Origin of the sequence: Paenibacillus plantiphilus (assembly GCF_927798095.1) — a bacterium.
Classification (GTDB): Bacteria; Bacillota; Bacilli; order Paenibacillales; family Paenibacillaceae; genus Paenibacillus_Z; species Paenibacillus_Z plantiphilus.
Genome location: NZ_CAKMMF010000020.1, coordinates 57441 through 112902, shown reverse-complemented (window position 1 = coordinate 112902; position 55462 = coordinate 57441). Strand labels below are relative to the sequence as shown.

Here is a 55462-nt window from a genome sequence, read left to right as displayed (position 1 = left end):
CGGCAGTATGGACTTTGACTTGTTATGCAGTCTCACCCAACATACGTTAGCCTTATATGAAGTTCGTGTTCCTCAGACCGGAGATTTGCCGCCAGCTTCCTTCAGATCCCACCTCACGGTGAACACCCTTGCCTTAAGCTATGGCTACTACTGCCTTCACCATTCGGGACTTGAACCCTAGAGATAGCGCCCATGCTGGGCGCACATAGAACAAGCAGGTGTCATTTGTATAAAACACCTGCTTGCTTGGTAAAATTAGCTGCAACCACATGGAGTTGTTTACACTCGCATGAAGCTTATATCATTTAAATAACCTTTTAATAATGCTCTTTTTGCGTTTTCCATTAATGGAGCTATAGAATCGTTCTCTTGGTAAGCATCTAATATTCATTTCACCGTATCGAATGTTAAAATCCTTGTATTTCTCTCGATACAGCTCATTAACAAAAAACAGAAAATCCTCCTTACTCGTAAAAGCAAGACAATTACCATCATGATCCTTTAACGATATTGGAAAAATGCAAGTGTGAATCAACAATAAGATCTCGTAAATTTTGAGAGTGCATTCATGAAACCAAGAAAAACAGCCCTCAATCGATAGTTCCCTTATCGTTTCATAGTCTGAATGTACGGTCATAATCAAAAATTCTTCCAATTCATATTCATACGTTGTAATCGAACTATATATAACATTTAAATTATTAAGTTGACTTAGAAAGTCATCCTTTGAAATTCCATTATTTACAACTGATGACTTAACATAGAAACTCTCTGCTCCCATTTATTTCTCCACCTTAATAGGGACTTTTTTTAGACCCGATTGTTTTGCCGCCCACCAACGATGATGACCATCCACAATCTGCATAGTCCCATCATCAAGTATTTTCACTACTATCGGACTCGATATCGTACCATTCTCATTTATATATTCTCTAGCTGCCTTTAATGCTTTTGCATTATAATTACCTCGATTATAATCGAATTCATCTAAAGGGTTTTTCACCAAATCCGATACATTCGCTTTAATAGTCTTGAACGAATTTAATAAGTTAACGGAGTTCTTGAAAGCACTGGCGACTTTTGGAGTTAAAGTAATACCAGCCGCAAACACTGACTGTAAAACAGTAAGTGCCTTAGCATAATTTTGGCCATAGGCATATGCTTCATCCTTCGTAGGTTTTCCGTTTAATACATGTTCTCCATATTTACCCAGATACACAAATGGCTCGGAAAGATTTTCTCCAACGGCCCCAATAATAGCGTTGATACTAATATTACCATTGTATATTTCTTTAGAGAGGTTCCACACTGCCTTATAAGTACTCGGACTGAATACTGCCTTTACTCCATCAATAGCAGAATTTATTAAGTAATCTTGGCTTCCTCGGGAAATATACCATGCAGCTTTGAAGGTGAGGTGACCTGTTGGATCTACATGAATCAAAGGATTGTTATGCACATACGTATACAAATTCATCGTCAGCGGATTGTCAATCTGCCCTTCATACGTATCCTTGCTAATAAACCGCCCGACACTCGGATCATACCACCGCGCCCGTAAATACTGCAATCCTGCGCTCTGGTCCCACAGCTCACCGGAGTAACGAAACGGATTCGCTACGCTCTCCACCGTCGTCAGCGGATTGCCCCACATATCATACGTATAGCGGTTCAGGCTCACATCGCCTGTACTGTTCCGCAACTCGACCACATCGCCATGACCATTATGCAAGTAGTATTGCTTGCCGCTGGAATCTTGACGAGCAATCAGCCCTTTGCCCCGGGTATACTCCGCTTTCATCGTTACATTACCATTGGCTACAATGCCTTCTGCAATCACCTGATCGCCATCATAATAATAGCGAACTGTCGTGTTATTCTCTGTCCGTTCATAGAGCAAGCCGTCGCCGTTATACCTGTAGCTTACTTGCCCTTCCCCGCTCTTCGAGACACTGGTCAACCGATTCCACGCATCATACGTGTAATTGGTTTCCCCAACGGGAATATCCGGCATCCTGTCGCTCTTCAACGCGATCCGATTGCCGCGGTTGTTGTACGTGTACGTCTCGTTGAATTGCGAGGAGGTCGCTATCCGGTTCAAACTATCATAGCTGTAGCCGTATGCAGCAAGCGGGCCGTTCTGTCGGACCGTCTGGCCCGTGATGTTCCCGTTTCCGTCATAATCATAGTCAAAATAATTGATTTCACTTCCGTTGGCCTTCGTATGAATCAACGTATTAATCGAATAGCCGTCATACGTGAACGTACTCTTATTCCCGTTCTTCTGCTTGATTTCTTTCAACAAATTATTGTTGTAGTAATCGTATTCGGCCTCGAAGGCCGTCGTTGAAGACCCGACCGTCTTTAACCGATTCAAATTATCATAGGTGTAGACGTTCACTTGGCCGAACGGCCCAGTCATCGTATCGCGCAGACCAAGCTGATTATAGGTGTACGAGATCCTCTTCGTATCTGGGAATTGAACCTCAATTAGTTCGCCTGTCTTGCCTTTATAGGTATAGTTTGTTGTCCCCGTGCTATCTGCCATCGTTTTCCGTCGCCCGGACAGGTCGTACGTATAGGTGACATTGTCATTCGGTCCGCTTTTGCCGGTCAAAAAGTTTCGATTGTTGTAATGATAGTAGAATATTTGTCCCTTCTGATCTACTGTAGCAGTGAGATTGCTGTTTTTGTCATAATACATTTTCTCGAACTGTCCCAGCGCATCGGTTTGTCTCACCAGTCTTCCCAACTGGTCATAACGCTTCTGCGTCGTCGTAGCATCTGGGTAGCGGATTTCCTTCAAAAATCCGGCCAAAGAGTACGCATAACTCGTCGTATCATTTTTCGGGTCCGTTACGGCAGTCATACGCCCCATCGCGTCATATTGATATTTGGTCGTATGCTGAGCATCGGTGGAGAAGGTGATATTGCCCATGTCATCATACTGCGTTGAACTTAGCTGCTGAAATCCAGCGCCTTTGTTGATCTGCGACAAAATTTCACGACCCAACAGATCAGCTGTCGTTCGCGACTGTATGCCCAATGGGTCTGTACTTGTCGCTGTCCGGTTCAGCTCATCATATCCCATCGTCGTGTACGCGCCGTTCGGAAGCGTTGTCCGGCTTACTCTGTTCCAGGCGTCATACTGATAGGAGGTGCGATGTCCGCTGCCATTCTGCTCCCACAATGGCCTGCTCCACGCGTCATAGTCATATTGCTTGACCACACGGTAGCCGCCGTCTATGATGCCTTCTTCCATTTTGCGGCCGAGTTGATCCCATTTCTGAATGCTAGTAACACCCGTTTCATCCACGACTGTTACTTGATTGGTCACGTCATTATAGCTGGCAGTCATCCTCGACTGGTCAGGATTCGTAACAGTAGTCAGTCTACCTAGCTTGTCGTATTGATACGTAGTCCTATGATTATTGCCCGGCTGATGGTTGCCGTTCGTGAATGAGGTGACCCATCCGGTGCTTGAATCATATTCCAGCTTGTTCTCAATGGTACTTGGTTGCCCATCCGAATCCGTTACTTGAACGGTTTGTTTCGTTGGAAGAGCGCCTGAGTAACCGTATTCCATCACATATTCCATGTTCCGGTCATCATCCAGAATGGTTGTTTTCCCAATATTTCCATAGTTGTCAATTTGCTCAAACTTGCTATGGGCCAGCTTGGTTCCGGCCTGATTGGTAACAATGATCGCTGTAACTTTCCCCTTAGCATTGCGCTCATAAGTCGTATTGCGGGTTTGATTCGCGTCCACTCGCTCAGTCGAAGCCGCAAGCAGATGGGTCGTCGGATGGTACGAAAATGTCGTGGTCACATTAAGCGGATTGGTCTGTGACAGCACATTCCCATAGTCATCATAGCTGACCCGTTCAATGGTCGGCGTTGCATTGGTTCCCGCTTTGCTGAATGTGTTCGTGGTCACGATCGGATTGGTGATCCGGCGCGCCGCATCATATTGAAAGGTTGCTGTCCGTTTCTCATCTCCTGCTGTCTCTACAATGCTTTTCGTATACACGGTAGAAGAATCGTCCACATAGGCTTTGCGATAGTCAAAAGTGGTGCTCTTCAGTCCATTCTGAATCGTCGTGCCGAAGCTGGCGATATCCTGAGCGCTGCTCCCTATATCGGAATGATAGGTGAAGTCCAACTTGTTGAACTCTCTGTTGTTGCCAACATCCTTTCTCGACTGCATCCGGTAAACCTGCTCCGATGCGCTCGCGCCAAGCAGCCGGTTCGTAACAGTCCCAGCATAGGTGTAATTTGTAGAGGCACCCGTCGGATAGGTAACCTTGATCAACAAAAGCAACGGATTTTTTTCCGTCGGCGTAGTGCCGGTAATGCTGAATTTCGCACTTTTTTCTTGATAGTTATACCTTGTGACCCGTCCAAGCGGGTCGGTAACCTGCGTAAGATATTCGTTCGACAACGTTTCAAAGGGTGGCCTCGGGTTCTCTCTGTACTGTGTGCCTTTATCATAACGAACAACCTTATCCCCTTGCGTTAACGTTATACTCGTATCGGCATAAGCGATCGTGATCGAATTGTTGATCGCATCGGTTATAGAAGTCAGCACTTTGCCATACTTGGCATCCTGGGAATACTTGAATTGAATCGTATTATTGTAAGCGTCTGAGATTTGAATTAGTCGTCCATCTGTTGCAAAATGCTGATAAATGCCGTCCAGCGACTTGATGGCGACATTTGACCGTTCCTGATTAACAACAACCGTAGTGTCCGTCAGAACGGTCAAATCCTTCCACGGATAGCCCTTAAGCGTATTGTTGACCATTTCATAGGTGCCCTTGCTTCCCATATTCAAAAACCTCTTATCCCCAAACTCAGTCTTGATATAGGGGATATCCCACGTCCAGCCCGTTCCGAGCGGATAAAGCTGCTCTTGATACGGCTTGTTTGTGGCTACATCCGTCCATACAATACCGCCATAGCCATTACCAAAGTCATAGTACCTTGCATCCATATACGAATTATGATTGGTTTTGATCTCCTGAATCGTGCGAGTTTGAATCCCATTCGAATCTGGCTGTGACCAATTGTTGGCAAAGGCCACCTGACCCGCTCGTCGTATGATATAGTTCAACCACCGCATAGCATAATAGGAGTTTGTCATGGTGGAGCTATCAGGAACGTGATTATAATCCATCATAAATCGTCCGTCATCGATATATGAACGTGTCGTTACACCGTTATTCGTATTATAAGTCTCCTTGTATCTGGTTGCGTCATAATAAAGAACACAATAGCAGAAAAGTCCGAACGACAGCTCTTTATCATAGACATTGGCGGCGGAAGAATCATAATAACGATTCAATGAGAAGGATAGCCCATTGCGTCCAGGCAACGAGAGATCAGTCTCTTGTAAATCCAATTGGCCGCTGACTGGTGAAATGCTCTCCGCGCCAGCATTAATCTGAAAGGGCGACTGGATGTTTTTCATATTCAGATTGCTGATTGCAGATAAGATGCCTGGAGGAGGCGTAGGGTTGGACATCGTTGTCATCATCCTGGCGTTCTTGCCGTACACGGAGCCCGTTACGGTTGAATGATCTCCGTATACCGCATCAGCGACCTGAGGAAGTTGATCTAGAATCGTAACTCCATCTTCATTAGTCAGTTGAATGGGGGGATCGATACGCTCGATAGTACTAGTTTCCTCTGCTCGAAGCGGCTGATTTTCGAATGGCACGACTGAGTATGCTTTTGCATCAGGCGTCCTTTTATTGGTAGGCTTTGAACCCGCACTAGCGATGTTAATGCTTTGTAATAGGAGAGATAGAACAAGCATTGCTATTAATAATTTCCTCATTTAAAGCGCTCCTTGTATCGTGTTATATGTTACATACTTCATACTTATCTCATTTCCGTCCGAATACTTGTTCTCTTAATTACATTACCGTTTTGGTCATATATATATTGGGTTCCTACACTGTAAATTCCCCATTGATGAGTGATAGATTGCAAACGTCCCAATGAATCATAGGTATAGTTGAATGTATTGTTGTTAGTGGAGTTCTGCACAGGAGTCACCGCCCATTTGTAGGGTCCTCCAATATTCGTTGTGGTATTGGCGATACGAATAAAGTAGACTTTACCTGCGATTGTATTGAAATCAATCTCCAGGCTGGTTCCATGTCCAATTGAATTGGACAAAGGTACAATTCCCTGCAAATTTTCATCAAATATTTGAACATTTATTTTTATATCGTTTGAATATGCCCCAGTAAGATTTTTCAAGGATAAGTGATTTCCCCCTGTATGGGATGCAGTAAATTTAAAGAAATCCACTTTGTCCGTATTCGAGCTGAAACCTCCATAATTAATTTTATTCATCTCGCTCATAGGTACATTTGCATTAGTTTCTGGAGCATCTATGGAGTCTATCACAACATCATCTCTAACAGTCTCATAACTCCACTGAGTACCATCAAATACAGAAACTTTAAATCTCCACAATCCCTGAGAAAGAGGGACTGCAAAATAGTGATTGAAATAGCCCTCACTACTGTATATTTCCCCCGACTCGTAAGTTTGAGTTCCGTCAATCTTAGAACCCGAAACTCTGTATTTCACCTGTGCATCAGAATCAGGGTCACTATACCTCCCCTCCAACCTATTATCCCGAGTATATAAAGGAAGGTGGCTAGCATGAAAACTCACACTTGGCGGTGAATTTGTTGCACTGGTTTTATAATTGACAGTTAGTGTGTTCAAATTACATGAGCAATCCATAGAAGGGGTCCATTTCATCCAAAGCCGCTTCGTCGTCCCCGGACCGCCTGAACCAACAGGGTAGAGAACCATCGAAACTTTTTTTGCTGAATGTGGAGTGTATATATTTTCAAAGCTGCTTCTAGTCATAGTGGTAACATCCCAATATAAAAAAACTGTTTGCCATGGTTGATTACTTGTTATTCTTTGTAATTCCCCACTGTTAGCAGTAGTGTGACTTGGACGATTATAATAGGTCAGTGTTTGCGCATCCCAGTTTCCAGTGACCTGATAAGGAATAATATCTACATAAGCCGAAGGCTGCATTTCAAAACTCGACATTTTTGCGCCAAGGATAGCGCTTGTAATTTGTGCATTTTCCGGTATCTGGTTTAGCGCAAACTTGAAATAAGATAAATAAATATCTCGCGTGCTTCCGTTGTAGCTTTCACCTGCCCATAATGTAGTAGGATGTGTCGTGCTTGGAGAATACGATGATGCCCCAGCGCTATTCCCACCATATGAATAAAGGCTGACACTCGGATCGACCGTTATCGGATAACTCATCCCTTCCGTGTCGATTTCGATATGAAGCACGTTCTTCTTGCCTTCGACAGCAATCTTGGGCTGAATATATTTGATCGTGCCTTTATCGTCCTCCATCCAGAGTGGTTCGATGAGCAATTCACCCAGCCGGAGATCTTCCTTCAGCTTTGTATTTACCTCGAACGAAAACTTCTTGGGAGCGTTTTCATTCTTCAGATAAATAAACTCCTTCACGCCTCCATTCGTTACGATTAGATCAACATCAGTGTGCTTCCAAACATTCTTGTAATGAATGCGATTCTTTTCCTTCATATCGATCGAGCCGATGGATTTATTGGCATTAATCGGTTTAAAAGTCAGCTTGTCTGTCCCTTTGGTAATCGAATAGCCCTTGCTGTAATCCTTCGGAATGATCGTATCGAATGGCACTTTGACAGAGCGAAAATTGGTCTGGCTTCTGTCTATTCCTTTCTTCGCCTTCGCTTTGTTGTTGCTCGTAATTTCCTTGGCCTCTCTGGCAATATCCTTCGATACCTTCATCGCAGTGACATCAATATCCGCTTCGTCAACTAGTGCTGTGTTAATCTCTTCCCAGTTGTTAGCCTCGTCCTGATAATGCAGATTCCCTTGGTGTATTTCCGCTCTCATGGTCCCGTCATCCATAAGGAAATGCCTTGTATTGAAGGTCCTCTTTTCTTTCATCTCTTTCACTGCTTTAGGTTCGGTTTCTTTTTCCAGCTTGGATGCATCCAAACTGGTTTTCCCCTTGCTGCTGTCAGATTCCATTTCGATTGATGTAGTATCATTGTCCTTCGATTTGCCTATGGCAATACTGGGCAGCAACAGCATCAAACACACGATTATTAACAGCATCCTACTGATTTTTCTTTTCCCCATGACCAATCTCCCCATAAATGTTTTTGTTCAGAACTACACCAAAAAAACATGTCACCATCCGATTATCAAAAGCAACGCTCCCCTTTCAATATTTATTCTTGCAGTTCTAAGATATCTTATATTTTGTGAATATAAATTTCATTCAGATATTTTGTCGTTTAATGTTGAAAATTGTTTATATATGCATATTTATATTATATTTACAAAATATTTAGGTGATGTTCGCATAATCTCGACATGTCTCATAGTGCACACAATATGTTTGCGATGGAATTTGAAAAACCAGTGAGAAAGCGAACATAACAAAAACAGGTTAATCATGGTGGTATCTGACCATAATCGACCTGTTTAATGTAACTAAATAGCGTTATTTAGGTTATAAAATCAAACATTCGTGTGCATACCACAAAATTCAAGAAATCATTATACGGCTCCTTTCAACCATTTAAATTTCAATCGCAATCCATGGCGATACGGGAACATAGCGTTAGCCGCTGTACACGTTTCTTCCCGAATGATCGCCAAGCATAAGGCGTGGTGAAGAAACGACTGAGGGTATATTGTGCCAGCTTGTAGGGCTTAGCATTGCTTGTCCCTGACATCATGACCATCGACATAAATTTTAAGTGACATGACTAAATGCCACTCTCCCGTTTCTCTCATTGTGCTGGTTCCACCTAGACAGAAGTTCTGTTCTGAGGTGTAAGTCCGGACAGGTACAGCGGGTGCTTAATCATGTAATAAGAAGGATGTTGAACGTTATATTTTAATACTAGTTCGTTCAATCTGTGATTCTAAAACATCATATAGAGCAAGCTTATAATTTATTTTATCCAAGTTGAAATAGAGATCCCTTATGCTTCTCTCTATTTCTTTTTTATGATTAAGCATCATCAATTTTCGTTCTGAAATTGTTGAATCCCCTTCTTTGTATAAGTATACGTACTTCTGAATTCGAGCAATAGGCATGCCTGTTGCTCGAAGTGCTGTAACAAAGTGTATCCAGCTTAAATCTTCTTCGTCATATAATCGCTTTCCATTTTCATTTCTTTTGACATGTGGGAGCAGTCCCTCCTTTTCATAATATCGAAGTGTGGGAGCGGCTATTCCTGTTATTTCAGTAACCTTTTTTATAGTCAACATAAATAAAGCTCATCGCCTCCTATTAAAGTACACTTTAAACAAATATCCAACTTTACTAATCAAGCTTTTCTAATTTCATGCCATAAAAGAAGAAAATCTATTGCTAAATCAAAGTATTTTCTAATTTATTATACACGAATTAATTTACGAAAAAACCCTTGACTTAAAGTGAACTTTATACTTTATGATAACAATGTATTAAAAATGATTTTCGAGAGGATGAACTATCGTTGGAAAAGAAAATTTTAGAACATGAAGTTACCATGACCAATATTTCAATCGTCACGGGCGGCAGTCGCGGACTAGGTCGCAATACTGCCATTAGTATTGCACGTCATGGTGGTGATGTTATTTTGACCTATCGTAGCCAAGAAGAAGAAGCAAAATCTGTCGTTGCTGAAATTGAAGCTCTGGGGCGTAAAGCAGTCGCTCTACAACTCGATATAGCAAATACATCCAGCTTTACTGATTTTGCCGAGACAGTTCGTTCTACCCTGCAATCTACTTGGGGTAGCTCCACTTTCAATCATCTGGTGAATAATGCCGGCCATGGAGAAATGACCAGCTTTGCCGAAACAACAGAGGCTCAATTCGACGGCCTGTTCAATGTACATGTTAAGGGCGTGTTTTTCTTGACTCAAGCCCTACTGCCGCTTCTTGCAGATGGTGGTCGTATTATTAACTTTTCATCAGGTCTTACTCGTGTCTCTTATCCCGGCTTCTCAGCTTACTCTGCGGCTAAGGGCGCAGTAGAAATTCTAACCATCTATATGGCAAAAGAGCTTGGCCACCGCGGTATCACTGTTAATACCATTGCACCTGGTGCAATCGAAACCGATTTTTTAGGTGGCGCTGTACGCGACACGCCTGCTTACAATGATGCATTTGCTGCGATGGTTGCCCTTGGTCGTGTCGGTGTGCCCGATGATATCGGCCCCGCAGTTGCCAGTCTACTTGGTCCCGACAATCGCTGGGTTAATGCACAGAGAATCGAGATCTCCGGTGGTCAGAATATTTAATTACTCATGGCGACAAAACGACTTTAATCTAGTTATAGAAGGCCACTGAGTAAATTATAGCGGCCTCTTAATATGTCTGAGGAAAAGAAAAAAACAATGCCGATGATTATTATTCACGCAGCTGAAGCTGCGTTAGATGTAAAAGCAAGGCAATCAATTGTCGGAGAACTCTCCGATTTCGCACTTGAATGTGAAGCGTTACCAAAGTCTCCCTTCGTCAAAAGTACAGTTTGGACATATTATAATCTTTACGATAAGGATACCGTCTTTATGGGGGAAGAAGCGACAATGAACGTTGTCAGCGTTCAAATTTTTGTCATTGAAGGAGGTTTAGACAGCAACGCCAAAACAAGTTTAGTCAAAGGAACTACCCAAATTATTGGACGACAGCTCAGCACTTCTAATTTCATTCCAGTCTATATCATCATTCATGAAGTCTCCGAGGAGAATTGGGGAATCTTTGGCCAGAAAGCAGATTTAGCAGCTTTTAGAGCATCATCAATTGACGCAACTGCTCTTCAATTCAAGTAATATACTTAAGACAGATCGTTTAATGGATACCATGCTTCCATTAATCATTCTGTCTTCTTATCTTTAGAAATTGCTTAATTCTGCGGATTCGTTTGCTATCGATGTTCTCATTAAAATATATGAGCTTAACTTTCTTAGACGGAGGTGCTACTGGTGAGAACCTGGCTTAATAACTCTCTTTCAGCGTCTTCTCATCCAGCTTCCCTATGGAATCGCGTGCCTTTTTCGTTGCCTCGGATCGTTTGACACTTGCTCTGTACCTTCGTCAGTTCACATTGCTTCGCTCAAATCAACCTACTTCCTCAAATATCCCCTAGTTGAATAAACAACTCAACAGGTATTCATCATAATTCCCTTTCACTCAGATAAAAAATAAGAATAATAAACGGCATCCTGCATATTCATTAACTACACACCACTTCCCACCGACACAATGGCACAAAGAAATCAATTGCCCACGTTGTCCAGCATTTCTAACCACTAAATTTGTAACCGCTTTCTTAAGAGGGGGTTGAGATGATAACAGCCCAGCATGGAAGGAGCTTCCTACTCTTAACAAAATCATCTTATCAATTCAATAGATATCAATTACGTAGTGCCTCAAGTACCGTGAAAAAAGTCTCAAAGTAATTGACGCGCTTTTAGGGAAATGTTATGTTGAGGCTAATGCTAGGATTTTTGATGAAAAACAGAGAATAATGCAGCAAATGCAGGTAATGGAGGGATTTCATTCCTTAATATGGTGCACAAAAACAACTCGGCTTAGTCAGAAAAAGCGACTTCATATATAATATAAAAGATAAATCGGGAATACCCGAGTCGCTGATCACTTTCATTAGGGTCGACTTCGCACTGGCACGAAAACACGCAGAAAAAGGGGCATTTTAGCACAGTAAAGGGTGTGGTCAGGAAGTGGATTTTGTTTTATTTATGGTGTTTGCGTTGATTGAGAATCTCGGTATGCTTACTTTAATATTTGCGCTTTACAGATTGAACTTGAAAAAGTATTGGTTTCCTGCTCTTGTCATCAGTATCATTATGCATTTGGTGAATTTCTACATTAGAAATGAGTATCTAACCGCCTACACACCCGTTATTGTACTAACCTTCATAATTCTCTTGTTAACTGTAGTTAGAATTCCGTTAACATGGGCGATCGTCGTTGCGATAACAGGATATATTGCGTTCAACTTACTACAAGGAACTTTAGTGCTCTTATCCTCTCTGTTACATTTTCTGCCCTTGGGCCAAATTGAAGATTCCGGTTGGAGAGTCAACGTCCTTCAATTAATTACAGGTGTATTGTCATTCATAATTGGTCGTTATTTATACCGCCGTGGTATGGGATATGCTTTCCCGTTCGAGCGGCTTCAGTTTCGGTTAGGCACAATCGGGCTCGTTATTATGTTAAGTATTGTAGCGATTGTATCCAGTGCAACTCTCTATTTCAATAATCTCTACTTGGTAATGGGAATCCTCTTGATAGGATTCATTTCCCTTATTTACTGGGCACAGAGAAAGGAGAAAGAGGATGGAGACGATATCTTATAAACTCGCCCATAGCTTGAAGAATCGCGTTCCTTCCCATCCTGGCAGCGTTGAGGTGTACCGATTCGCTATTGAAGCACTGCTTAGCGTTATTAATCCCGTTATTCTTGCTTTGGTAATCAGTTTGCTCACAGGACAAATATCTGCAACCTGTTTGTCACTAGTTGCGATGGCCTCTCTACGAATGATTTCGGGTGGACTTCACTTTAAAAAATTATGGGTATGCACTTTAGTTACCGCGACAACTGCTGTAGTTGCAAGTATATCCGATTTGGGGCTAACCTACATTATGGTCGCAACAAGTGTTAGTGTCCTGTTAGCCTTAATCTATTGTCCTTCCAGAATCAAAGGACAAACGAGAATTCCAAGTAAATATTTCCCGCTTCTCAGACTAATCGCGGTGATGCTTATAGCTTCAAATTTCTTAATCGGTTCATCTATAATTGCCGTTACATTCCTTATTCAAAGCTTGACGCTTATAAGAAAAGGAGGGCATCATAATGAACCGTCTTAGCAGCAAGCTTTTCTATCTCATTTGTACCATATTGGTTTGGGTCGGTGTTGTCTTCGTTTCAACGGCATGTGCGTGGATTCTATACCAACCAAAAGTACCTCAAGAGCTTCTGAAAAAGTAAAACCGAGGAGTTGCCCATGGAATTAACGGTTACAGGCAGCAGAGACGGGAGCGGAGGCCTCCTTTCGATTGATGTGAGAGACATCATCTTTTTTGAATACATCGGCGGAAGTGAAGCACAGATTCGAGTCCACAAACTGCATGAAACTTTTTATACTATGGGGACTCTAAGATACTGGGTTACGGCCCTTCAAGCTAGCGGGTTTGAATTCGCTCTTGTCGACCGTAATAATGCCGTCAATATCCGAAGTATTAAGAGACTGGACAGCCAATTCAAGATAGCCTACTTCGAAGAAGAAATTACTCGCGATTCCAAATACTGCACTCTCGCTTGGGAGAAATACAAAGCCTTGGTGAAGAAACTGAAGTCTATAGATCAGCCAGTCATCATTACCTGAGGCCTTCCCTTAAAGGGGTGGCCTATACATACACCCACTATTAATCCGCACATACCTGCAAAAGTACATCTCCTACATCAAATTCAGCTGCTCTCAGCCGAAGTAACTGCAATAATACATCAAATATCGCTAGAATCCAGTATATGCGGTACTTTTCCACTTTTTTGATGTACTTTTGCAGGTAAATCGTTTGAAATGCTTCCCTCTGGCCAGGTTAACTGCATTATTGCAGTAATGGAGATAACCCGCTTGATAAACCATACCTAATTACTCTGATTTCCCACCGCTTTCTGCATTATATTTGCAGAGCCCTTGATTTAGACCATGAAAATCAATTATATTGCTGGATATACAATATAGCATGTCTACTTAAACAACTGTAATCCATTGACATCCGCATCATGAGCCCATATATGTAAACGAAGTACAGCTAATCACTGATTCCTTTAAAGCCGGAGATCCTCTACCGTATAAGTGAGAAACGAGAAAAGCCAATCATTTAGTTAGCGTGCGCACGCTACCTATTTTTTTCGGAGATGTTCAATGAACAAATCAATTAAGATATGTGGAATTGAAGCTGTCTATCTCGCCCACTGACATCAAACCCGTCTCCGCTGGAAATCCGCGATGCTCGCATACTCCTCCGTCAACAATCGGGATACTCTCACATAGATCGGCACTAGTTCTCTGTACACTTCTACATTCTCTTTCACCGGCACATGATGATGGCTGCCTCCTACCATCTTGGACACCTCCTGCAGCGAATCAATTTCACCCATGCTGTATAGCCCAAGAATGGCTGCTCCCAGGCAAGAACTCTCTGCACTCTCCGGCACGAACACCTCTTGATCGAATATATCCGCCATTATCTGCCGCCAGAGCGGTGAACGCGCGAATCCGCCTGTAGCTTGAATTTTACTCGGCAGGCCGATAAGCTCCTCAAGGGCAAGGAATACAGTGTACAAGTTGAAAATAACGCCCTCCAGAGCCGCCCGAATCATATGCTCTCTCTTATGGTGCAGACCCAGCCCGAAGAACGACCCTCTCGCATTCGCGTCCCACAGAGGGGCCCGCTCACCTGTCAGATACGGATGGAACAACAATCCGTCCGACCCCGGCTTCACCGTGCTCGCCATATCTGTCAGCATCTCATAGGCATCTGTCCCGAGCTGCTTGGCAGTTTCAATCTCCAATGCCCCGATCTGGTTGCGTACCCACCGGAAAATCATGCCGCCATTGTTAACCGCCCCGCCAATGACCCAGTAGTTCTCAGTCAATGCATAACAGAAGGTCCGCCCCTTCGGGTCTGTAACCGGACGGTCCACGACTGTCCTGATTGCTCCGCTCGTACCGATCGTAACCGCGACAACGCCCGGTTCTATCGCATTCAAGCCCAGATTGGACAGCACGCCGTCAATGGCGCCGATGACAACAGGGGTAGATGGTTTTAGCTTCATTCGGTCCGCGTAGAATTGATCCATCCCGCTCAAACGATGCGTAGCAGGCACCAGCTCCGACAGCTGCTCCTTCGTCACGCCTGCCACTTCAAGCGCCCCAGCATCCCAAGCGAGCGACTCCAAATGAAACAAGCCTGTTCCAGAGGCAACAGAATGATCAATGACATACGTATGGAACAGCTTGAAGAAGACATACTCCTTAATCGAAATGAATTTATAGCTTCTCTCAAAAATTTCAGGATGCTCATGCCGAAGCCACGTCAGCTTCGACAATGGCGACATCGGATGGATGGGCAATCCTGTACGCATATAAATTTCATGACCGTTCATCTCATGCTTAATTTTCTCCGCCCATGCGGCGCTTCGATTATCCGCCCAAATGATGCATTTGGTAATCGGCTGCCCCTCCTTGTCCACAGCAATGACGCTGTGACCAGCCGAGCTGAAGGAGACGCAAATAATGTCATCAGGCGTGATCCCGCTTGTCCTCATTACCGTCTCAACCGTGCCTATGACAGCATCCAATATCTCCTCCGGGTCCTGTTCAGCCGTATCCGGCGTAGGAGAATAGATCGGATATTCAATACCATGCGTTGCAATAATAGATCCGTCTACCGCGAATAAGACAGATTTGGTGCTCGTTGTGCCAATATCAACACCCATTACATATTTTGTTCCCACTGTGCGCGACCCCCTTGTCATCCATAACCTCAACGATAGCCTAGTAGAGCCTGCAATGCAATCCAGCGGGATGCGCGCTATCCCGCTTCGCCAATCATTCGCTTCAAAGGAAAGTACAAACTCACAGTCGTGCCATGGCCCTCCTTGCTATATAAACGCAGGTCGCCTTGATGACGCTCCATAACCTGAAGGCAATAGGACAGCCCAAGTCCGTAGTTGCGTGAATCCCGTTTGGTTGTATAGAATGGCTGCAGCACTTTGACCAGCTCGCTTGCATTCAATCCATGTCCAACATCCTCGAAGGATATAATTAGCCACTTTCCCGTTGCATAGATCCGAGCTGTCAAGACACCTTGATTATTCATGGCCTCGGAAGCGTTGACGACGATATTCCCGATCGTCTCCTTCACATGCGTCGGGTCACAGCGAAGAATCGGTACAATTGAATAGTCCCGGATGATGCGGATCGCCCCACTCATTTGCTCCAGCGTTGTTAGATTGGCTTCTATCAAAGGCACCAGGTTAACCGATTCCTCGCACAGCAGAATCTCCTGTGTCTGTGCATGAATGCGGTCGGCCCATTCCGTCAGGTGATGCCCTGTATCGGCTATGAGCTTCGCTTGGCGGACAATCTGCTCCTTCGTCGGATTCTCAGCAATCTGCTTCAGCCGTTCTCCGAACAGAACGAGAAGAGCAGCCTGATTCTTCATCGTATGATTCAATTGAGCGACACCCGAACCGAAGCCGCTTATGGCCGACAAGTATCGCTGCTTCTCCAGCCGAAGCCGAAGACCGAACAAACCACGCTTAATGAGCACTACAATGAACCACAGAAATATGACCGTAATTAACACGGTATTCAGAAAAAACATATTTAAATAACCAAACATAATACCTGAATAACCCGTAACTAAATCCACCAGCATGAGCGGCACGAAGATGAGAATCGCATCCTTCCGATTGGTCCGTTTCACCGGATTCGGATCACGCACATAAGAGGTAATGATAACAGTGGATGCCCCGATAATCATAAACGCAGCCCATATGAAGTTGAGTTGCTTCCCGAATTCGGTGTATGGAAGCGGGTGTTCATGAAACAGTACTAACGATAAGGCCACTGGCCAATGGAGCCAGATACCCGCTTTTGTCATCCATGTTGTCTTGCGAAACTCCCAGTACGAATACGCATAATTCAAATAGCAGCATGGCAATACATACACACTGATTCCAATGCCGGTCTTAGCGGCGATTACGAGATACGGCTCCATGAATGCAGACACAATTCCAGCAGTCACGAAGCTTCTTATTAATTCAACAGACAACGCCCAGCCCAGGAAACCAAACGCGCCGGAAAACATCATAGAAGCCGCCCACTTCGCAGACGCCGTCCGATTCCCAAACATGATAACTAGTCCAATCGTGAACGCCAGAATAAAAGCGTAAAACAAACAGACTCCCCCTTTATATTTTCAATCATTCTATCTCTATCTCTATCTCTATTTCTATCCTCTATTTCTATCTCTATTTCTATCTCTATTTCTATTTCTATCTATCCATATAAGGCCCGATGCCGGCATAGCTGCATTAAGTCCAATTTATTGTTAAATCGTCGCCGATCTGTTCCCGACTTGGGGAGCGCGCCGATGGTCGCAATGAGCAGTCAGTAGAAGCGTATTCGGAATGGAGTATGAATCTGGAGCTGAATAACCCGATCTGAGAAAACAGTCTTAGAAATTCCCTACATCGTATCAAACATGGCTATTCGCGGTGATATAATAGTGGATGAGATAACCATAACACAAACATAAGCAAAGGTTAACGAACCAAATTATGAAAGGAGTTCTATCATGAGCAGAAGAGCAACGATTCTATTCCTACTGATGATCGTCGGGCTCATAGTCACCGGATGTATGCGAAGCTCTGAGAAAGCAGGCGGTCATAATGATGCCGGTTTAACCTCAGCAGATATCCCCTATACGGTAGACGTAATCGCATCGGAATTGGATGTGCCCTGGGAGATGGATATCGCTCCTGACGGCCGAATTTTCTTCACAGAGAGATCGGGTGCACTTCGCGTTATTGAGGACGGACAGTTGAACCCCGAGCCTGTGATCACCCTCGACAGCCCTTTCATAAGCGATGGCGAGGGCGGATTATTAGGGCTGGCACTTGACCCGGATTTCTCCGCCAATCATTATCTGTATCTCTATCACACCTATGAAGAAGACGATGAGGTCAAGAATCGAGTGCTGCGACTCATTGAGAGCAGCAATAAGGCGCAGGTGGACAAAGTGCTGATTGATGATTTGCCTGGTTCATCGAATCATAACGGCGGCAGAATCAAGATCGGACCCGACGGGCATCTCTACATGACCTCCGGTGACCGATACGAGCCGACAATAGCTCAGGACCTGGGCAGCACCGGCGGCAAAATTTTGCGGATCTCGCTCGACGGCACGATTCCCTCCGACAATCCGTTCCCGAACTCCCCCGTATACAGCTGGGGACACCGCAATCCGCAAGGGCTTGCTTGGCATCCTGCAACAGGCGAACTGTATAGCGCCGAGCACGGACAATCTGCACACGATGAGATTAATCTAATCAAGTCTGGCGGCAATTACGGATGGCCTCTTATTGAAGGGGATGAGTCGATCGAAGACAAGGACACTCCATTGCTGGCTCCGCTGCTGCATAGCGGCAGTAATACTTGGGCTCCATCGGGCATCACCTTCGTAACTGACGGCCCATGGCAAGGCGATCTGCTAGTTGCCGCATTGCGCGGGCAGCAGTTGATTCATGTCACATTAGAAGAAACAGCATCATCCGTACATTCTGTATTTTATGAGGAATTCGGACGTCTGCGCAATATATATAATGGAGCAGATGGCACGCTCTACCTGATGACGAACAACCGCGATGGCCGCGGCAGTCCCAGCCAGGAGGATGATCGTATCATTCGTCTGACCCCGAAACAATAACGGTCTGTCTTGTTTCCGCGGCAATCGCCGCTCACATCCAGGATAACCGAAACAAAAAAAGGCTGCCCTTCGTCATCCAGGATGACTTGGGGACAGCCTTTCGGTTTGTTGTTCTTACAGTTTTACAACGTTCTCAGCTTGTGGTCCACGGTTGCCTTGAACAACGTTGAATTCAACGCGTTGTCCTTCGTCCAACGTTTTGAAGCCTTCGCCAGTGATTGCGCTGAAGTGTACGAATACATCGTTGCCGCCTTCAACTTCGATGAAGCCAAAGCCTTTCTCAGCGTTAAACCATTTAACTGTTCCTGTTTGCATGGGTGTTACCTCCAAAAGTAAATTTAACATGTTTATTTATTCTTATTACAAATAAAATTCACACATTGTAAAAGGTATCATCCAACACAATGCAACCCTTTACAATATGTGAATTAAGGTTCCGTCGATATGAGTGATTTCATCATACCACATCGTGTTCACAAAAAGCAATCCTCCCCTTTACTTTTACGCTGCGTTAATGTTTATCATTAAGGAAGAAGGAGTGTGCTGTTGTGAAGATCAAGGAATTGGCAGACAAGCTCAACATATCGGCGCGAGCCATCCGTTTTTACGAAGAGAAAGGGTTGCTGTCCCCCCGTAAGGAAACACATAATTCGTATCGCACCTTCGAGGAAAAGGATATTTGGCGGCTCCAAACGATTATTTCGCTCCGAGAAGCCGGCATGCCGCTGTCTAATATCAAGCAGGCGCTCCAGGAGATCGATTCCAAGGGGCATGGGGAGCTGCACTATTATCTGGAGCTCCAACGCTCTGTCATGATGAAGCAATGGCTGGAGATCAGGCAGGTCATTGAGACGACAGACCATATGATTTCCCTGCTCAAGAATAATCATACACTTCCTCTGGAAGATATTTATTGCCTCGCGGCTCACTCCAAGCAAATGCGGGAGCAGCGCGGCAATTGGCAGGACAAATGGAATTTCAACCGATTGGCCTCGACGCATGACATAAGAGTGACAGGCAATTCCGGCACTTATATGGACTATGAGCTCGCGTTGGAGGAGCTCGTGAAGTGGGTAGCACCGATTCAAGGGGAGCTTGGGCTCGATATCGGAACGGGAACAGGCAATCTGGCAGGCAGGCTGATGGACAGGGGCGCTCTTATGTCCGGTGTCGATCAGTCCAAAGAAATGCTTCGCCTCTGTCAGACTAAATACCCTGCTATGGATACAAGACTGGGCAACTTTCTGGCGCTCCCTTATCTTGGCGGTCAGTTTCATTTTATCGTGAGCAGCTTTGCCTTTCATCATCTGACGGAGGAGCAGCAGGTGCTTGCATTGGAGGAAATGCGCAGAGTCGCACGGTCGCACGGCCGAATCTGCATCGCTGATCTAATGAATAGCGGTCCTGCCGCCGCAGATGCTGAACAAAGGGACCTCGATCCAATGGAGGACAACATCTCCCTGCCCTCCCTGCTCCAATGGTTCGAAGACAATGGATATGTCACGAAGCAGAAGCAACTTAATCGCAGGCTGCATATTGTGTACGCCATTCCGATACGGGGAACACAAGGGGATTAACGCACACGCAAGCTTGTCGCAATCGCCATATTGCAGCTTCGGTTCAGCACCTTACAGAACAACTTGGTACAGCGACCAATATCATGCTTGACCTTCTCGTTGCGTCAACATTTACGATGGTGGAAACGAAGGAGGTTTGTATTCATGCCCAATCATGATGAGATTTATGAACAAGAAGCACAGAAGTACCATCAGCTTATTTCCACCCAGCAGGATCTGCACACGTATATCGATGCAATAAGAGCCTACGAGGGACTGGACATCGTCGATATTGGCGCAGGCACTGGCAGACTAACCACAGTGTTAGCGCCCAAGGCGGGGTCCATTATAGCGCTCGATGCTTCAGCGTCTATGCTTGCTGTCACAGCAGACAGGCTGCGCCAAGCAGGACTTGCGAATTGGCAGACCGCTGTGGCGGATCATCGCAAGCTTCCACTTGCTGATGGGAGCGCAGATCTGATCGTTGCAGGGTGGAGCATTTGTTATCTAGGCAGCACCAATGTTCCCGACTGGCAGACGAATATCCGCACTGTTATGCGCGAGCTCACACGCATTCTTCGTCCTGGAGGTACGATAATTATTATTGAAACATTGGGAACAGGGACAGCAACGCCGTCCCCTCCAGATTTTCTCCAAAGCTATTACACGGCTCTAGAGCAAGAATACGGCTTCTCCCGCCAAGTAATCCGAACAGACCTGGTATTTGACAGCATCGAAGAGGCCGAGAGACTGACCCGCTTCTTTTTCGGTGACGGGATTGCAGATCAGGTAGTCGAGAATAATTGGATTACAGTGCCGGAGTGCGCAGGTATTTGGTGGAGGCACGCAGACTCGCACATGATGCATAAGTGAGTTGCTGCACTTGGGCCGCCACTGCATATGGAATATCCTGCTATTATCGCCTATAATAAATCCAAGAACCAAGTACGCAGGGAAAGGATTGTGAGCGCATGAAAGCAATAGGATACCATCGCTGTCTGCCCATCGACAACCCGGAAAGCCTCATTGATCTCATACTTGAGAAGCCCGCCGCAGCAGGACGCGACCTGCTCGTACAAGTGAAAGCAATCTCTGTTAATCCTGTTGATGTCAAAATCCGCGCGTTCAAAGAAGGCTCTGAAGACGCCCCGAACGTAATCGGCTGGGACGCAGCAGGAATAGTTGAAGCCGTCGGGCCGGATTGCACACTGTTCAAGCCTGGTGACGAAGTGTATTATGCCGGAAGTATCGTCCGACCTGGCTGCAATAGTGAATTCCACCTCGTTGATGAACGTATCGTCGGCAGAAAGCCTAATACATTGAGCTTCGCAGAGGCTGCCGCACTTCCCTTAACCGCCATCACAGCCTGGGAAGGCATATTCGACAGGCTGGGCGCATCAACCGAGCCAGCCAATAATACTGGCAAAACAATACTTATAATCGGCGGAGCTGGCGGCGTAGGCTCCATCGCTACACAGATCGCCAGCAAGTACGGTTTGACCGTCATCGCTACAGCATCCCGTCCCGAATCCGCCCAATGGGCGCTGGATCATGGAGCCGCCCATATTATTAATCACCATGAGCCATTCGCCCCGCAGCTCAAGGCGCTTGGCTTCAAGTGGGTGGACTATATTTTCTGCCTGCATCTGACCGATACGTATTGGACACAGATGGCAGAGACCATTGCGCCTCAAGGCGCCATCTGCTCCATTGTGCAAGCAAAGGAGCCGCTGAACCTCACGCTGCTCAAGAATAAGAGCGCTACATTCGTATGGGAGTTCATGTTTACAAGAGCAATGTACGAGACACCCGATATGCTAGAGCAGCATCGGCTGTTGAACACCATCGCCCAGCTGATTGATTCCGGCGAGCTTCGCACAACGATGGCTACACGGCTAACGCCCATCAATGCCGCTAATCTGCGTCATGCTCATGCCCTACTGGAGTCGGGCAGCACCATTGGCAAAGTTGTTCTTGAGCATTTCGAATAACTGACAGCCATGCCGTTGCTGTATTCAAGCTTAACTTAGCGGGGTTCTAATATATTTTTGAATAAGTAATTCTCTATCTACATTTAAATCCTGTATTTGGTGCTGCTTGTATTCTTTCAGTATTGAGCATAGTATTCTTGCAACTAATATACTGTCGCCCAAGGCGTTATGTCGAGGTACATCATCCGAGTCAATATTATAATAACGCAATAAAAAGTCGGTTGAATACGTAGCCTTTATTTCAGGATGGATAGCAGCAAAGAGTACCTTGGTATCCATTGTCATCAACTGAACACCCATCATCTCATTTCTTATCCATTCATTACTGAGCAAGTGGTAATCATATTCGAAACCACATTGTGCTACCAAAATTGCATCATCACCGATAAAATCAAAAAAATCCCTCATCACTTCTTTAAAAGCAGGGGCAGACTCTAAATCAAGGTTATTTATATTAGTGAATTTCTCTATTTCAGGTGGAATTCGTTTCGGGGATTTGACGAGTGATACGAATGTTCTACTATAATCTATTGCACCATTCTCAACAAAGATTGCGCCTATTTGGGTAATATGATCATGTTTCTCATCAGGACCGGTACCTTCTAGATCGAAAACGCAATATTTTCTATGCAATACATTTTCTATTCTTATATTTTCAATTTTGTACTGATACCTATCTTCCTGAACAATTCGAGGGATTAACATCGGCCCTTTCCCTTCACGGCGCCAGAAAATACGAGCCCTTCTGGAATGCGGACAGCATTGCTATTGCCCCACTTACTGATCGTTGTAGTTGTCATTAGGATCATGTCCCTCCCATTAGATAATCCAATTTTATCGCACCTCCTTCAGGGTGTATATACATAGCTCCTCCCACGAAACAATGAGGATGTCCCATGAGCAGCATTCCGCTCTCGGAACATCCTCGTATCATGTTGCTTCAATCCTCGTGCTCGGGCTCATGGCCTACGCCATTGAGCAGGTCTGTGCCGTGGAATTCATCCTTCGGCGCCGCCGGATCAACAGGGCTATTGCCCATTCTATCCTCCGCCTTTGACACTCTGTCCTCATCGACTCGCAGCACTTCATCATAGGGATAAATCTCCAGCAGCTCATCTTCAGCAGCCGGAACAGCAGCCTCTGCAGCCTCATCGACAAACAATCCATAATCGGGATCGATGTCCCTTTGGGTAACCAGATCCCTGTCATCTTGATCCTTCATCACCATACTTGCCGCCTCCTTTGCAGTAATCGTGAATGATATCTATTACCCCATTCTCGATTTCTGAACACGTAGCCTTCACGCCAGCGTAACAGTAACATGTGGTATCCCCAACTCTCGCCAACACTATTCCCTGTGCGCCCCACTGCGCTTCACTCACAACAGCTCCGCACACTGGTTCAAGCTTGCCATCGCCTCCTGCAGCTGCCTCTCCAGCTGCTCTTGCGGCCACTTGGCAGCCCCTCTGGCCAGATCCCCAGCTATCAAGCTCAGCATCCAGAGCGAGAACACACAAGCAAATTGTGCATACCCCCGTATGAATTCCTCTTCCGATTCTGACCGATGCGCGAAGCTGCGACTTTGTTCTCTGTAAGCAAGCAAAATCCCCGTTCGAACACTGCTCGTAACTGTCTTCGGGAAAGAAGGATGAGACATGTCGATAATATGGTACAAATCCCAATAGGGCGAGCTTAGGTGGGCATGCTCCCAATCCAGAACGACGATTCTTCCGTCCACCTGCGCATAATTCCCCAGATGAAGGTCGCCATGACAGAGTACCCTTGGCGTTGTTGAGGAGGGCTCCCGCTCCAATATATCGCGGATAAGCTCCCATATAGCCTCTGGCACAGCTACAGAGAGCTTTGCAAGCAGCTGCTTCATCCCAGGTTCATTCCTAAGCAGCTCCGCCGCCATCTCCTCCACCTGGGGCTTCGGCCCCTTCAACGGGAATTCGGTCCATCGGTCCGTGGGCAGCGCATGCCACCAAGCGACGCTTTCTACCAGCTTTAGCGCAGCAGCTTCACTAAACATATGATGCAGATTTCCGATATCTTCGAAAATAATCCAATGCCGCCCCGTATCAGGGTCCGCCGATTCAGCCAGCATTTTAGGATACAAAGGCGGAAAAGCAGGCAGGACATTCTCGTACACCCACTTCTCCTGTCCCCACTGCCCACTATTCGTGAGCGGCTTGAAAATATAGCTTTGCGGTGAGGCAGACATGTAGAACCGTTCTACGGCTTGTCCATTCATTCCGCGATACAGCACCTCGCTCCGCAGGGCCCATTTGCCATTTAGCGAGCCATCCGGCAGCACAATATCAGCAGGAAATGCACTCACCCCGCTAGCATTCCCCTGCTTCTTCAATACACACCGTCCCCTTCCATTATTATTCCATCAGAACCATTCGAACCAACCCTCAGGCTGCAACATATCCTGTGTACAGAAAATCCTATCCATTGGAGCTGAAGAGAATGCCGCTTCCGACAATAGATATTATGATTCCAGCAATAGAGAAGGACCTGGAGACGCTCCCCTACGTGATCGACAGCGTCAGAACGATGGTTAAACACCCTATTGGCAAAATTCTGATCATCTCGCCGGACACCAAGCGGATGAAGCAGCTATGCAGCCGCAAGGGCTGCACGTTCGTTAATGAGAGGACCGTACTGCCTATTGCGAAGAGCAGCATACACTATCAGTCGAAAACCTGGAACAGGTCCGGCTGGCTGTACCAGCAGCTGTTGAAGCTGAGCGGCGACAAGTTGAGCAAGCAGCGCTATTATCTCGTTATCGATGCCGATACCGTACTCATTCGTCCGCATGCCTTTACAGCAAATAAGGGCCGGACCATCTTCTACTATCGAAGATGGAGCCAGCCGGAATATTTTCGCACCTATAAAAAGCTGATGGGGCGCAAGGCCGCCTCTCCCGTCTCGTTCGTCACACACTACATGCTCTTGGAGCGCGCCAAGGTCAGGAGGCTGAAGCAGGGCATCGAGGCCAGGCACGGTACTCGCTGGTACAATGCCATCTTGCGCAGTATGAACAAGAATCGGCAATTCGCCTTCTCCGAGTTCGAGACCTACGGCAATGATTACCACTCCCGCTATCCCGGCAAATACAATTTAAGACCCGCGCTCAACAAGAGCTTGTCGATGAATGCCGCAGGACTAACCAGCGAAAAGCGCAGGCGGCTGGCGCTCCGATACAGATCCGTATCCTTCCACAAGCGGAAGGGCTACAGCAAGCGATAAATCAGCCGCCGCTAAGGCCATTGCTATTGCCGTTGCTATTGCTCGATGCCACCGCCACTGCCGCCATGCTGCCATTACTGCCATTACCGCCACTGCCAGTACAAACAATCCGTTACCGCTTGCCCGAATCGAATGGCTCCCCTGCCGCCTGCGGCGCTCGCGACGACTTCGAGAAGACGATCAGCGCCAGCAGTGTGACGACATACGGGAATACCTTGAGGATGACCGGCGGAAAAACAGCAAGCGACGGAATCACTTGCGATACATTCGCCACTGTGCTGGCAAAGCCAAAGAACAGCGTAGCTGCAAGAATGCCCAGCGGCTTCCATTGCCCGAAAATAAGGGACGCAAGCGCAAGGAATCCAAGACCGGATACACTTCCGGTAAACTCGCCCGCGAAGGTTACGATAATAATTGCCCCGCCAAGACCAGCGAATGCTCCCGAGATCATAACGCCCATATAGCGCATTTTTTTAACATTGATCCCAGCCGCCTCCGCCGCATGCGGATGCTCTCCGCATGCCCGAAGACGAAGCCCGAAGGGGGTCTTGTACAGCACGATGGTGCTCACTGCCACGATAAGAAGAATCAGCCATGTCGTGTCATACGTGCCCGTGAACAGCAGCTTGCCGATAATCGGAATTTCTGAGAACAGCGGGACATCATAGCGGCTAAATCCGCTTGTAATGCGGATGTTCCCGCTGCCTGTCATATTTCTGGCCAGGAATACCGTGATAGCGCCAGCGATCATATTAATCGCTGTCCCGCTTATAATCTGATTCGCGCTCAGATTGATACTGGCAAATGCGTGCAGGAGCGAGAACAGCACACCCACAAGCATGGCCGCCAGCAGTCCCAACCATAGCGCTGCGACATTATGGGGCCATAGCTCTTGGAACTTGAATATAACGAAGGCGCCCGCGAATGCCCCAACCACCATTAGCCCTTCAAGCCCGATATTGACGATACCGCTTCGTTCGCTGAACAACGCGCCAAGCGCCGTAATGAGAAGTGGAATCGTGAACACAATAGCGTACGGCATAATTTGTACAATCGTTGTCCACATGATCAATCCACCTTCCTTTCAGCTGATGATCGCGCTGATGCGCCTGACGAGCGCCGCCTGATGAGCCATCTCACCAATCGTTCTATCAGAATGCTTGTAGCTGCAAAATAAATGATGATCGCAATGATGGAATTGGCGATTTCCGGCGGTATCTCTGTCATCGCATTCATGAAGCCTCTTCCCGAATACAGCAAGCCGAAGAAGAGCGCGGACAACAGAACGCCAACCGGCGTATTTGCCCCTAACAGCGCGACAGCAATGCCATCAAACCCCTGTGACGGCAAAATCCCTATCTGAATATTAGCCGCATTGCCCGCGTACTGTGCCACTCCGCCCAGCCCAGCGAGCCCCCCTGCAATAACCATCGACAGCACAATGCTGCGATTAACGGCTATGCCCGCATATTCCGCAGAATGCCGGTTCAGGCCAACCGCCTTCAGCTCGTAGCCCAGCGTCGTCCGATTAATAATAAAAGCAAACACAATAACGGCGATCACCGCCAGGAACAATCCAAGATTGATGTAAGAGCCGCCAAACATTTCGCTAAGGAAAGGCACATTCAAAGTAGCCGCTTCCGGCAGCAGCTTCGACTCCGTCTCCAGAAACTCTCCTTTAAAATAAGCGGGCACCGCATAATAGACCGTCCAATATGCGATCCAGTTCATCATAATCGTCGAAACGACCTCATGTACGTTGTATTTGGCCTTTAGAATGCCCGGAACGACCGCCCACAGCGCCCCGCCCACGAATCCGGCGATGATCATAACGAGCAGCAGCAGCGGCTTGGGCAGGTCCAGACTGAGCCCTACTGCTGACGCGAGGAAGCCCCCGAGCAGCATCTGGCCCGCTGCGCCGATATTGAACAGCCCCGTACGGAAAGCGAAGGCCACCGATAGCCCTGTGAATATGAGCGGTGTCGCCGTTGCGAGCGTGTCCCCGATTCTCTCCGGACTTTTCAAGCCGCCTTCGAACAAATACATATAACCTGTGATCGGGCTATGACCGGTAACCGCCATCAATACAGCCCCTGCCAGCAGCCCGAAGAGGACAGCAATTAAAGAGATGACACCGCTTCTCATGCTTCTCCCCCTCCTTCTGCTGTCACGCCAGCCATCATCATGCCGATTTCGTTCTCGTTCGTCTCAGAAGCATTGACGACTCCAATCCGTTCGCCTTGATTCAGGACAGCAATCCGGTCAGACAGATTCAATATTTCATCAAGCTCCAACGAGATTAGAAGTACCGCCTTTCCCTTGTCACGCTGCTCCACCAGCCGCCTATGGATGTATTCAATCGAGCCAACATCCAGTCCCCTTGTTGGCTGTACAGCAATGAGCAGATCCGGATTGAGCTCGATCTCCCGGCCGATAATCGCCTTCTGCTGATTGCCGCCAGATAGCGAGCGGACAATCGACGAAGCTCCTTGCCCGGATCGAACGTCGAAGCTGGCAATAATCCGCTCCGCGTATTGCTTGATCGCAGCTTTGTTCAAAATTCCCCGCTTGGAATGCGGCTCACGATGATAGACCTCCAGCACCATGTTCTCTGCAATCGTATAGTCCAGAACGAGCCCCCGCTTCTGACGATCCTCGGGAATGTGCCCGATACCCCGATGGATTCGGCTGCGGACCGACAGGCCCGTGATCTCCTCGCCCTTCAGCCGAACACTGCCCGATTCCGGCTTCCGAAGGCCTGCAATCGCTTCCACTAATTCCGATTGGCCGTTCCCGTCCACACCGGCAATACCGACAATCTCACCAGCCCGCACCTCTAGAGAGAAATTGTTCAGCGCCAGACATTTCTTGTTGTTGTTCACCGATAGCGAATCTACCTGCAGCACAATCTCGCCTGGAGAAGCAGCCTTCTTGTCTACCTTGAAGGTCACACTGCGGCCTACCATCATCTCCGCCATGACCAGCTCACTCGTCGAAGCCACATCAACCGTCCCAATCGTCTTGCCGCGTCTTATAACGGTGCAGCGGTGTGCGTTCGCCTTGATTTCCTTGAGCTTATGCGTGATCAGAATGATGGACTTGCCCTCTCCAATGAGATTTTTCATAATGATGCCGAGATCCAATATTTCCTGTGGCGTCAGCACAGCGGTCGGCTCGTCCAATATAAGCACTTCAGCATCCCGATACAGCATCTTCAGAATTTCCACCCTCTGCTGCATGCCGACCGATATATCTTCAATCTTTGCATGGGGATCTACATTCAGGCCGTATCGCTGAGACAACTGCTCTATTCGCTTGCTAGCCGTCTTCACATCCAATACAAGCCCCTTGCGGGTCTCGCTGCCCAGAATGATATTCTCTGTTACCGTAAATGTACTGACGAGCTTAAAATGCTGATGCACCATGCCAATACCCAGCTTGGTCGCCACATTAGGATTGCCGATGCGCACTTCCTTGCCGCTCACCTTAATCATCCCGCGATCAGCTTGATACATGCCGAATAGTATGCCCATCAGCGTTGATTTGCCCGCTCCGTTCTCGCCCAGAAGAGCATGAATCTCCCCGCGCTTCAGACGGAGCGTAATATCGTCATTGGCGACAATGCCCGGAAATTCCTTTCTTATGTCCAGCATCTCAACCGCATAATCCATCGAGCATCCCTCCCTTATAGCCTTAAACCAAAAAGAGACGGTAGCCCGTCTCTTCCGGTATTTAATTCATCATCAAATTGCTTGGATCAAACTGCTATCTACTTAATCAGGCTTCCTTGCTCGCCCGCTACTGTAATTTCACCAGCCTTGAGCTTCTGAAACAGCTCATCGGCCTTCGTCGTCGTATCCGCACTCAGATTCGGGTTTTCCACCGGTATGCCTACGCCATCATTCTTCGCATCGAATACCAGCGTCTGTCCGCCTGGGAACTTGCCCTCCTGCTCTGCTTTGATCATGTCAAAAGCAGCATGGTCGATCTTCTTCATTGCCGAGGTAAGAATGATCGACTTATCATCCTTATAGACACCATCCGCATATTGATCTACGTCTACACCGACGATCCATACATCTTTACCGCCGGCAGCCCGTGTTTTCGCTTCATTAATTGCACCTACGCCAACTCCGCCCGCCGCACAGAAGATCACATTAACGCCACGATCGAACATTTGCGCTGCAAGCTGTCCGCCGCCAGCTACGTTATCGAAGCTGCCTTCGTAGATTACGTTCTCCTTCTTGATGGAGATCTTCGTACCCAGATTCTCGTTCGCGTAATTCACGCCTTGCTGGAATCCCCAGTTGTACTTCTGTACCGGTGGAATTTCCATACCGCCGATAAAGCCCGCTTCGCCTTCTTTCAGCTGAAGCGCTGTTGCAACGCCTGCCATAAATCCGGATTCATGCTCCGCGAAAAAGATCGATACCGTATTGTCATTCACCACGGCCTTGCCGTCTCCGTTATGCGGCGCACCGTCAATCAGTACGAACTTGGCATCCTTATATTTGTCCTGGGACTTGAAGATTGCCGTCTCGAACTTGAATCCAGGCGTTACGATGAATTTGTACCCGGCATCAAAGAGATTGCCGATTTCCTTCGTATATTCCGCTTCTGTCGTTCCGTTAGGCTTCAAGTACTTGCTGTCAAGCTTGAGCTCCTCGGCTGCTTTCTTAATTCCTTCCCAGGTGCCTTGGTTAAAGGACTTGTCGTCAATTGTGCCTGCATCCGTGACCATCCCGACCTTGAAGCTTGCAGACCCCGCATCTCCAGATCCTTCAGAGCCTCCGTTCTCCTTGCTGCCGCAACCGGCAAGCAAACTTAACACTAATGCACAAACGGCTAATACGACGATTCCCTTTTTCATTGATGAACGCACCCCCGGTTATGTTATGTTTGTTGACATGAAATGCATGCTTACTAATAGTATAAACCAAACTTATTCATTTGTGGACAACATTTTATGCAAGAAATGATTCCAATTCCGATTCCATTTACGATGCTATTTCGCATAGAACAGCAAATAATCCTCGACATGCCTGCTCCAATATTCGCCGCTGTGTCCACCCTCCTGAATATGCAGCTCTGTCGAAACTCCACGTTCGGCGAGCACCTCATACAGCTTGGCTGAACGCGGGGCGAACGCATCATAGCTGCCGCAATCCAGATAAACCTCCATCGCCGACAAATCGGCATATTCCGCAAGCTCAAGCGGATCGCGCTTGCGCTTCGTATCCTTGTCTCCGAACGCCCATAGCTTCTGATCGTAGAAATCCTCGGAATCCTCCAGCCACAGCGATGCGCTGTGCCCGCCGACTCTGCTGTACAGCTCCGGATTGCGAAAAGCAATATGAAGAGCACCGAAGCCGCCCATGGAGATGCCGCCAATGTATCTGCTCTCCGAATCTGTAGCCGCGGCATAGTTCTTCTCTATAAATTTGCGCAGATCCTGCGCGATATAGTCCTCATACAGCCCCTCGCTTACTCCAATCATGTTCACAGTAGCAGGGCCATCATTCGAATTAATGCCGAAGCTGGTATCAATCTGCGGACTAACGACGATGACCGGCTTGATCTTGCCGTTCCTTATAAGCCGATCCGCAATCCGCGGCAGTCCGCTCTGCGGAATCCAATCCTGATAATTACCGGCGAATCCATGCAGAAGATACAGCACCGGGTAGCTTTCCGAATTCGTATAGCCCGGCGGCAGATACACATTAACGTCCATCTCCTTCTGCAGCGATTCGCTGTAGAAAACCTCTTTGTTCCAGACAGGTCCATTTCCCAAGTCATTCTTCTCCGGTTCCAGCGATGTTTGTGCCGCTGCCTCTATTGGAGGCGATTCGTCGACATTGTTTTGTGGCTGAGCACAGCCCCCTGTTATTACCAGAACGATGTTAATAATAATTGCACATAACCATTTGCGCATATGCATCCCCCTGCCCTCTAATCAGTACCACCCATACGCACCGCATGAAGCGCCTGATCGAACCCTGTGTAATAGATTATATCGCCTTGCACGACTGGCGTAGTCTGCAGCTTGTAGGTCGGATGCTTCCACTTCAACACGCCGGTCGCAAGCTCCACCGCATAGAGAAATTCTTCTCGGCTGCCATTCGCATAAGCATAGCCTGAGCCGAAATAGACAACCCCATCTGCAACAGCGGGCGCTGCCAATACATTGCTCTTCAGCATAAACTTCCACAGCATGCTTCCAGTATCAGGTTCAACTGCTTTCATGAAAGTGCCATTGGAGTTGCCCGCCAGCAGCTTGCCCTCTGCTAAGACCGGGGATGCGACCCAAGCCGGCTCCGGCTGCTCCCAGAGCACAGTTCCCTTGGCGGCATCCAGTGCATAGAGGGAGAAATTCCGGCCTCCCACATAGACGACCCCGTCCTCAACCCACGGCGTTGACTGAATCGCTTTATGATGCTGATTCGGCTTTGTCTGATACTCCCATATAAGCTTGCCATCCGTTTTATTCAAGGCATACAGCTTCCCGTTCCAGTCTCCCACATAGACACGCTCATCATCATGAGCCGCAGTCGCCTTAATAGGAGCCCCCGCCTTGAATTGCCATAGCATTTCACCTGACTTCTCCTGAAGGGCGTACATCATTCCGCTGGCATGGCCTATGTAAATCCTGTCGCCGTCCACAGATGCCGACGCATCAAAATAGTCCCATTGATCCATCTCCATCTGCCCCTGTACCGCGCCCTCCTTGAATACCCAAGCAGCCTTCCCGCTCTTGGCATCCAGCGCGTAGACGACGCCGTCATGATTCTGGAATATCACGTTTCCCGAGCTGGTGAGCTTAGGGCTGGAACGGACTTCACTTCCTGCCTCGAAGCTCCACTTCACCTCTCCGCCCTCCGCCGATACAGCATGCAGCTTGCCGTCGTCACTCCCGAAGAAGACAGCGTTTTCATAAACAAGCGGTGAAGACGTAATGCGTCCCTGCGTCTCATACTTCCACAGCTCCTGTGTCGCTTCTTTAATAGCCGCTTCTGCAGTGCCGGCCTCCCCCTCTGCCTTCTCAAGCTGCTTCTCATTCTCCTGTACCGCGGCAGCATCCTTCGCTGGCTGCTGATTATTCTCTGCACAGCCCGTGACGAATACTAGCAGTAGTCCGAGCAGGCAAAAAACGGAACGTAAACTTAGGTTTAAATCCTTCATCACTTCACTCCCTCTGTTGTATATCGAATTGATTGATCATTCTCCTACTAATGACCCGAGGCCGCCCCCTGTCTCTGATACATTTGGCGTTATTACCATTACACCTAGCTTAATCCATTATCTGGATCGGTGTAAAGATCGATTACTTATCTATTGCTGATCCGATGCTTGTCACGTCGATGAGAGCCGGAAGAAACAAGCTGCGGTACAGCAGCAGCCGCAATCCAGCATAATGAACAGCATGCATTCTCCATGCATGCTGTGCTTCGTTTCATTTGCTGTTGTGTCTGCCGTAGCTTTTGGCGAAAGATAGCATTCGGCTGAACGCCTTGCGGTCCAAATTTTTAAGTGGATGGAATTGCGGGTGGTTGGAGTTCACTTCCAGGATCCACAGGCGATCATTCTTATCATAGGCGAAATCAATCCCCATCTCACGCATGCCAGACCGCCTGCTGCTCAATGCTCTGGAAACCGCAATCGCCTTGCTGGATAGCGACTGGATGCGCGATTCTCGCCGTGAATCGGAGAATCCCTTCTTCTTGAGGTGTTTCTGAATCGTCTCGATGGTCCCTCCTTGATAATAATTGGTCACGATATGGTTCGGTCCGGCACCCACTTTAACCAAGAAGCCTGTGCATGTCCACGCTCCGCCCGGTCTTCGCTGAACCATTGCTCGAATATCATATGGGCGATCATTGACACGATCAAGTGCAATCGTTGTTTGAACAATCATTCTGCTCTTATGTCGGGCTTTTATATGGCGATACACCGCCGAGACAGAACCGAAATGGTGTCGATGCTGCTGTCGCTTGGTGGTCGAATACAGCTCGAAGCCATCCGAAATGCGATTCAGCTTATACACGCCTATTCCCATCGAGCCTATATCCGGTTTGATGTATACGGATTTGTACATTTGGGACATGGACTTGAGATTAGACTCCGTTAACAGAACCGTGTGTGGAATATGTTGTTTGAGCCCTTTGCTGGCGGCCAAATATTTACAGACACGGAGCTTGCCTCTAATATTATTGCTGTTATACCTGCGTGCTTTCAATATAAGTCACCTCTACATAAAGTATGAGTGCCTTATCGAGAGAGATTGTGCGATCGTTTAGTGGAGGAAAAATAGACCCTGACCGTTCCCCGCCTCAGCAGCTCGCCAGACCAAACCTCCGCCTCCTCCAGACCTATGGCCATTATCCCCTTCGCTCAGTTAACGCTGGGGCCATGGGGGCAGGCTGGCCCTTGCTCCACTATCCCTTTCACTCAGTTAACGCCGGGACCGTGGGGGCAGCCAGACCTTTGCTCCACTATCCCTTTCGCTCAGTTAACGCGGGCCGTGGTGGGCAGGCGGCCCCCTGCTCCACTATCCCCTTCACTCAGTTAACGCGAGGGCCGTGGGGGCAGCCAGACCTTTGCTCCGCTATCCCTTTCGCTCAGATAACGCGGGGGCCGTAGGGGCAGGCGAGCCTTTGCCCCACTATCCCCTTCCCTCAGATAACGCGGGGCCGTGGGGGCTGTAAGCCGTTGGGTAACGAGATGCTAGCTCCACTCCCTCCTTCACTCAACTGCAAGTGGGTTTGGGAGCTATCCACCGATCCATCTGAGCGAAAGGGATAGTGGCCAAAAGGAGGTAGGTACAGGGTTCCCGACCGCTGCTGGAAATCCCCCTCCCTCCCGACGACACACCAACACACCGACAACAAGCCCCTCCGCAAACAGGAGAGGCTTGTCTTTCTTTTCGCGACTAGTAGTCTGTTGCTATTGAATGGCTATGCAAATTTCCACCACTGCGTGCTGGGGATCGAACCCAGCTCCATCATAGCGCTCGAAATCCCCTGTATACGTACGAACAAGCGATGAGGATTCGAACCATGCCCAGATGTAATGCCACGCCTCTATAACTACCTGCTGCACGGAGCCTCCCGTCGCCTTGAATACGATATACTTCGATGCGGGCAGTGCTGACGGTGTCAATCCTGCCTTGATCGCCGCCGATTCGCTCTCCCACTCATGTCCTATTCGTACGGTATACGCACCGTTCACATCGCTCTCGTAGTCCGTGTACAGCACGTATGTATGCTGCGGCGGCTGCACCCCTGCAAGCTCGGATAATTCCGCATTCATGAACGTCTGCCAGAGCCCCGGTATACAGCCATCCGGCCCCGCTTCACGCCGATTGTCCGTTCTTGCTTCCACCCCGGCTAGTATCATACTTGCCAGATGCACTTGTGTCTGGTTGATTTCCATAGTGTCCACGCTTCCTTTTCTTATCGCTATCGTCAATCCCATCATTCACGAGCTGACTCCATTGTACGATGGCAAAGTGGACACCATCCTGTCATAGTTTCACTTGCTGCTCCGCATTTTTTCTATCGTTCTCCGCCATTATTGCCGCAGATGTGTTTAATTCTATTGATCGGGGTATGTAATTATCATGAATGTGACCCACTATTCGAAAGGGGAAATGAAGCATGGAAAGAAACACTTTTAAACCTTGGTCCAGACTGCTCCTGACAGCAGCCCTGAGCATTACTCTTCTTATGGGGGCATCCGCATGTATGAAGGACAGCAACGGCAACAGCAATGGCAATGGCAATACGAATAACGAGGCAGAAACCAACACGCCCATAGTTACTCCCGCTGAGCCGGATGTTAATATCAATCCTGATGCTGACAACGATAGCACGCAGTAATAATGCGATCACAGCTGTCTTGTGATCGACCTGCATAGGGTCAATCCTCCTTTGCCAGCGTACAGTCGAGAATATCGTTCCGCACAAGCAGCGAGGCTGTCTCCTTGGTAGCATGCTACCAAGGAGACAGCCTCTGATTAGTTTTTATTGGGCTTGATGCCAGCAGATTGCGCCATTTGGATAATCCGCTCCAAGCCCTCGATATATTGCCTGAACATACTTATCCCCTGTTCGGTTGGCACGCAGGTTGTCTTGGGCCGCTTGCCGGCGAAGGTTTTGTTCACCTGTATGTAATTGGCCTCCTCCAACACGCGAATATGGTTGCCCAAATTGCCCTCCGTTAGCTGAAGCTCATTGCGGAGAAAGACGAAATCGCACTCCCCGTTCACCATCAACAGGCTCATAATGCCTAGACGCGCTTTTGCATGAATGGTATCGTCAATCGCATCCAGTATATTATCACCCATGCTTCCGCCCCCGCAGCTGCAGGAATACGCCCATTAATACGATACTCCCTCCACCCATCAGGCCAAAAATAAAGTTCTGATATTCGATGAAGAACAGCTTGGTCAGAACGGACAGCACGATAAACCAAATGCCGAGAATAATCGGTCCCCTGCCGATCAAGGTGCCCAAATAAACATAAGTAACACCGGTCAAGGTTAACCAGAAGAATCCCAGATATTCCTTCCTAACGATATCTAGCGCCATCAGACTATAGCCCGCGAGTATCATTACGAGGAAGGGCAGCCAGAACATCCAGTCGCCTCTTCCACCCTTCGTCACACCACTCTCGCGACTTTGCCTGATGCCGATTATCGCCGAGAGTATACCGCCAACCACTGAGCCAATCGGCCAGAAAGTTATCGCCCAGATCAGCCCTATGAACTGCATTCCGATAAAGCCGAGCATCATATACGTACCCCAGATGAACAAAAACGGAGCGCCCTGCTCCAGCTTCTTCTGATTCCTTGCCATGAGCTGCTTGATGAACTCTATATCCTGCAGCGCCTGCAGCGGATCATGTCCGCCGGCTCCCGCAGCGCCGTCTGTATGCCGTGTCTGATCCTGCTTAGCGGATAATGAGTCCTTATTGTCCACATCACTGTCCAATTGCAACACTCCTCTAGCCCAGCTTATCCACTAATTCTCCCATCTAAATAACCAGAGCGCAAGCCCTGTGAATATGACAGCCGAGCCGCCAAGAACGGCAAATTCCATTCCGAACGATGAGAGCGCCGTCCCCTGCCACACCCCTTGCGCCAGCTTGACCATATACGTCATCGGCAGCCACTCGCTTATGCTCTGCATCACTTGCGGCAGCAGCTTCACAGGCATCGTAACCCCCGACAGGAATAGCATCGGGAAGAATATGATCATGGCCAAGCCGCTTGCAGCCCCCGGATTATTCGCAAGACCCGACATCGCGAACCCAAGGCCGAAGAAAGCAATGCAACCAAACAGCAAGCAGCCGAGCAGCGTTATCAAAGCAGAAGCCGTTATCTCAATATCCCAGATAAGCTTGGCGACGAGGATAATTTCCAATGCGCCTGCAAAGACGAGCAGCAGCCCCTGTATGGAGTGAGAGAGGAGTACAGCGGACGAACGGATCGGCGTTACCCGATATCTTCTCAGCGTGCCATTCTCCCGATGCGTAATCATATTTATCGACAGAGTGAACAAGGCGACAGAGATTATATTCAGAACACATAGCGCTGGCACATACGTAACGATGAACCTTTCCCCGGTATCGGGATCCACTTGATCGCCATACATAGAGCCGAATATGACAAGCATGAGAACCGGATAGATAAGTACCCAGAATATCGTTTGCCAGTCCCGCAGATAGAGCCTTAAATCAAATACGATCAATCTCATGTAGGCATTCATTCTGTTTTGCCGCCCCCTTGCAAGGTCATTTTGCTGAAGACGTCATTCATGGACGCATCCTCCAGCTTAAGTCCGCTAACCATCCAGCCCTCGCCATCTGCAAGCCGGAACAGCTGCTGAAGCGTCTCGTCCGTGCTTGATGAATGCATCTTGATCCAGTCCTGCTCCCAATCCACTTGCACAACATGGGCTAAAGCCGTCAACGTCTCCCTCTTGGCTCCCGCCGTCGCCTTGAAGCCGATCCGCTTCGTCCCGCCGAGCAGCGTAATGAGCTTCTTAGGCGTATCAAGCGCGATTAATTGCCCGTTGTTAATGATCGCTACCCGATCACATAACGCCTCTGCTTCCTCCATATAATGAGTGGTGACCAGAATCGTTCGGCCCTCGTCTCTTAATCTGTGAATCATGGCCCACATCTCGCTCCGCGCATTAGGGTCCAGCCCCATACTCGGTTCATCGAGAAAAATAATATCAGGATCATTAATAAGCGCCAGCGCCAGCGATACTCGCTGCTTCCAGCCGCCCGACAGCGACTTGTAGAATTCATTCCCCTTGTCTTCCAATCCAAGGAACTGCATAACCTCCTTCAGATCGGCTTGTTTGTTATAGAAGGATGGGAACAGCTTGAATACTTCCTTCACCTTCGCCTTCGGGGGAATCGAGCTGGATTGCAGAAGCACGCCAATCCGCTGCTTGATCGCCTCCGTCTGCTTTCGAATATCCTGCCCCAGTATCGTGATCCCACCGCTGTCAGCCCAGCGCAAGCCTTCCAGCATCTCAATTAATGTGGTTTTTCCCGCTCCGTTAGGACCAACAATTCCGAATATCTCACCCTTGCCTACTGTAAAAGAAATACCGTCAACCGCAACCTTCGTCTTATATTGTTTGCGCACCTGATCAAGCACAATAACGTCCTGCAAGCGATCCGCCTCCTTGTTGGGCTTCAAAATTCCAGCTCAATTTATTCACTCTGTAATACAGAGTAATCTGAAATTAAGAAGCGGTCAAGGGAATTATTTACACAAATCGTTTTCTACAGGAATATTAAAGGCATCTAAGCACCTGGTACGGTTATCATCATCATTGCGTAGTTCTTGCACATTATGTAAAATTATTTCATACGAATTAGAGGAAATCATTTCAATCCTCGCAAGTAATTGTGAAACAAAATGAACATTTTGAAAGAGAGGGATCGCATGAAAGCTTCAACAAAAGAGATTGTACTTGCATTTGTTTTTCTGCTATCGAGTCTGTTATTTATGATTACTTTTTTTGATTACGAAAGCAGTTCCTTAGAGTTAGTGCACAAGGGATCGGGAATTATTATATGGGCATATATGATTTTCTTTTTATGGAAGATCAACAAGAAACGAATTGGTTCCACCTTAATCGTAAATACAGTGCAGGTGGTTTTCGTATTCTTTGAAATTATTTACATGTATGATTTTATTAGAATCATGATTTAACTGTTGCATAAAAAAAGAGAGCTGCCAAGCCGAAGCTGCCCTCTCTTTATTCTGCATCATAATATCGCTGGCTATTGGTCCAGACTGCGGAACCACTCGGCCAACGACTCAGTCGCTGATGCCGCCGCTACCGTCGATCCGCTTTACCATATGATCATAGACATGACCGCATAGTTCGATTTGGCCGTCAGGCTCGTAGCCCTTCTTGATGTAGAGCGCCTTAGCTTTATCGTTCCCGTTGATTACGATCAATGCCAGCCGCTCATGGCCTCGGGCTCTGCCCTCCGCCTCGAATGCCTCTATAAGCGCTCCTCCGATGCCACGGCCTTGATACTGATCGTCCACCGCGAGCGAATCCAGATAAAATTCGTCATCCCGCGACTCTCTGGTGAAGCTGACAGCGGGGTTACTCGTTAATGCAGCAATCCGATCTACTAAAGGCTGATCCAATTCAACGATGCGGCTGCCATGATAAAATAGCACGCAGCCAACAGGACGCCCGTCAGCCTCTGCCACAACGATATTCTCATAGCTAAGACGATTGCCGCTGCGTTCGAAGAAATTCTGCATCACTTCTGTGGCGAGTCGGGCGTCACTTTCACCAGTCAGCATAGCTGCGATATCCTGACCAATCGCGGCATATAGAAGCGGAACAACATATCGGCCTTCATCTGGCCGAGACCATCGAATCAAGCTCGCTTCCTCCCGTCCCGTAACTTTCCCCTTCATTTTCTCCTTTATTAGCTGTAGCTGCGTCCACTTCCACGTTTTGATATTCATCTACATCTACATATTCATCTACATCATCTTCATTCGCGTATGATATGCCTGCTCGCATGGGAACACCTCATTACTACTTTACTCACAAATGCAAGGATTCGTGAACAGCCATGAGCAGCATCGGCAATTATTGTTCATAGACTGCATACGCCGGCTTTATGCAATAGCTTAGTCCGAGGCTCTGTCGCTCCTGCAGATACTCTTAATATGGTGCGCGATTACCGATTTCATAACATCGGAATTAACCTCGCTCGGCTTCATGACGCTATGAATCGCCAGTCCGTCCAGCAGCGCGTACAGCCGCTCCGCCTCCAGCGCCTTTTCTGCTTCTGTCGCAGCTGCAGCTGTGTTATACCTGCTGAACAGCTCCTCAATAATGGAAATCATGCCGAGCTTCATCTCCGCATAGATTCGATCCTTCAACGGCTGAAGCATCGGATCAGACAATGCTTTGGCTGTAAAAGCCAGCCATACCGCCATCTCCGCGCTTCTCTCCTCATCAATCGGCAGCAGCTCCCACAGCAGCATCTGCGCATCGGCTATCGGCTCGCCAGTGAAGGGCAGCCCCTTGATCCGTTTCTCCACTCTTATGGATACCAGCTCCATGGAGAAGGCCAGCAGCTCCGATTGTGTCGAGAAATAATGACGCAGCGAACCGACCGACAATCCAGCTTCTTCGGCAATGTTGCGGACAGATGCGCGCTCCATCCCGTCACGGAGAATCACTCTCCATGTGGCTTCCGCCAGCTTTTCTCTTTGTTTGTGGTGATCAACTATTTTTGGCATAGCTAAAGTATATCACGCATTGATATTTTAATACAGTTGTGCTAAATTAACTCGGTACAGTTATGAGGTTAAAGGAGGGAGTGATTCACTATGATCGGTTGGCTTATCGTTGCCGGAGAGGTGGCTTTCTGGGTTTTCGTCTTGGCGGGGTTGTTCGCAAGATATGTGCTGCGCAAAGAGAAATTAGGCACCCTTTTGCTGCTGGGAACCCCTATTATTGATTTGCTGCTAATCGTCTTCACTGTCATTGATCTTCAAAATGGAACCCCTGCAGGTACATTCCATGGTCTGGCCGCTATCTATGTCGGCGCAACTGTCGCCTTCGGACGCAGTATAATAGCGTGGGCTGACGCCCGCTTCCTATATTGGTTCGCCAACGGCCCCAAGCCCGCAGGCAAGCCCAAATACGGGAAGACCCGCGCCCGGCGCGAACGGCTAGGCTGGTATAAGCATCTTCTGGCATGGGCTCTGGGCTCCGCTCTTCTATACGGCATGATCTTCTTTGTAGACAATCCGGAGCAGACCAAGCCGCTTCAGCAGATGTCGAACGTCTGGTTCGTTATTCTGATCGTTGATTTCGCGGTCAGTTTCAGCTATACACTCTGGCCTAAGCAAGCCAAAAGCGCGGCCAGCGATTAAATTCGCCGTGCCGCGCCTTTGCGCAAGCTCTTTTTTTGCCCACTACCACAATGTAGGCTTCGCTACCATAAACCACAGCATGATCATAAGCAATGCAAGATAGATCCAGACCGCCCGAGTCAGCTTTCGCATGGCCTGGTCCCGGTCTGTCTCAGGCTCTGCAAGCTTTCGTATCGAAGGGGAGAACGCGCGAGCCAGGAAAAATAATGAGCTTAACAAGATCAGAACGGTCACGACAATCCATGAGGTTGTCCATGACCAGGAAGCTTCCATGACGAGCAGTACTCCCGACACAACCAATACATGTCCCGCGTGCTTGGCTAATCGAACAGCAGCTCTGAAGGTATCCAGATATGCCTGCTGCACATGCAATTCCGAGGCCCGCAATTTACTCAGCAATGGGATGAGGATGAAGAACGGGCCAATGGACATGATCGCACTGACAATATGGGTGTACAGGAGCACCCCATGCAAGAAAGGCAAGAAGCGCTATTCCTGAACCGGGCTGAATTCATGAACCCATACTTTCATGTGCGGCAGCCAAGGCATTCCTGGGTGGAACGCTAGAATCGCTTCTTTATACTCCTCTACACTAGCATAGCCTTCCTGATGCGCATGCTCATCCGTCAGCTCGCCCAGCGACTGAGAATAGATCCGATTAACGACGTAGCTGCGGTCTTGAAGCGTCATAATCTCGCCAATATCCGCATATCTTCCGTTGCGGCGGGTTGCGGTCTTCTTTCCTGCGAGGACTTTGTCGATATCCTCCTGAACCGTAATCATGCGTTCAATCGTACAAGTTTTCGGCGGCAAAGCCGCGTTCTCGTGTTCCGTGCTCATGTAATAGTAGCCTCCTAAAAAGTTTGCTGTGCACTCTCCTAATCATCCTCTGCAACGCAGAAAAAAACTTCGGAATCAAACACTTCATGTTCTGTTCGGGTATTGTCCCATTGTCGCCAGAACCAACCTAGCATCGATTCTTCATTCCCTGTACAAAAAGGAGCTATTTGCATTGTAACCCAAACCGCTACCCTTTACTATTGAATTAGCCGTCCGGTGATGAACACCGCAACGCGCACGGAGGTCACAACGATGAACAGCAGCAGTAGAAACTATGCATATATTGCGGCCATATTAACTGCCGTTATTATTGGTTTTTCATTCCTATTTGTCAAGCTGGCCCTCACCGCATCGAATCCGGCAGACCTTCTGGCACACCGGTTCACCGTCTCCTTCCTGGCTGTTCTGATCTGTGTAGTCGCCGGTCGCTTGCCGCTGGCAATCAAGCTCAAAGATGTGCTGGTCCTGCTGCCCCTCGCAGCCCTGTCTCCAACCTTGTTCTTTGCGTTTCAAGCTTTCGGATTGCTCCATATCTCATCATCAGAAGCAGGCATCGTTCAGGCTGCCGTCCCCGTGTTCACAATGATTCTTGCCTCCATCTTCCTAAAGGAGCATACCAGCGTATGGCAGAAGCTGTCGATCCTGTTGTCCGTTGCAGGCATGGGCTATATCCTCACTCAGAGGGGCGTGCGGTTCGAAGCATCCGACACGATCGGCTACATTCTCATCCTGCTATCCACTTTGTCTGTCGCCGCCTATAGTGTATTTGCCCGCAAGCTGATCGGCTCCTACAAAATCACAGACATTACCTTCGTCATGATCACCATCGGGTTTCTATCCTTCAACCTGATGTCCATAATCGAGCATATCTCGAATGGAACAATAGCAGCATACTTCCAGCCCTTCACAAGCCAGAGCTTCGTCCTGTCCATCATCTATTTAGGCGTCTTCTCTTCTTTGGTAACGACCTATTTATCCAACTACGCTTTATCCCGGCTGGAAGCTTCGCGCGTGAGCGTATTCAACAATCTATCTACCCTGCTGACGATGTTCGCAGGAACGATCTTCCTCCAAGAGCAGCTTTACTACTACCATTACATTGGCGCGCTCCTCATTATTCTAGGCATTATTGGAACGAATTATTTTCAGCCCAAGCCTTATAAGCTGACAGACAGCGACGCTGTTTAAGGCGGATTGGGTGGTTTTGATGAGGCGCTTAAGTCGTCGAGACGTTAGCACGTTTAAATTCACCTAAGACGTTCAAATGAATGCATCCAATTCAACCATTTCAAGTGGTTTGGAGAGGGGACCCTAGCATCGTCGAGTAAATAACACGATTATGGACATCATCATTACTGCACAATGAAAGAACAACACATTGCTGCAAAAATTGTGCTGTTGAGAACGTGCCTGAGGACATTTCCAAACGAGGCGGGGGTTACATCAGCCGTTGCTTGCATCTCAAATATCAAGTGAACCTCCCGATACATTTCCGTGCTGTAACACGATATTTCCGTCTTATGGAGATAGCCAAAGCGGATTCTACGACGTCTGCCATCTGTAAGAAGGTTTTTCAGCGTTACAGCGCAACTCGGTCCACTTTTCCGTGCTGTAACACGATATTTCCGTCTTATGGAGATAGCCAAAGCGGATTCTACGACGTCTTGCCATCTGTAAGAAGGTTTTTCAGCGTTACAGCGTGCCTCGGTCCACTTTTCCGTGCTGTAACATGATATTTCCGTCTTATGAAGATAGCCAAAGTGGATTCTACGACGTCTTGCCATTGTACAACGCATGCCTGGATTGACCTTTTCAACAAACGCTGCAGCATGTTAATCCGTTGTCTTCGACAGGCATGTCTGACGGTATTCGGAGGGGGTGGCATTGTACTTCTTGCGGAATACCTGAGAGAAGTGCCGGATGTCATGATAGCCCACGCGCTCGGCTATATCGGTGATTTTCAGCTGTGGGTTCCGCAGCATTTGCTTGGCCTGCTCTAGCCGCAGATGGATAATGTATTCCTTGAAGCCCTTGCCTGTCTTCTGCTTGAACAGCTGGCTGAAATAGACCGGGTTCAAATATACGATCGACGCTACCTTCTCCAGAGACAGATCCTCGTTATACTGTGTCTTCATATATTGCAAGGCGACTTCCACCGCTCGGTCGCCGCCGCTGGCATAATGCTCATACACCTGAGTTGTGGATGCCTGGCGCATCCGCTGTACCTCTGCAGGCACTGTATTAAAATGGTCCAGACGCTCGGAATGCATCATTTGGAACGGGACACGCAAATATTTGATCAAATGCTTGCGCAGCTCCTCCAGCAGCTCATTCAGCTTGACGCACTCATGCAGCATCACAAGCCCCAGAAGACTTTTGCTGTCATGTATGGTTACGAACCCGCTCCCATTCCGCTCAATAAGCTCGCTCAGCACATTTTCTATCATAAAATGCTCCAGATGAACGACTCTGTCACTCTCCATCTTGACCATGATGAGATGGAAATGCGGGTAGCTCTCCATGAAGGAGCTCAGGTCAATCCGCCCGATATCAAGGCCGGATGCCCATCGCTGGAACACGGCTTCCCGCAAGTACTTGCGGTTCTCCTTCAAGATATGCGCCTCATGGGTAAGCGCCGCATCCCGAACGACCTCTTCACCCAACTGCTCGACCATCTTGATCAGCACTTCCTTGCCTATTGGCTTGAGCAGGTAATCCTTGGCTCCGAGGCGCACGGCCTCCTGCGCGTAAGCAAACTCCGAATACGCGGAGATGACCACCCACTTCACATTCGGATGGCGGCCTCGGGAAATGCTCATGAGCTCCAACCCTGTCATGCCAGGCATCAGAATGTCGGTCAGCACGATGTGGATGCGATGCTTGCGGAGCAGCAATGCCGCTTCCTCCGGACTGGAAGCCAGATAGATACGAGAATCTGGAAAACGATTATGCAAAGTTCGCTTGATTCCTTCCCGTATAACCGTCTCGTCATCTACAATGAGAATGTCCATTGTCTACCAGCCACCTTTCGCAGAAAGCGGGATCGCAATAATAACGGTTGTCCCTACTCCTTGTTTGCTCTCAATTCTAAGTCCATAGGATTCCCCGAACATAAGCGCAATACGGCGGTGAACATTAGGCAGACCGATTCCCCGCCTTGAGCCGCTATCGTTATCACCGTTACCGCAGCGGCTGGCGTTACTGCTGCTGCCGTTGCTGTTCCCATTGCGGCTGCGGTTACCGCTGCTGCCGTTACCGCCGTTGCTGCCCCCATTGCGGCTGGCGTTACCGTTACTGCCGCCGTTACTGCTGTTGCCACTGCCTTTGCCACTGCTGCCACTGCTCTCCAGCATCTCCTGCAGCCTCATAAGCATATCCTCATCCATACCGACTCCGTCATCCGCAATGACAATATGCAACTCCTGATCGCTTGCCTCTGTATAGACTTTAAGCACCCCTAGACGATCCAGCGGCTCCAGCCCGCTCTTCACAGCATTCTCAATAATCGGCTGGATGGTCATCTTCGGCAGCGGGATATCAAGCCACTGCTCGTCGACTTGAATATCCGTGCTTACTCGGCCCTCCAAACGACTCTCGATAATCGTCATGTAATGGCGCATCTGCTCAAGCTCCTGCCGCAGCGTCGTCTTCGACGCCTCCTTCCAATCGCTGCTGTAGCGGAACATGTGGGAAAGCGCCAGTATGACACGCCCCAGTCTGTCGTTCTCCCGCTCATCCAGCATCCAGTAAATCATATCCAGCGTGTTGTACAGAAAATGCGGATTGACCTGCGACTGAAGCGCTTGCAATTGTGCGTTCTTCTCGCTGATGGAGGATAATGCGGTCCGCTCGATCAGTTCGTCCATCCGGCGCACCATCCGGTTGAAGGAGGCGACGAGGCTGTTGATTTCCTCGAACGATTTGACATTTACCGAGCCTCTGAAATTCCCCATCTCCACCTGCTTCATTTCACGAATAAGCAGCTTCAGCGGCGATGAGATATTGCGCGATATCAGTGACGCGAGCGCGGTGGACAGGACGATAATAACAAGAATGACAACGATCAAATATTGCCTCGTCTCATCAAGCTCCGAGCTGATGTCCGCCTTTGGCGTCAGACCAAGCACGGTCCAATCCGCCATCGCCGCCTTGCCCGCCACAATAAGCTCATCCGTCCGGTCATCGACTATGATTTCGTCCAAGGCAGGACGCGGCATCCCTTTAATGAGCGGGAGACGGCTCCCTTCCTTCTCGGTCGAGGCAACGATTCGATCCTCATTGTCCGCTATATATACCCGGCTATTGGGACTGATGGTCACATTGGTGAGAGCCGCCAGAATCGGCGCTGGGTCCGTCTCTATGAACATAATGCCGATAGGCTTATGCGTCGATAAATTGTAAAGCTGTCTGCCGAATACGAACACAGACTCCTTCTGCATATTATTAATGGGAGAGCCCTGGCTCAAACCCAGCCAAACCATCTCGCCGCTTGAGCTCTTGAGCTTGTTGTACCAATCCGACGTCTCGTAGTTCATATCAATCATACCAGCAAAATGTTTCTCATAATTATAGATTTTTCCTGCATTCGTAATGACATGAATACCGATAATATCATCCCGCGAATAAAAAACAGCACCCATTATGTTCGTAATGGCGCGCTCGTTTATACCGCTGATCGTCGGCTCAATCGGCTTCTCCCGCGCTTCCAGCAGCCGCAGCAGCTCGCTGTTGCTGTTCAGCGACTTGGTTATGCTGTCGTACCCTTCCAGCAGGAGGTCGAATAGTCCGACGGTTTGCGAAATATTTTTCTCAGCCATATCATTGATCTTCGTATGGATGATCCTCGCTGTCTTCTGGTAATAGAGGACGCTGGCAATAATGAGAAGTGTCATCATGCAGGAGAGAAACAGGAGAAACAAACGGTTATGGATCGTATGCATGCCTCTCATCTGTGGCGCCCCTTCCCCATTGCATCTTTCCCCATAGTATAGCAGGTCATAACAGGAGAAGGAGAGGCGAAATTACCCTTTCACCGCTCCCGCAACCATACCCTTTGTAATTTTGTCCGCCAGCAGGAAATAGACGATGACAACCGGCAGTGCGCCGAGCACCAGAAACGCGCCAATCGCTCCGTAATTCACGGAATACTGGCTGACGAAGCTGTACACGCCGAACGGGAGCGTCTTCAAGCTCTCGGACGAAATGAAGGTTGATGCCATAATGTACTCGTTCCAGATGTTGATAAAAGTAAGAATACATACCGTCATCATCGGCGGAACCGACACCGGCAGAATGATGCTCCTGAAGATGCGGAATACACCCGCTCCATCCACAACCGCCGACTCTTCAATCTCATGCGGAATGGATCTCATGAACCCGCTTAGTATGAACACCGCTATCGGCGTTTGGAACGCAATATAGGGCAGTATGATCGACAGATGTGTGTTGAGAATATTTATGTTTTTGAAAATAATCATGAGCGGCAGCAGCGTCGCCTGCATCGGGATCATCATCCCGACCAGGAACAGGACCATTACCGCCCCGCCATAACGCCACTTGAACCGGCTGATCGCGAATGATGCAAGCGCGCTGAGCAGCAGCACCCCCAGCATCGTAACGGTCGTGACGAACAGGCTGTTGGTCAAGTATTTGAAGTAATTCCCGGACGCGATCGCATCGGCGAAGTTGTTCCATTGTGGAGATGCCGGTAGGGAGAAGAAGCTTCCTGACAGAATTTCCTCGTTATTTTTCAGAGAATAGATCAGCAGCCAGAGCAGCGGATACACCTGCGTGACGAACAGAACAGACAGGATGGCGAAGACGACAGCCTTGACAATCCGGGAGCGGCCTTTTCCTGTTCGAGCTATCGGCTTGGCGCTGACCGCTGCTGCCGCGCGGATGGATGGGTTCATTGTGCCGCAGCCTCCTTTACGTATATTTTCTCTCCAGCCGGTTGAAGACCAGATTCACGAGCACGGTTGCGACCAGACAGAGCATGACGAGGAATGCCGCAATCGCGCTGCCATAGCCGTACTTCATGGACAGGAACGACATGTTGTACATATGGGTAGAGATGACATCTGTCGCATGGGCGGGGCCGCCGCCCGTCATGACCATGATCATGTCGAACGCCTGCAGAGAGCCGATAAAGGCAAGCACGATCGATATTTTGAAAATCGGAATATTCATTGGGAGTGTGATGTACCAGTCGGCCTTCAAGCCTTCCGCGCCATCGATTTTGGCTGCCTCATAAATGTCAGACGGGATATTCTGAATGCCTGTAAACTGAATCAGTGTATGGTAGCCCAGGTATTGCCACAATGCTACAAAATATAAGGAGTACATCGCAACGTCAGGCTCAGTCAGCCATGATCTTGTCCAATCGCCCAAGCCTACCGCTTCCAGCAGCTGGTTGAGCATGCCTCCCATGGAGGCCGGGTTGTAGATCGTTTTCCACAGCTGGCCGATAATCACTACAGATAGAATAACGGGCAGAAAATAGCTCGATACGAGAAAATTCGGTTTTTTCACGAATCTGCTCAGCAATATGGCGACGAATAGCACAACTGGAATTTCCGCCATGGAGAATATCGCGAACACTAGCGTTCGCTTCACAGACGGCCAGAAGACAGGGTCATCGAACAGCAGCTGCTTGAAATTGCCCAAACCAATAAACCTCGAATCGCCAATCCCGTTCCAATCCAGCAAACCGCTATATAATGAAACGAGTATAGGCACAAACACAAGGCAGACGTAGAGCAGCAAGCACGGCAGCACAAAAGCGGCTATCGTCCATCTGGAGACCCTCAACACATTCACCTTCATCGCCTCCTCCATGTCAATTTTCCTGATGCTCGCTCGCTTTCGGCAGGCTGTAAGCGGGTTTTTTCACGCTTTCAGACCTCACCGACGCGGCTTTCATCCACTTTCCCCGTGCTGTAAGCCGATTTTGTCCGCTTACGGGATCGCTCGCTCGCTTTCGGCGGGCTGTAAGCGGGTTTTTTCCGCTTTCAAACCTCACCGACGCGGCTTCCATCCACTTTTTCGTGCTGTAAGCGGATTTTGTCCGCTTACAGCACTGTTCGCTCGCTTTAGGCAGGCTGTAAGCGGGTTTTTCACGCTTTCAGACCTCACCGACGCGGCTTGCTTCCACTTTTTCGTGCTGTAAGCGGATTTTGTCCGCTTACAGGACTGTTCGCTCGCTTTCGGCAGGCTGTAAGCGGGTTTTTTCCGCTTTCAGACCTCACCGACGCGGCTTGCATCCACTTTTTCGTGCTGTAAGCGGATTTTGTCCGCTTACGGGATTGTTCGCTCGCTTTCCCCGTGCTGTAAGCCGATTTTGTCCGCGTACAGGATACTATTCACCGCAAATGAATAAAGGCGTCTTATACTTTCTAAATTCGCTGGTTATTACATCCGCGCAATTTGAAAATCTGGAGAAGGGGGTCGATTCGAACCCCTTCCCATCCGTATCAAATGAGCTTGAACTGCTGCGCTTATTTGTTGCTGCTGTACACGGTTTGGTGGTCCTTCGCGATTTCTTTGGAATCTCGCTTCTGTCCGAACAGATCCTGGATGCTTGTCAGATGCCCTTGCGAGGTTGCCGGATTCATCGTGTTGTCGAACGACAGGTCGCCGCCCTGCACTTCCTTGAACAGACCAAGGATTTCCATGGCCATATCGGAATACCCTTGCGCTTTGAAGTCTCCATCTACTTTCTGAGCGATGCCGATAGCGCCTTTAGCCTCGAACATGACCTTCGGGAAGTTCAGCATGAAGTAATTCAGGAAATCCTTCGTTTCTTGCAAATGCTTGCTGTTGGCCGAAATCGCAAATCCGCTGCCCGGTGCAAGCATGAATTCGTTCGGGTTGCCTTTGCCTTTGACCGTAGGGAATTTGAACACCCCTACCTTGCCGTTAACCGAAGAGGTTTCTATACCGCCAGTTGCCCAACTGCCCATATAGTACATCGCGCTTTTGCCCGTCTTGAACAGGTTCTCCCCTGCATTGTAGTCGAAGGAGGTTGCGCCATCCTGGAATGCCCCTGCCTGCACGAGATCCTGGAAGCTGTCGACTGCATCCACGAATGCCTGATCCTCGAACGTCTTCTTGCCATCCTGGACATCCTGCAGGAAGCCCGGTCCGCCATTGGTGCGGAGCAGCACGTTCATGAACAGGAAGGAGCCGGTCCATGTATCCTTCTCTCCGATGGCAATTGGCGTAATCCCTTTCGATTTAAGCGCTTTCACAACTTCGATCATTTCTTCAAAGGTTGCAGGAACCTTCACACCCGCCTGCTCGAACAATTCCTTGTTGTAATAGACGACGCCGATGTTGTTGCCATCCGGCAGCGCGTACAGGTTGTTGTCGAAAGAGTACCAGTCCAGAATTCCCTCCTGGAACGTATCCTTCAGTCCGTTCTGCTCCACCATATCATTCAACGGGGCGAACAAGCCCGCCTCCACGAAAGGCTTCATCTGAGCAGACGGGTTAACGACCGTAATGTCGGGCACTTCTTTGGAAGCCGCTTGCGTCTTAAGCTTCAGCTTCTGTTGATCCGTGTTGAGCGAATCCAGCTCGATGGTGATATGCTTATGCTCGGCCTGATATTGCTCTACAATCTTCTTCACAGCACCGTGCTTGGGGTCTGTCGGATCGGGATATATATTCTGGAAGGTGATCGTAATATTCTCCTGCTCCTGCTCCTGCTTCTTGCCATTGCTGCCGCCATTCGCCGCTTTGCCGTTATCTCCGCCAGTCCCCGAGTTGTTGTTCGCGCCGCATGCCGCCAAGCTGATAGCGAGCGCACCGACCATGGCCAACTTTAACCCTTTGAACATTATCGTCATTATGTTTCCTCCTCAAAGTTTACTGCGCCGCTTCCTTAGCAGCTTCTATCGTGCAGAAGGCTGCTTCGCAAGCTCACGCTCTGTTATAGGTTTATTATGGCTCGCTGCAGATGGCCGTTCAATGCAGGAACTTAGGGTATGATGTTTGCTTTCTTTAGATTATCGTCCATTAACGCTGCCTCACAACATTACCCTATCCATGCCTGCTGGCTGCATCTTATATCCCAATGAAAATGAATAGAAGGGCTCACAATTATTCGCCTTGATTCGACACTCATAAATGTTATTAAATGGTATAGTAACTGTTTGATGGTATTCAATCTGCTGCAACAAGGCCGACGCCCGCCTATTATCAATCGATAAACCTGAAATGATCTTCTCCACCCGATGGGAGGCATATAACGGATGTTTTTTATTTTTTTCTGCAACCTGCTGTTTGCGATTATCCTTTATGTTAGCCAGCCCAAAGGAAATCAGGCCAATCGATGGATGATCGTGTTCTGTCTGTCCGCATCCTTAGGCGGCCTGTCCGAATCGCTGATCAGCGATATCATACCCGAGCTTGAATTGATCGGGGCAGGACCGCGCTTGTCCATGCTGCTGTTCGAGGCACATATTTATAGTCAGTTCCTGGCGCAAGTCGTTTCGCCGTATGCCATTCTCATGTATGCGATTGTGTATTCGGATATCGGGAGAAGTCCGATCAGGAGGCGGCTTCCCTTCATTCTGGCAATACCGATGATTGCGATGATTGTCTTCACCGATTTCTACCCCGATATCACCATTAACTTCCGGGTACTGCTCCCATGGGCCGCTCCTTATATTCTGGCTGCAAGCTGGATGATGCTTCGCGCCTGGTACTGCGAGAACAACAGATATCGGAGGAAGGCACGGCAAAACATACTGCTTGTTCTGGTTCCTGTCTGGCTGGGAGTCCTCATCTTCAATTATATTGCCCGGGCAATCGATCCAAATTCCGAGCTTTTCCGTCTCACACCGCTTTTCTTCGGCATTGCCTATCTTCTATTTATCGGTTACATCTTCCTCTCAGGGGTATTCGGCATCCGAATCAAGGTCGAGAAGCAGCAGGTGCTGGACAAGTCAATCCAGATTATGAGCAGCGGCACGGCCATTCTAAACCATACGATCAAGAATGAAATTGAAAAAATCAAATTTTCCTTCAATCTGGCCAAAGCATCCCTCGAAAAAGAGGACCTGGAGGAGACCAAAGCCTCCATCTCCTCCGTCTTCTCTGCAATCGAAAGCATCGACAATATGGTCGATCGCATTCGCTCCAGGACAGAAGCAATGATTCCCGTCGAGACCGAGGTCCCGCTTGTCCCGTTAATCCGGCAAGCTATTGAAGCCGTGCGGCCCCTCTGCAGCTTCAGAGGCATTGAGATTCGGTCACAGCTAATTACCGAATGCACTGTACGGTGTGATGGCATTCTGCTCGCTGAGGTGATTAAGAACATTCTTAATAATGCGATGGAGGCTATTGCCGCTCCCCATGGCATGATTCAAGTTCGATTGTTTCCTAGAAAAGGCGGGGTTACAATTGAAATCACCGACAATGGCTGCGGGATTCCAAGGGAAGAGCTCAGCCGAATTATGGAGCCCTTCTTCTCCACCAAGAACAACATTAAGAATCACGGTCTGGGACTCAGCTTCTGTTATATGGTGGTCAGAGCGCATGATGGCGATATGCTGGTACGCAGCGAGGTTAACAAGGGGACATCTGTCATCGTCAAGCTTCCTAAGGCTCGAATTGTGACCACCGCAAATTCGCATTCTGTCGGAATAGGATGATGAGGCCAAATGTTGAAACGCACAATAACCGTAGCGCTCGTAGAGGATGATCCCTTCTGGCAGGCGAACATCTCCAAATATATTGAACAGGAAAGCCGGCATATCAAGGTCGTCTTCGTTACAGGCTGCAAGGAGGAGGCGCTCGCATTCATCGAGAGCCATCCATCCACAGACATTGTATTGCTGGATCTTAATCTTACCCGTGCCAATCTGGACGGTATGGAGCTGATTGAGAAGCTCAGCAGGCTGGGTCCCAAAATCATCGCTCTTACCTCCATCGTCGACGATGATGTCATTGTAAGCTCCTTCGAATGCGGGGCCGTCAATTACATGAACAAATCCAGCATTTACGATATTATTAAAGCGATTCAGTCGGCTGTTGAAGGAAATGCCCCCATACATTCCGATGCATCGCCAGCGCTGATCGCCAGGTTGAAGGAAGCCAAGAGGGTACAGATTCTCACTCCCAGCGAGCTGGAGATTTATTACCTTCAGCAGAAAGGCTACAGCAAGAGTAAAATTGCCGAGATGCTGTTCAAGTCTGCCGACACTGTCAAGAAGCATATGCAGTCCATCAGGAGGAAGCTGAAGCTATAATGCCTTTTATAATCCTGCGCGGCTGAACGAGCGAGAAAGCCTTGGCGTCCGCTGATTTCTCCTATATTTATTCTTCTATTTACATTTATTTCTATTAATTGAAATCGTTTCGCAACAATCCCTCCAACTTAAGAACTAATTCCTCCCTGCACTCACGATACCTAATTGACAAACAGACACATTCTGTAAATGATAGAGTGAGGGGAGTAAGCGCTTGCATATTTAGATAGGAGGAGATGTTGTATGCGAGACAAAATCATCATTGTCGATGATGATGATGACCACTGCAAGCTTCTGGTTCAATACTTGTCCAAACATGGGTTCGAAGTTATTGGCTGCTCGTACAGCGGTCAAGACACAATCGGATTGTTCCATTCTCACGTTCCCGATCTTATTATTCTTGATCTGCTGACGCCGCGTTTGGAAGGCCTGGAGCTATGCACAGAAATACGTAAAGTCAGCGATATTCCGATACTCTTCGTAAGCACGTATGCCGATGATTATGTTAAAATATCTGCTTTCAACCTGGGGGGAGACGATTATATCTCCAAGCCGCTGAACCTGGATGTGCTTCTCGCGCGAATCAAGGCACAGATTCGCAGAAACAAACGGGCTTTTCCCGTCAATCAGCGTCACCTGCTGCAATATCCCGGACTTGAAGTGGATCTCTCGACACATACCGTTCTTTCTTACGGCAAAGAAGCCATTCTGTCCACTAAAGAGTTCCAATTGCTGGTCCTCCTCGCCAAAAACCCTAACCGTGTTTTTCATACTGAAACCCTTTATGACCTTATTTGGCGAGACAGCAAGCTAGGGGATGTCCGTACCGTTATGGTTCACATCTACAATCTGCGGCAAAAGATTGAGGAGCAGCCCCACAATCCGCGATATATTCATACCGTAAGAGGCGCTGGCTATAAATTTAATGGCGCCGTCTCTCTCACTGCAATAGAGTCACATTCTTAGAAATTTATGAATAATAGCTTTCGCATTCTACAAAAATGTGAATTTTTTCATTTTTTCCGCTTCTATCTTTAACTCTACTTTAAAATCGCTTGTTAAAATAGGCGTAGCTGTGAAAACGTTTGCACATTGAAAGGAGGATGTACCGGTACAGCGATATCTTGACAACATGACCGGGCGAAAGAGCCCCGCCTTAGTTTCAGAATACGTAAACTTTAGGAGGAACAAGTTACATGTTGAAGAGGAGTACCAGAATTATTTTAAGCCTGATGATTGTCTGCTCAATGCTATGGGGCGTTGCAATTGGCGCCCCTGATAATAGAGCAGAAGCAGCTTCCGGTGAAGCGTCTGCCGCCGCGCCGACAGCAACACCTGCCGGTGAGCCTCCAGCTGAGGTCCCCATTAACGGCACAATGATGCAGTATTTCGAGTGGACGCAACCTACAACAGGCAATCACTGGACGAATATGGGCAATGATGCCGATCACCTGAAGGAGCTTGGAATTACCAGTGTGTGGATTCCGCCAGCTTACAAAGGAAATTCCGGTATTAACGATGTCGGATACGGTGTCTATGATTTGTATGATCTGGGTGAATTCAACCAGAAGGGTGCAGTACGGACCAAATACGGTACGAAAGGCGAGCTGAAGCAAGCGATTACCAAGCTGCACAGCAATAACATTCAAGTCTATGCCGATGTCGTCGTCAACCACTTCATGGGCGGCGAAGCAAGTGAGGATGTTAAGGTAATCGAGGTTGACAAGTATAACCGCAATCAAGCCATTTCCGGCGAGTTCACGCGTGCGGCCCATACGATCTTTAATTATCCCGGCCGCAACAACGCCTACTCCACGTTCAAGTGGAACAAGAGCCATTTTGACGGAGTAGATTATTATGAACGAATTTTCCGTTTCTCCGAAGGACCGAAGGGCTGGGATAATCCAGTAGATGGTGAGAGAGGAAACTACGACTATCTGATGGGTCTTGATATCGATTATGATCACCCTGATGTTGTCGCGGAAATTAAGAAATGGGGCGTTTGGTACGTCAATGAGCTTGATCTTGACGGCTTCCGGCTGGATGCAATCAAGCACATCAAATTCAGCTTCATGAAGGACTTCGTTAACGAAACACGTACGAAGACAGGCAAAAACTTATTCATGGTCGGCGAATATCTCAGCGGTTTGGATAAAATGGGAACTTACATGCAGGCAGTAGGCAGCAATATGTCGATGTTCGACTTCCCGCTTCGCAACAATTTCGCATCGGCTTCGAGTGCCAGCGGAAACTTCAGCATGCGCAACCTGTCCAGCGGTACAATGGTGGGAAGCGATCCCGTACATGCGATGACTTTCGTTGAGAATCATGATACACAGATCGACCGCGAGCACCCGCATGGCGACCCAGTGCTTGACTGGTTCAAGCCGCTTGCTTATTCCTATATTCTGACTCGCGAGCAAGGCTACCCTGCTGTATTCTACGGCGATTACTACGGTACCACCGGCGAGCATGGAAGAAAACAAGCTTCACTCAAGAACAAGCTTGATCCGATTCTTAAAGCGCGCAAGGACCACGCTTACGGCAAGCAGA

General features: G+C 48.3%; 49 protein-coding genes (1 of these 49 running past the window's edge). 18 read left to right on the top strand and 31 right to left on the bottom strand.

What is annotated here, in order from left to right; all coding sequences use genetic code 11:
• Window positions 1–781: 781 nt before the first annotated feature.
• From L6H65_RS17625 to L6H65_RS17615, 3 genes are all read right to left on the bottom strand, one after another.
• Window positions 782–5839, bottom strand: a complete 5058-nt coding sequence (locus L6H65_RS17625) for an RHS repeat-associated core domain-containing protein (protein WP_236343970.1) — start codon at window positions 5837–5839, stop codon at window positions 782–784.
• Window positions 5840–5883: 44 nt separating this feature from the next.
• Window positions 5884–8184: a DNRLRE domain-containing protein gene (locus tag L6H65_RS17620; RefSeq protein ID WP_236343969.1), complete on the bottom strand. Its 2301-nt coding sequence runs from the start codon at window positions 8182–8184 to the stop codon at window positions 5884–5886.
• Between the two features lie 759 nt (window positions 8185–8943).
• A complete protein-coding gene (locus L6H65_RS17615; RefSeq protein ID WP_236343968.1) occupies window positions 8944–9327 on the bottom strand; it encodes a MerR family transcriptional regulator in 384 nt (127 codons plus the stop codon).
• A gap of 230 nt (window positions 9328–9557) precedes the next feature.
• Here L6H65_RS17615 and L6H65_RS17610 point away from each other — a divergent pair, with 230 nt between their 5' ends.
• From L6H65_RS17610 to L6H65_RS17590, 6 genes are all read left to right on the top strand, one after another.
• Window positions 9558–10346 (top strand): SDR family NAD(P)-dependent oxidoreductase, encoded by a 789-nt coding sequence (locus tag L6H65_RS17610; protein WP_307728360.1) that lies wholly within the window; start codon window positions 9558–9560, stop codon window positions 10344–10346.
• Between the two features lie 72 nt (window positions 10347–10418).
• A complete protein-coding gene (locus tag L6H65_RS17605) occupies window positions 10419–10877 on the top strand; it encodes a tautomerase family protein (RefSeq protein ID WP_236343967.1) in 459 nt (152 codons plus the stop codon).
• Window positions 10878–11789: 912 nt separating this feature from the next.
• On the top strand, window positions 11790–12428 hold the full coding sequence (locus tag L6H65_RS17600; RefSeq protein ID WP_236343966.1) for a hypothetical protein: 639 nt from the start codon (window positions 11790–11792) through the stop codon (window positions 12426–12428).
• Window positions 12409–12939 carry an accessory gene regulator ArgB-like protein gene (locus L6H65_RS17595; RefSeq protein ID WP_236343965.1) on the top strand — a complete coding sequence of 177 codons (531 nt, stop codon included), beginning with the start codon at window positions 12409–12411 and terminating at the stop codon, window positions 12937–12939. Before L6H65_RS17600 ends, L6H65_RS17595 begins: the two co-directional genes overlap by 20 nt.
• Complete coding sequence (locus L6H65_RS26795; protein WP_371877713.1) at window positions 12926–13060, top strand: cyclic lactone autoinducer peptide; 135 nt, start codon at window positions 12926–12928, stop codon at window positions 13058–13060. Before L6H65_RS17595 ends, L6H65_RS26795 begins: the two co-directional genes overlap by 14 nt.
• A gap of 16 nt (window positions 13061–13076) precedes the next feature.
• Window positions 13077–13457 (top strand): LytTR family transcriptional regulator DNA-binding domain-containing protein, encoded by a 381-nt coding sequence (locus tag L6H65_RS17590; protein WP_236343964.1) that lies wholly within the window; start codon window positions 13077–13079, stop codon window positions 13455–13457.
• A 599-nt stretch (window positions 13458–14056) separates the two neighbouring features.
• Here the strand turns inward: L6H65_RS17590 and gntK are convergent.
• Window positions 14057–15616, bottom strand: a complete 1560-nt coding sequence (gntK, locus tag L6H65_RS17585; RefSeq protein ID WP_236343963.1) for a gluconokinase — start codon at window positions 15614–15616, stop codon at window positions 14057–14059.
• A gap of 56 nt (window positions 15617–15672) precedes the next feature.
• Complete coding sequence (locus L6H65_RS17580) at window positions 15673–17043, bottom strand: sensor histidine kinase (RefSeq protein ID WP_236343962.1); 1371 nt, start codon at window positions 17041–17043, stop codon at window positions 15673–15675.
• Window positions 17044–17442: 399 nt separating this feature from the next.
• Between L6H65_RS17580 and L6H65_RS17575 the strand changes: the two genes are divergently transcribed.
• A complete protein-coding gene (locus tag L6H65_RS17575) occupies window positions 17443–18573 on the top strand; it encodes a PQQ-dependent sugar dehydrogenase (RefSeq protein WP_236343961.1) in 1131 nt (376 codons plus the stop codon).
• 114 nt (window positions 18574–18687) lie between these two features.
• Here the strand turns inward: L6H65_RS17575 and L6H65_RS17570 are convergent, their stop codons facing one another.
• Window positions 18688–18888, bottom strand: coding sequence for a cold-shock protein (locus L6H65_RS17570; RefSeq protein ID WP_072330115.1), 201 nt, complete (start codon window positions 18886–18888; stop codon window positions 18688–18690).
• Between the two features lie 233 nt (window positions 18889–19121).
• On the opposite strand from L6H65_RS17570, the gene L6H65_RS17565 reads away from it, so the two are divergent.
• The 3 genes from L6H65_RS17565 to L6H65_RS17555 all read left to right on the top strand — a co-directional run bounded on the left by L6H65_RS17565 (window position 19122) and on the right by L6H65_RS17555 (window position 22120).
• A complete protein-coding gene (locus tag L6H65_RS17565) occupies window positions 19122–20150 on the top strand; it encodes a MerR family transcriptional regulator (RefSeq protein ID WP_236343960.1) in 1029 nt (342 codons plus the stop codon).
• A 99-nt stretch (window positions 20151–20249) separates the two neighbouring features.
• Window positions 20250–21002 (top strand): class I SAM-dependent methyltransferase, encoded by a 753-nt coding sequence (locus tag L6H65_RS17560; RefSeq protein WP_290370448.1) that lies wholly within the window; start codon window positions 20250–20252, stop codon window positions 21000–21002.
• A gap of 98 nt (window positions 21003–21100) precedes the next feature.
• Window positions 21101–22120, top strand: coding sequence for a zinc-binding alcohol dehydrogenase family protein (locus L6H65_RS17555; RefSeq protein WP_236343958.1), 1020 nt, complete (start codon window positions 21101–21103; stop codon window positions 22118–22120).
• 30 nt (window positions 22121–22150) lie between these two features.
• Here L6H65_RS17555 and L6H65_RS17550 read toward each other — a convergent pair whose 3' ends face one another.
• The 3 genes from L6H65_RS17550 to L6H65_RS17540 all read right to left on the bottom strand — a co-directional run bounded on the left by L6H65_RS17550 (window position 22151) and on the right by L6H65_RS17540 (window position 24488).
• Window positions 22151–22825 carry a 3'-5' exonuclease gene (locus tag L6H65_RS17550; protein WP_236343956.1) on the bottom strand — a complete coding sequence of 225 codons (675 nt, stop codon included), beginning with the start codon at window positions 22823–22825 and terminating at the stop codon, window positions 22151–22153.
• Between the two features lie 235 nt (window positions 22826–23060).
• The gene (locus tag L6H65_RS17545; RefSeq protein WP_236343954.1) at window positions 23061–23348 is read right to left on the bottom strand and encodes a hypothetical protein; all 288 of its coding nucleotides are present in this window, start codon (window positions 23346–23348) and stop codon (window positions 23061–23063) included.
• Between the two features lie 150 nt (window positions 23349–23498).
• Complete coding sequence (locus tag L6H65_RS17540) at window positions 23499–24488, bottom strand: phosphotransferase family protein (protein ID WP_236343952.1); 990 nt, start codon at window positions 24486–24488, stop codon at window positions 23499–23501.
• A 107-nt stretch (window positions 24489–24595) separates the two neighbouring features.
• Here L6H65_RS17540 and L6H65_RS17535 point away from each other — a divergent pair, with 107 nt between their 5' ends.
• Window positions 24596–25378 carry a DUF6492 family protein gene (locus tag L6H65_RS17535; RefSeq protein ID WP_236343951.1) on the top strand — a complete coding sequence of 261 codons (783 nt, stop codon included), beginning with the start codon at window positions 24596–24598 and terminating at the stop codon, window positions 25376–25378.
• A 112-nt stretch (window positions 25379–25490) separates the two neighbouring features.
• Here the strand turns inward: L6H65_RS17535 and L6H65_RS17530 are convergent, their stop codons facing one another.
• The 8 genes from L6H65_RS17530 to L6H65_RS17495 form a co-directional block, all read right to left on the bottom strand.
• On the bottom strand, window positions 25491–26444 hold the full coding sequence (locus L6H65_RS17530) for an ABC transporter permease (protein ID WP_236343949.1): 954 nt from the start codon (window positions 26442–26444) through the stop codon (window positions 25491–25493).
• Window positions 26445–26446: 2 nt separating this feature from the next.
• Window positions 26447–27523, bottom strand: coding sequence for an ABC transporter permease (locus tag L6H65_RS17525; RefSeq protein WP_236343947.1), 1077 nt, complete (start codon window positions 27521–27523; stop codon window positions 26447–26449).
• On the bottom strand, window positions 27520–29049 hold the full coding sequence (locus L6H65_RS17520) for an ABC transporter ATP-binding protein (RefSeq protein ID WP_236343945.1): 1530 nt from the start codon (window positions 29047–29049) through the stop codon (window positions 27520–27522). The genes L6H65_RS17525 and L6H65_RS17520 overlap by 4 nt, the downstream gene beginning before the upstream one ends.
• Before the next feature lie 98 nt (window positions 29050–29147).
• Window positions 29148–30248, bottom strand: a complete 1101-nt coding sequence (locus tag L6H65_RS17515; protein WP_236343943.1) for a BMP family lipoprotein — start codon at window positions 30246–30248, stop codon at window positions 29148–29150.
• A gap of 135 nt (window positions 30249–30383) precedes the next feature.
• Entirely contained in the window at window positions 30384–31310 is a 927-nt protein-coding gene (locus L6H65_RS17510; RefSeq protein ID WP_236343942.1) for an alpha/beta hydrolase, read from the bottom strand.
• 17 nt (window positions 31311–31327) lie between these two features.
• Window positions 31328–32557 (bottom strand): outer membrane protein assembly factor BamB family protein, encoded by a 1230-nt coding sequence (locus L6H65_RS17505; RefSeq protein WP_236343941.1) that lies wholly within the window; start codon window positions 32555–32557, stop codon window positions 31328–31330.
• 271 nt (window positions 32558–32828) lie between these two features.
• Window positions 32829–33611: a YheC/YheD family protein gene (locus L6H65_RS17500; RefSeq protein WP_236343940.1), complete on the bottom strand. Its 783-nt coding sequence runs from the start codon at window positions 33609–33611 to the stop codon at window positions 32829–32831.
• A gap of 707 nt (window positions 33612–34318) precedes the next feature.
• Window positions 34319–34852 (bottom strand): GyrI-like domain-containing protein, encoded by a 534-nt coding sequence (locus L6H65_RS17495; RefSeq protein ID WP_236343938.1) that lies wholly within the window; start codon window positions 34850–34852, stop codon window positions 34319–34321.
• A gap of 179 nt (window positions 34853–35031) precedes the next feature.
• On the opposite strand from L6H65_RS17495, the gene L6H65_RS17490 reads away from it, so the two are divergent.
• Complete coding sequence (locus tag L6H65_RS17490; RefSeq protein ID WP_236343936.1) at window positions 35032–35253, top strand: hypothetical protein; 222 nt, start codon at window positions 35032–35034, stop codon at window positions 35251–35253.
• Between the two features lie 137 nt (window positions 35254–35390).
• Here L6H65_RS17490 and L6H65_RS17485 read toward each other — a convergent pair whose 3' ends face one another.
• The 7 genes from L6H65_RS17485 to L6H65_RS17455 all read right to left on the bottom strand — a co-directional run bounded on the left by L6H65_RS17485 (window position 35391) and on the right by L6H65_RS17455 (window position 40175).
• Entirely contained in the window at window positions 35391–35720 is a 330-nt protein-coding gene (locus L6H65_RS17485) for a winged helix-turn-helix domain-containing protein (protein WP_236343935.1), read from the bottom strand.
• Window positions 35713–36366: a hypothetical protein gene (locus tag L6H65_RS17480; RefSeq protein WP_236343933.1), complete on the bottom strand. Its 654-nt coding sequence runs from the start codon at window positions 36364–36366 to the stop codon at window positions 35713–35715. Before L6H65_RS17480 ends, L6H65_RS17485 begins: the two co-directional genes overlap by 8 nt.
• A gap of 30 nt (window positions 36367–36396) precedes the next feature.
• Entirely contained in the window at window positions 36397–37143 is a 747-nt protein-coding gene (locus L6H65_RS17475) for an ABC transporter permease (RefSeq protein WP_236343931.1), read from the bottom strand.
• A complete protein-coding gene (locus L6H65_RS17470) occupies window positions 37140–38063 on the bottom strand; it encodes an ABC transporter ATP-binding protein (protein ID WP_236343930.1) in 924 nt (307 codons plus the stop codon). Before L6H65_RS17470 ends, L6H65_RS17475 begins: the two co-directional genes overlap by 4 nt.
• A 654-nt stretch (window positions 38064–38717) precedes the next feature.
• Window positions 38718–39302 (bottom strand): GNAT family N-acetyltransferase, encoded by a 585-nt coding sequence (locus L6H65_RS17465; RefSeq protein WP_236343928.1) that lies wholly within the window; start codon window positions 39300–39302, stop codon window positions 38718–38720.
• The gene (locus L6H65_RS17460) at window positions 39277–39447 is read right to left on the bottom strand and encodes a hypothetical protein (RefSeq protein ID WP_236343927.1); all 171 of its coding nucleotides are present in this window, start codon (window positions 39445–39447) and stop codon (window positions 39277–39279) included. Before L6H65_RS17460 ends, L6H65_RS17465 begins: the two co-directional genes overlap by 26 nt.
• 110 nt (window positions 39448–39557) lie before the next feature.
• Entirely contained in the window at window positions 39558–40175 is a 618-nt protein-coding gene (locus L6H65_RS17455) for a TetR/AcrR family transcriptional regulator (protein WP_236343926.1), read from the bottom strand.
• A gap of 90 nt (window positions 40176–40265) precedes the next feature.
• On the opposite strand from L6H65_RS17455, the gene L6H65_RS17450 reads away from it, so the two are divergent.
• Complete coding sequence (locus tag L6H65_RS17450; protein ID WP_236343925.1) at window positions 40266–40814, top strand: hypothetical protein; 549 nt, start codon at window positions 40266–40268, stop codon at window positions 40812–40814.
• A gap of 42 nt (window positions 40815–40856) precedes the next feature.
• On the opposite strand, the gene L6H65_RS17445 is transcribed toward L6H65_RS17450, so the two are convergent.
• Together L6H65_RS17445 and L6H65_RS17440 are read right to left on the bottom strand one after the other, a co-directional pair.
• Window positions 40857–41297: a DUF2269 family protein gene (locus L6H65_RS17445; RefSeq protein ID WP_290370447.1), complete on the bottom strand. Its 441-nt coding sequence runs from the start codon at window positions 41295–41297 to the stop codon at window positions 40857–40859.
• A gap of 6 nt (window positions 41298–41303) precedes the next feature.
• Window positions 41304–41654 carry an ASCH domain-containing protein gene (locus L6H65_RS17440; RefSeq protein ID WP_236343923.1) on the bottom strand — a complete coding sequence of 117 codons (351 nt, stop codon included), beginning with the start codon at window positions 41652–41654 and terminating at the stop codon, window positions 41304–41306.
• Between the two features lie 252 nt (window positions 41655–41906).
• Here L6H65_RS17440 and L6H65_RS17435 point away from each other — a divergent pair, with 252 nt between their 5' ends.
• Window positions 41907–42842 (top strand): DMT family transporter, encoded by a 936-nt coding sequence (locus L6H65_RS17435; RefSeq protein ID WP_236343921.1) that lies wholly within the window; start codon window positions 41907–41909, stop codon window positions 42840–42842.
• 644 nt (window positions 42843–43486) lie between these two features.
• Here the strand turns inward: L6H65_RS17435 and L6H65_RS17430 are convergent.
• From L6H65_RS17430 to L6H65_RS17410, 5 genes are all read right to left on the bottom strand, one after another.
• Window positions 43487–44665 (bottom strand): response regulator, encoded by a 1179-nt coding sequence (locus L6H65_RS17430; protein WP_236343919.1) that lies wholly within the window; start codon window positions 44663–44665, stop codon window positions 43487–43489.
• Between the two features lie 3 nt (window positions 44666–44668).
• On the bottom strand, window positions 44669–46603 hold the full coding sequence (locus L6H65_RS17425) for a cache domain-containing sensor histidine kinase (RefSeq protein ID WP_236343918.1): 1935 nt from the start codon (window positions 46601–46603) through the stop codon (window positions 44669–44671).
• 72 nt (window positions 46604–46675) lie between these two features.
• Window positions 46676–47566, bottom strand: coding sequence for a carbohydrate ABC transporter permease (locus L6H65_RS17420; protein WP_236343916.1), 891 nt, complete (start codon window positions 47564–47566; stop codon window positions 46676–46678).
• Between the two features lie 16 nt (window positions 47567–47582).
• A complete protein-coding gene (locus L6H65_RS17415; RefSeq protein ID WP_236343914.1) occupies window positions 47583–48473 on the bottom strand; it encodes a carbohydrate ABC transporter permease in 891 nt (296 codons plus the stop codon).
• A gap of 677 nt (window positions 48474–49150) precedes the next feature.
• On the bottom strand, window positions 49151–50503 hold the full coding sequence (locus L6H65_RS17410) for an extracellular solute-binding protein (protein ID WP_236343912.1): 1353 nt from the start codon (window positions 50501–50503) through the stop codon (window positions 49151–49153).
• Window positions 50504–50908: 405 nt separating this feature from the next.
• Here L6H65_RS17410 and L6H65_RS17405 point away from each other — a divergent pair, with 405 nt between their 5' ends.
• From L6H65_RS17405 to L6H65_RS17390, 4 genes are all read left to right on the top strand, one after another.
• Window positions 50909–52312, top strand: a complete 1404-nt coding sequence (locus L6H65_RS17405) for a sensor histidine kinase (RefSeq protein WP_236343910.1) — start codon at window positions 50909–50911, stop codon at window positions 52310–52312.
• Window positions 52313–52321: 9 nt separating this feature from the next.
• Window positions 52322–52909, top strand: coding sequence for a response regulator (locus L6H65_RS17400; protein WP_236343908.1), 588 nt, complete (start codon window positions 52322–52324; stop codon window positions 52907–52909).
• Window positions 52910–53152: 243 nt separating this feature from the next.
• Complete coding sequence (locus tag L6H65_RS17395) at window positions 53153–53875, top strand: response regulator transcription factor (protein WP_236343907.1); 723 nt, start codon at window positions 53153–53155, stop codon at window positions 53873–53875.
• Between the two features lie 230 nt (window positions 53876–54105).
• Window positions 54106–55462 carry the 5' end (the start) of an alpha-amylase gene (locus tag L6H65_RS17390; protein WP_290370446.1) on the top strand. Its footprint extends 6746 nt past the window's final position, so 1357 of the gene's 8103 nt are visible here — the first part of the coding sequence; its start codon is at window positions 54106–54108; its stop codon lies beyond the right edge, outside the window.

Coding starts and splice junctions, on each gene's coding strand:
- L6H65_RS17625 (WP_236343970.1), bottom strand. CDS start 5,839: ATGAGGAAATTATTAATAGCAATGCTTGTTCTATCTCTCCTATTACAA.
- L6H65_RS17620 (WP_236343969.1), bottom strand. CDS start 8,184: ATGGGGAAAAGAAAAATCAGTAGGATGCTGTTAATAATCGTGTGTTTG.
- L6H65_RS17615 (WP_236343968.1), bottom strand. CDS start 9,327: ATGTTGACTATAAAAAAGGTTACTGAAATAACAGGAATAGCCGCTCCC.
- L6H65_RS17605 (WP_236343967.1), top strand. CDS start 10,419: ATGTCTGAGGAAAAGAAAAAAACAATGCCGATGATTATTATTCACGCA.
- L6H65_RS17595 (WP_236343965.1), top strand. CDS start 12,409: ATGGAGACGATATCTTATAAACTCGCCCATAGCTTGAAGAATCGCGTT.
- L6H65_RS26795 (WP_371877713.1), top strand. CDS start 12,926: ATGAACCGTCTTAGCAGCAAGCTTTTCTATCTCATTTGTACCATATTG.
- L6H65_RS17590 (WP_236343964.1), top strand. CDS start 13,077: ATGGAATTAACGGTTACAGGCAGCAGAGACGGGAGCGGAGGCCTCCTT.
- gntK (WP_236343963.1), bottom strand. CDS start 15,616: ATGACAAGGGGGTCGCGCACAGTGGGAACAAAATATGTAATGGGTGTT.
- L6H65_RS17575 (WP_236343961.1), top strand. CDS start 17,443: ATGAGCAGAAGAGCAACGATTCTATTCCTACTGATGATCGTCGGGCTC.
- L6H65_RS17570 (WP_072330115.1), bottom strand. CDS start 18,888: ATGCAAACAGGAACAGTTAAATGGTTTAACGCTGAGAAAGGCTTTGGC.
- L6H65_RS17555 (WP_236343958.1), top strand. CDS start 21,101: ATGAAAGCAATAGGATACCATCGCTGTCTGCCCATCGACAACCCGGAA.
- L6H65_RS17550 (WP_236343956.1), bottom strand. CDS start 22,825: ATGTTAATCCCTCGAATTGTTCAGGAAGATAGGTATCAGTACAAAATT.
- L6H65_RS17545 (WP_236343954.1), bottom strand. CDS start 23,348: ATGGTGATGAAGGATCAAGATGACAGGGATCTGGTTACCCAAAGGGAC.
- L6H65_RS17535 (WP_236343951.1), top strand. CDS start 24,596: ATGCCGCTTCCGACAATAGATATTATGATTCCAGCAATAGAGAAGGAC.
- L6H65_RS17530 (WP_236343949.1), bottom strand. CDS start 26,444: ATGTGGACAACGATTGTACAAATTATGCCGTACGCTATTGTGTTCACG.
- L6H65_RS17525 (WP_236343947.1), bottom strand. CDS start 27,523: ATGAGAAGCGGTGTCATCTCTTTAATTGCTGTCCTCTTCGGGCTGCTG.
- L6H65_RS17520 (WP_236343945.1), bottom strand. CDS start 29,049: ATGGATTATGCGGTTGAGATGCTGGACATAAGAAAGGAATTTCCGGGC.
- L6H65_RS17515 (WP_236343943.1), bottom strand. CDS start 30,248: ATGAAAAAGGGAATCGTCGTATTAGCCGTTTGTGCATTAGTGTTAAGT.
- L6H65_RS17510 (WP_236343942.1), bottom strand. CDS start 31,310: ATGCGCAAATGGTTATGTGCAATTATTATTAACATCGTTCTGGTAATA.
- L6H65_RS17505 (WP_236343941.1), bottom strand. CDS start 32,557: ATGAAGGATTTAAACCTAAGTTTACGTTCCGTTTTTTGCCTGCTCGGA.
- L6H65_RS17495 (WP_236343938.1), bottom strand. CDS start 34,852: ATGATGGGATTGACGATAGCGATAAGAAAAGGAAGCGTGGACACTATG.
- L6H65_RS17490 (WP_236343936.1), top strand. CDS start 35,032: ATGGAAAGAAACACTTTTAAACCTTGGTCCAGACTGCTCCTGACAGCA.
- L6H65_RS17485 (WP_236343935.1), bottom strand. CDS start 35,720: ATGGGTGATAATATACTGGATGCGATTGACGATACCATTCATGCAAAA.
- L6H65_RS17475 (WP_236343931.1), bottom strand. CDS start 37,143: ATGAATGCCTACATGAGATTGATCGTATTTGATTTAAGGCTCTATCTG.
- L6H65_RS17460 (WP_236343927.1), bottom strand. CDS start 39,447: ATGCGAGCAGGCATATCATACGCGAATGAAGATGATGTAGATGAATAT.
- L6H65_RS17455 (WP_236343926.1), bottom strand. CDS start 40,175: ATGCCAAAAATAGTTGATCACCACAAACAAAGAGAAAAGCTGGCGGAA.
- L6H65_RS17450 (WP_236343925.1), top strand. CDS start 40,266: ATGATCGGTTGGCTTATCGTTGCCGGAGAGGTGGCTTTCTGGGTTTTC.
- L6H65_RS17440 (WP_236343923.1), bottom strand. CDS start 41,654: ATGAGCACGGAACACGAGAACGCGGCTTTGCCGCCGAAAACTTGTACG.
- L6H65_RS17435 (WP_236343921.1), top strand. CDS start 41,907: ATGAACAGCAGCAGTAGAAACTATGCATATATTGCGGCCATATTAACT.
- L6H65_RS17430 (WP_236343919.1), bottom strand. CDS start 44,665: ATGGACATTCTCATTGTAGATGACGAGACGGTTATACGGGAAGGAATC.
- L6H65_RS17425 (WP_236343918.1), bottom strand. CDS start 46,603: ATGAGAGGCATGCATACGATCCATAACCGTTTGTTTCTCCTGTTTCTC.
- L6H65_RS17420 (WP_236343916.1), bottom strand. CDS start 47,566: ATGAACCCATCCATCCGCGCGGCAGCAGCGGTCAGCGCCAAGCCGATA.
- L6H65_RS17410 (WP_236343912.1), bottom strand. CDS start 50,503: ATGACGATAATGTTCAAAGGGTTAAAGTTGGCCATGGTCGGTGCGCTC.
- L6H65_RS17405 (WP_236343910.1), top strand. CDS start 50,909: ATGTTTTTTATTTTTTTCTGCAACCTGCTGTTTGCGATTATCCTTTAT.
- L6H65_RS17400 (WP_236343908.1), top strand. CDS start 52,322: ATGTTGAAACGCACAATAACCGTAGCGCTCGTAGAGGATGATCCCTTC.
- L6H65_RS17395 (WP_236343907.1), top strand. CDS start 53,153: ATGCGAGACAAAATCATCATTGTCGATGATGATGATGACCACTGCAAG.